The sequence below is a fragment of the Lederbergia sp. B243.17 genome, assembly GCF_057657925.1.
On the sequence record NZ_JBWBKF010000034.1, the window covers coordinates 109,810 to 167,480 of the forward strand.

The 57,671-nt window shown below is 45.6% G+C and carries 55 protein-coding genes, 1 tRNA gene and 1 riboswitch (2 of these 57 only partly in view); of the genes, 44 read left to right on the forward strand and 12 right to left on the reverse strand.

What is annotated here, in order from left to right; translation table 11 throughout:
- From AC0TWI_RS05585 to pepF, 5 genes are all read left to right on the forward strand, one after another.
- Positions 1-656, forward strand: partial view of a putative glycoside hydrolase gene (locus AC0TWI_RS05585; RefSeq protein ID WP_488125342.1) — the 3' portion only. It extends 553 nt beyond the left edge of the window; the window shows 656 of its 1,209 coding nt (coding positions 554-1,209); its start codon lies off the left edge, out of view; it ends in the stop codon at positions 654-656.
- 417 nt (positions 657-1,073) lie between these two features.
- Positions 1,074-1,469 carry a transcriptional regulator SpxA gene (gene spxA / locus AC0TWI_RS05590; protein WP_488125343.1) on the forward strand — a complete coding sequence of 132 codons (396 nt, stop codon included), beginning with the start codon at positions 1,074-1,076 and terminating at the stop codon, positions 1,467-1,469.
- 425 nt (positions 1,470-1,894) lie between these two features.
- Positions 1,895-2,548: an adaptor protein MecA gene (gene mecA, locus AC0TWI_RS05595; RefSeq protein ID WP_488125344.1), complete on the forward strand. Its 654-nt coding sequence runs from the start codon at positions 1,895-1,897 to the stop codon at positions 2,546-2,548.
- Positions 2,549-2,610: 62 nt separating this feature from the next.
- Positions 2,611-3,810: a competence protein CoiA gene (locus tag AC0TWI_RS05600; RefSeq protein ID WP_488125345.1), complete on the forward strand. Its 1,200-nt coding sequence runs from the start codon at positions 2,611-2,613 to the stop codon at positions 3,808-3,810.
- A 100-nt stretch (positions 3,811-3,910) separates the two neighbouring features.
- Entirely contained in the window at positions 3,911-5,728 is a 1,818-nt protein-coding gene (gene pepF, locus AC0TWI_RS05605) for an oligoendopeptidase F (RefSeq protein WP_488125346.1), read from the forward strand.
- 39 nt (positions 5,729-5,767) lie between these two features.
- Here pepF and AC0TWI_RS05610 read toward each other — a convergent pair whose 3' ends face one another.
- The 5 genes from AC0TWI_RS05610 to AC0TWI_RS05630 form a co-directional block, all read right to left on the reverse strand.
- A complete protein-coding gene (locus AC0TWI_RS05610) occupies positions 5,768-6,016 on the reverse strand; it encodes a hypothetical protein (protein WP_488125347.1) in 249 nt (82 codons plus the stop codon).
- A 206-nt stretch (positions 6,017-6,222) separates the two neighbouring features.
- On the reverse strand, positions 6,223-7,050 hold the full coding sequence (locus AC0TWI_RS05615; RefSeq protein ID WP_488125348.1) for a ClpXP adapter SpxH family protein: 828 nt from the start codon (positions 7,048-7,050) through the stop codon (positions 6,223-6,225).
- On the reverse strand, positions 7,047-7,448 hold the full coding sequence (locus tag AC0TWI_RS05620; RefSeq protein ID WP_488125429.1) for a globin domain-containing protein: 402 nt from the start codon (positions 7,446-7,448) through the stop codon (positions 7,047-7,049). The genes AC0TWI_RS05615 and AC0TWI_RS05620 overlap by 4 nt, the downstream gene beginning before the upstream one ends.
- Before the next feature lie 179 nt (positions 7,449-7,627).
- Entirely contained in the window at positions 7,628-8,287 is a 660-nt protein-coding gene (locus AC0TWI_RS05625; protein WP_488125349.1) for a lytic transglycosylase domain-containing protein, read from the reverse strand.
- 35 nt (positions 8,288-8,322) lie between these two features.
- A complete protein-coding gene (locus tag AC0TWI_RS05630) occupies positions 8,323-8,913 on the reverse strand; it encodes a CYTH domain-containing protein (RefSeq protein WP_488125350.1) in 591 nt (196 codons plus the stop codon).
- Between the two features lie 151 nt (positions 8,914-9,064).
- On the opposite strand from AC0TWI_RS05630, the gene yjbM reads away from it, so the two are divergent.
- From yjbM to AC0TWI_RS05645, 3 genes are read left to right on the forward strand one after another with little or no spacing between them, the layout of a single operon-like run.
- The gene (gene yjbM / locus AC0TWI_RS05635; protein WP_488125351.1) at positions 9,065-9,748 is read left to right on the forward strand and encodes a GTP diphosphokinase; all 684 of its coding nucleotides are present in this window, start codon (positions 9,065-9,067) and stop codon (positions 9,746-9,748) included.
- A gap of 1 nt (position 9,749) precedes the next feature.
- Entirely contained in the window at positions 9,750-10,553 is an 804-nt protein-coding gene (locus tag AC0TWI_RS05640; RefSeq protein WP_488125430.1) for an NAD kinase, read from the forward strand.
- Entirely contained in the window at positions 10,553-11,458 is a 906-nt protein-coding gene (locus AC0TWI_RS05645) for an RluA family pseudouridine synthase (protein ID WP_488125352.1), read from the forward strand. Before AC0TWI_RS05640 ends, AC0TWI_RS05645 begins: the two co-directional genes overlap by 1 nt.
- Before the next feature lie 46 nt (positions 11,459-11,504).
- Here the strand turns inward: AC0TWI_RS05645 and prpE are convergent, their stop codons facing one another.
- A complete protein-coding gene (prpE, locus tag AC0TWI_RS05650) occupies positions 11,505-12,242 on the reverse strand; it encodes a bis(5'-nucleosyl)-tetraphosphatase PrpE (RefSeq protein WP_488125353.1) in 738 nt (245 codons plus the stop codon).
- 148 nt (positions 12,243-12,390) lie between these two features.
- Between prpE and mgtE the strand changes: the two genes are divergently transcribed.
- The 3 genes from mgtE (at position 12,391) to AC0TWI_RS05665 (ending at position 15,329) form a co-directional block, all read left to right on the forward strand.
- The gene (gene mgtE, locus AC0TWI_RS05655) at positions 12,391-13,773 is read left to right on the forward strand and encodes a magnesium transporter (RefSeq protein ID WP_488125354.1); all 1,383 of its coding nucleotides are present in this window, start codon (positions 12,391-12,393) and stop codon (positions 13,771-13,773) included.
- Between the two features lie 147 nt (positions 13,774-13,920).
- On the forward strand, positions 13,921-14,700 hold the full coding sequence (gene fabI / locus AC0TWI_RS05660) for an enoyl-ACP reductase FabI (protein ID WP_488125355.1): 780 nt from the start codon (positions 13,921-13,923) through the stop codon (positions 14,698-14,700).
- A 143-nt stretch (positions 14,701-14,843) separates the two neighbouring features.
- Entirely contained in the window at positions 14,844-15,329 is a 486-nt protein-coding gene (locus AC0TWI_RS05665; RefSeq protein WP_488125356.1) for a CotO family spore coat protein, read from the forward strand.
- A 41-nt stretch (positions 15,330-15,370) separates the two neighbouring features.
- On the opposite strand, the gene AC0TWI_RS05670 is transcribed toward AC0TWI_RS05665, so the two are convergent.
- Positions 15,371-15,904 carry a CotY/CotZ family spore coat protein gene (locus AC0TWI_RS05670; RefSeq protein ID WP_488125357.1) on the reverse strand — a complete coding sequence of 178 codons (534 nt, stop codon included), beginning with the start codon at positions 15,902-15,904 and terminating at the stop codon, positions 15,371-15,373.
- Positions 15,905-16,025: 121 nt separating this feature from the next.
- On the opposite strand from AC0TWI_RS05670, the gene AC0TWI_RS05675 reads away from it, so the two are divergent.
- The 7 genes from AC0TWI_RS05675 to AC0TWI_RS05705 all read left to right on the forward strand — a co-directional run bounded on the left by AC0TWI_RS05675 (position 16,026) and on the right by AC0TWI_RS05705 (position 19,865).
- Positions 16,026-16,391 carry a DUF1360 domain-containing protein gene (locus AC0TWI_RS05675; protein WP_488125358.1) on the forward strand — a complete coding sequence of 122 codons (366 nt, stop codon included), beginning with the start codon at positions 16,026-16,028 and terminating at the stop codon, positions 16,389-16,391.
- A 310-nt stretch (positions 16,392-16,701) separates the two neighbouring features.
- Positions 16,702-17,178 carry a sporulation protein gene (locus tag AC0TWI_RS05680; RefSeq protein WP_488125359.1) on the forward strand — a complete coding sequence of 159 codons (477 nt, stop codon included), beginning with the start codon at positions 16,702-16,704 and terminating at the stop codon, positions 17,176-17,178.
- A gap of 14 nt (positions 17,179-17,192) precedes the next feature.
- On the forward strand, positions 17,193-17,660 hold the full coding sequence (gene spoVAC / locus AC0TWI_RS05685) for a stage V sporulation protein AC (RefSeq protein ID WP_488125360.1): 468 nt from the start codon (positions 17,193-17,195) through the stop codon (positions 17,658-17,660).
- A complete protein-coding gene (gene spoVAD / locus AC0TWI_RS05690; protein ID WP_488125361.1) occupies positions 17,660-18,682 on the forward strand; it encodes a stage V sporulation protein AD in 1,023 nt (340 codons plus the stop codon). The genes spoVAC and spoVAD overlap by 1 nt, the downstream gene beginning before the upstream one ends.
- A gap of 32 nt (positions 18,683-18,714) precedes the next feature.
- On the forward strand, positions 18,715-19,071 hold the full coding sequence (gene spoVAE, locus AC0TWI_RS05695) for a stage V sporulation protein AE (RefSeq protein WP_488125362.1): 357 nt from the start codon (positions 18,715-18,717) through the stop codon (positions 19,069-19,071).
- A gap of 108 nt (positions 19,072-19,179) precedes the next feature.
- A complete protein-coding gene (gene spoVIF, locus AC0TWI_RS05700) occupies positions 19,180-19,434 on the forward strand; it encodes a sporulation-specific transcription regulator SpoVIF (protein WP_488125363.1) in 255 nt (84 codons plus the stop codon).
- Between the two features lie 149 nt (positions 19,435-19,583).
- A complete protein-coding gene (locus tag AC0TWI_RS05705) occupies positions 19,584-19,865 on the forward strand; it encodes a hypothetical protein (RefSeq protein ID WP_488125364.1) in 282 nt (93 codons plus the stop codon).
- Positions 19,866-19,962: 97 nt separating this feature from the next.
- Here the strand turns inward: AC0TWI_RS05705 and AC0TWI_RS05710 are convergent, their stop codons facing one another.
- From AC0TWI_RS05710 to AC0TWI_RS05720, 3 genes are all read right to left on the reverse strand, one after another.
- Complete coding sequence (locus AC0TWI_RS05710; protein ID WP_488125365.1) at positions 19,963-20,388, reverse strand: GNAT family N-acetyltransferase; 426 nt, start codon at positions 20,386-20,388, stop codon at positions 19,963-19,965.
- On the reverse strand, positions 20,388-20,903 hold the full coding sequence (locus AC0TWI_RS05715; RefSeq protein ID WP_488125366.1) for a YjcG family protein: 516 nt from the start codon (positions 20,901-20,903) through the stop codon (positions 20,388-20,390). The genes AC0TWI_RS05710 and AC0TWI_RS05715 overlap by 1 nt, the downstream gene beginning before the upstream one ends.
- Before the next feature lie 102 nt (positions 20,904-21,005).
- Positions 21,006-21,728, reverse strand: coding sequence for an alpha/beta hydrolase (locus AC0TWI_RS05720; protein WP_488125367.1), 723 nt, complete (start codon positions 21,726-21,728; stop codon positions 21,006-21,008).
- A gap of 187 nt (positions 21,729-21,915) precedes the next feature.
- On the opposite strand from AC0TWI_RS05720, the gene AC0TWI_RS05725 reads away from it, so the two are divergent.
- The 15 genes from AC0TWI_RS05725 to AC0TWI_RS05795 all read left to right on the forward strand — a co-directional run bounded on the left by AC0TWI_RS05725 (position 21,916) and on the right by AC0TWI_RS05795 (position 43,278).
- Complete coding sequence (locus AC0TWI_RS05725) at positions 21,916-22,929, forward strand: TAXI family TRAP transporter solute-binding subunit (RefSeq protein WP_488125368.1); 1,014 nt, start codon at positions 21,916-21,918, stop codon at positions 22,927-22,929.
- A gap of 81 nt (positions 22,930-23,010) precedes the next feature.
- Positions 23,011-23,523, forward strand: coding sequence for a DUF1850 domain-containing protein (locus AC0TWI_RS05730; protein WP_488125369.1), 513 nt, complete (start codon positions 23,011-23,013; stop codon positions 23,521-23,523).
- The gene (locus AC0TWI_RS05735) at positions 23,513-25,474 is read left to right on the forward strand and encodes a TRAP transporter permease (protein WP_488125370.1); all 1,962 of its coding nucleotides are present in this window, start codon (positions 23,513-23,515) and stop codon (positions 25,472-25,474) included. The genes AC0TWI_RS05730 and AC0TWI_RS05735 overlap by 11 nt, the downstream gene beginning before the upstream one ends.
- A 252-nt stretch (positions 25,475-25,726) precedes the next feature.
- A complete protein-coding gene (locus tag AC0TWI_RS05740; RefSeq protein ID WP_488125371.1) occupies positions 25,727-29,467 on the forward strand; it encodes a right-handed parallel beta-helix repeat-containing protein in 3,741 nt (1,246 codons plus the stop codon).
- Between the two features lie 373 nt (positions 29,468-29,840).
- The gene (locus tag AC0TWI_RS05745) at positions 29,841-31,208 is read left to right on the forward strand and encodes an NAD(P)-dependent oxidoreductase (RefSeq protein ID WP_488125372.1); all 1,368 of its coding nucleotides are present in this window, start codon (positions 29,841-29,843) and stop codon (positions 31,206-31,208) included.
- A gap of 36 nt (positions 31,209-31,244) precedes the next feature.
- Positions 31,245-32,531, forward strand: a complete 1,287-nt coding sequence (gene preA / locus AC0TWI_RS05750; RefSeq protein WP_488125373.1) for an NAD-dependent dihydropyrimidine dehydrogenase subunit PreA — start codon at positions 31,245-31,247, stop codon at positions 32,529-32,531.
- Positions 32,532-32,553: 22 nt separating this feature from the next.
- The gene (gene hydA, locus AC0TWI_RS05755; protein WP_488125374.1) at positions 32,554-33,975 is read left to right on the forward strand and encodes a dihydropyrimidinase; all 1,422 of its coding nucleotides are present in this window, start codon (positions 32,554-32,556) and stop codon (positions 33,973-33,975) included.
- Positions 33,976-34,078: 103 nt separating this feature from the next.
- Entirely contained in the window at positions 34,079-35,395 is a 1,317-nt protein-coding gene (locus AC0TWI_RS05760; protein ID WP_488125375.1) for a solute carrier family 23 protein, read from the forward strand.
- 38 nt (positions 35,396-35,433) lie between these two features.
- Positions 35,434-36,903, forward strand: a complete 1,470-nt coding sequence (locus tag AC0TWI_RS05765; protein WP_488125376.1) for an NCS1 family transporter — start codon at positions 35,434-35,436, stop codon at positions 36,901-36,903.
- A 20-nt stretch (positions 36,904-36,923) separates the two neighbouring features.
- A complete protein-coding gene (locus AC0TWI_RS05770; RefSeq protein WP_488125377.1) occupies positions 36,924-37,154 on the forward strand; it encodes a hypothetical protein in 231 nt (76 codons plus the stop codon).
- Between the two features lie 127 nt (positions 37,155-37,281).
- Positions 37,282-38,910, forward strand: a complete 1,629-nt coding sequence (locus AC0TWI_RS05775) for a PucR family transcriptional regulator (RefSeq protein ID WP_488125378.1) — start codon at positions 37,282-37,284, stop codon at positions 38,908-38,910.
- A gap of 139 nt (positions 38,911-39,049) precedes the next feature.
- On the forward strand, positions 39,050-40,516 hold the full coding sequence (locus tag AC0TWI_RS05780; RefSeq protein WP_488125379.1) for a CoA-acylating methylmalonate-semialdehyde dehydrogenase: 1,467 nt from the start codon (positions 39,050-39,052) through the stop codon (positions 40,514-40,516).
- Positions 40,517-40,533: 17 nt separating this feature from the next.
- Positions 40,534-41,892, forward strand: a complete 1,359-nt coding sequence (locus AC0TWI_RS05785; RefSeq protein ID WP_488125380.1) for an aminotransferase — start codon at positions 40,534-40,536, stop codon at positions 41,890-41,892.
- 80 nt (positions 41,893-41,972) lie between these two features.
- Positions 41,973-43,082, forward strand: coding sequence for an alanine dehydrogenase (ald, locus tag AC0TWI_RS05790; protein WP_488125381.1), 1,110 nt, complete (start codon positions 41,973-41,975; stop codon positions 43,080-43,082).
- 123 nt (positions 43,083-43,205) lie between these two features.
- Positions 43,206-43,278 (forward strand) — tRNA-Val (locus tag AC0TWI_RS05795).
- Positions 43,279-43,900: 622 nt separating this feature from the next.
- Here the strand turns inward: AC0TWI_RS05795 and AC0TWI_RS05800 are convergent.
- A complete protein-coding gene (locus tag AC0TWI_RS05800; protein WP_488125382.1) occupies positions 43,901-44,245 on the reverse strand; it encodes a DUF6176 family protein in 345 nt (114 codons plus the stop codon).
- A gap of 785 nt (positions 44,246-45,030) precedes the next feature.
- Here AC0TWI_RS05800 and AC0TWI_RS05805 point away from each other — a divergent pair.
- The 7 genes from AC0TWI_RS05805 to AC0TWI_RS05835 all read left to right on the forward strand — a co-directional run bounded on the left by AC0TWI_RS05805 (position 45,031) and on the right by AC0TWI_RS05835 (position 50,208).
- On the forward strand, positions 45,031-45,198 hold the full coding sequence (locus tag AC0TWI_RS05805; RefSeq protein WP_488125383.1) for a hypothetical protein: 168 nt from the start codon (positions 45,031-45,033) through the stop codon (positions 45,196-45,198).
- Entirely contained in the window at positions 45,198-45,983 is a 786-nt protein-coding gene (locus AC0TWI_RS05810; protein ID WP_488125384.1) for a polysaccharide deacetylase family protein, read from the forward strand. Before AC0TWI_RS05805 ends, AC0TWI_RS05810 begins: the two co-directional genes overlap by 1 nt.
- 135 nt (positions 45,984-46,118) lie before the next feature.
- Positions 46,119-46,445 carry a pyrophosphohydrolase domain-containing protein gene (locus AC0TWI_RS05815; RefSeq protein ID WP_488125385.1) on the forward strand — a complete coding sequence of 109 codons (327 nt, stop codon included), beginning with the start codon at positions 46,119-46,121 and terminating at the stop codon, positions 46,443-46,445.
- Between the two features lie 246 nt (positions 46,446-46,691).
- Complete coding sequence (locus AC0TWI_RS05820; protein ID WP_488125386.1) at positions 46,692-47,432, forward strand: (S)-benzoin forming benzil reductase; 741 nt, start codon at positions 46,692-46,694, stop codon at positions 47,430-47,432.
- A gap of 418 nt (positions 47,433-47,850) precedes the next feature.
- Positions 47,851-48,702, forward strand: a complete 852-nt coding sequence (locus tag AC0TWI_RS05825) for a basic amino acid ABC transporter substrate-binding protein (RefSeq protein WP_488125387.1) — start codon at positions 47,851-47,853, stop codon at positions 48,700-48,702.
- Positions 48,703-48,832: 130 nt separating this feature from the next.
- Complete coding sequence (locus tag AC0TWI_RS05830; RefSeq protein ID WP_488125388.1) at positions 48,833-49,489, forward strand: amino acid ABC transporter permease; 657 nt, start codon at positions 48,833-48,835, stop codon at positions 49,487-49,489.
- Positions 49,486-50,208, forward strand: coding sequence for an amino acid ABC transporter ATP-binding protein (locus AC0TWI_RS05835; protein WP_488125389.1), 723 nt, complete (start codon positions 49,486-49,488; stop codon positions 50,206-50,208). The genes AC0TWI_RS05830 and AC0TWI_RS05835 overlap by 4 nt, the downstream gene beginning before the upstream one ends.
- Positions 50,209-50,248: 40 nt before the next feature.
- Here AC0TWI_RS05835 and AC0TWI_RS05840 read toward each other — a convergent pair whose 3' ends face one another.
- Positions 50,249-50,698, reverse strand: a complete 450-nt coding sequence (locus tag AC0TWI_RS05840) for an OsmC family protein (RefSeq protein ID WP_488125390.1) — start codon at positions 50,696-50,698, stop codon at positions 50,249-50,251.
- Positions 50,699-50,784: 86 nt separating this feature from the next.
- On the opposite strand from AC0TWI_RS05840, the gene AC0TWI_RS05845 reads away from it, so the two are divergent.
- From AC0TWI_RS05845 to AC0TWI_RS05860, 4 genes are all read left to right on the forward strand, one after another.
- Positions 50,785-51,837 carry a M42 family metallopeptidase gene (locus AC0TWI_RS05845; RefSeq protein WP_488125391.1) on the forward strand — a complete coding sequence of 351 codons (1,053 nt, stop codon included), beginning with the start codon at positions 50,785-50,787 and terminating at the stop codon, positions 51,835-51,837.
- A 183-nt stretch (positions 51,838-52,020) separates the two neighbouring features.
- Positions 52,021-53,601 carry a peptide chain release factor 3 gene (locus AC0TWI_RS05850; RefSeq protein WP_488125392.1) on the forward strand — a complete coding sequence of 527 codons (1,581 nt, stop codon included), beginning with the start codon at positions 52,021-52,023 and terminating at the stop codon, positions 53,599-53,601.
- Between the two features lie 170 nt (positions 53,602-53,771).
- Complete coding sequence (locus tag AC0TWI_RS05855) at positions 53,772-56,840, forward strand: efflux RND transporter permease subunit (RefSeq protein WP_488125393.1); 3,069 nt, start codon at positions 53,772-53,774, stop codon at positions 56,838-56,840.
- 74 nt (positions 56,841-56,914) lie between these two features.
- Positions 56,915-57,081, forward strand: a riboswitch (yybP-ykoY riboswitch).
- Between the two features lie 41 nt (positions 57,082-57,122).
- A protein-coding gene (locus AC0TWI_RS05860; protein ID WP_488125394.1) for a TerC family protein crosses the window boundary here: on the forward strand, positions 57,123-57,671 show its 5' portion. It continues 213 nt past the right edge of the window; 549 of the gene's 762 nt are visible here — the first part of the coding sequence; its start codon is at positions 57,123-57,125; the stop codon falls past the right edge of the window.

The window sequence follows — 57,671 nt, forward strand, 5'->3', positions numbered from 1 at the left end:
TGAAAGAAGTATGGGATTATAATGTTGGAATTGCGATTGAAGCAGCAAAGCTTGGATTCCAAGAAATCCAATTCGATTACGTGAGGTTCCCTGAAGGCTTTGAAAAGCGGGATGAACAGCTCGTGTACGGGATGGGCGAATATGCTGATACGGATTTGGACAGTGTCCAGAAACGTGTTCAGGCGGTTACAGACTTTGTTGCTTATGCAAAAGAAAAACTTCAGCCGTACGGCGTGAAGGTGTCAGTAGACATATTTGGCTATACGGCAACCTTGCCGGAAGCGCCCGGCATCGGCCAGAATTTCAGCAAGATATCAGAGCATGTTGATGTGATTTCTTCAATGATCTATCCAAGTCATTGGACATCGTATTTTGGGATTTCAAAGCCGGATCTTGAGCCATATAAGCTTGTTAGAGAATATGCAAAAGTGGAAAAAACGAAGTTGGCTGAACTCCAATCACCTCCTGTTTCCCGCCCTTGGCTTCAAGATTTCACCGCATCCTATCTAGGAGCGGGAAATTATCAAGTGTATGGGAAAGCGCAAGTAGAGGAACAAATCAAGGCCTTGAGGGATGAAGGGATTAACGAATATTTGTTGTGGAATGCAGCCAACAAATATACCCCTGGTGTCGATTACACACCTGATGCCGAGTAACCAAACAGCAAGGAGAGAAAGCCAGGAAGGCGAGTGATCGCTTTCCTGGCTTTCTTTTTCATTTGGAAAGGAGTTGAGACAAACCCCAGCCACATCGAAATTCTTTGCATGAATAAAATATTTTGGGAAAAAATAATGTTTATAGGGCTGTGAAAGGGGGTAAATGAGAAGAAGCGAACAACTATAACAGCTATTGCCGGCGGAGGATAACAGCATGAATAATTCACAAAAAAGCCTATTAATTCAATAGTAATTACTGTATAATACATATTATAGATTGTTCTACTCTACTGTGTTTCCTGTAACAGGTACACTAGGGGAACAGTCCGTAAAATAGGCATTTTGGACCTTGCTTTCTAAATGCGGAAATATAAATCTTATAGTAACAAACACTGATAAAGGAGTGTGGAGGACATTATGGTAACATTGTACACCTCACCCAGTTGCACATCATGCAGAAAAGCAAGAACTTGGCTAGAAGAACAGGACATCCCTTATGTTGAAAGAAATATCTTCTCCGAGCCGCTGAGCCTGGATGAAATAAAAGAAATATTACGCATGACCGAAGATGGTACAGATGAGATCATTTCAACAAGATCTAAGATTTTCCAAAAGCTTAACATAGATTTAGACTCCTTGCCGCTGCAGCAGCTCTTTGACCTAATCCAAAAGAATCCAGGTCTGCTAAGAAGGCCAATCATTCTTGATGAAAAGCGCCTGCAGGTTGGTTACAACGAAGATGAAATTAGACGCTTCCTGCCAAGGAAGGTAAGAACTTACCAGTTACGAGAAGCTCAGAAAATGGTGAATTGATACTTCGGAACCTTCATACGAATGTATGGAGGTTTTGCGTATTTTCAGGCTCATTCCGAACCCTTTATTGGGCATCATGCAAACAACCGTGCTATAATTTATTTAAGGTCGAGCGTTCTGCTATGCCCATTCCTTCCAGGACTGGGAGTGCGGCCAATGTGTTTAGAGCAGAACGAAGCGGGGGAAACTTACTGTAAGCAGGAAGAATAGAGGAAGACTCCTTAAAAACCCTTGCTGATTTCCTTCCTTTCGGTTACAATACGGTAATATCTTCTGGGCTGTTGCTGATTTTACATTTGGGAGAATATTTTGTTTCCAATTTAGCGGGGCTTATCATAAAATAAGTACAAGGAGAATGATCAGCATTTGCCTTGTACGGGACAATTGATCCCTTCAACACCAATTACAGAAGGGAGTGCAGGAAAATGGAAATCGAACGGATTAATGAAAACACGGTTAAATTTTACATTTCGTATGTCGATATAGAAGAAAGAGGATTTGACCGGGAGGAAATCTGGTATAATCGCGAAAGAAGTGAGGAATTATTCTGGGAAATGATGGATGAAATGCATCATGAAGATGATTTTGTCCCAGAGGGGCCACTTTGGATCCAAATCCAAGCTCTCGACAAAGGTTTGGAAGTCCTTGTAACGAAGGCTCAGCTTTCAAAGGATGGCCAGCGGTTTGAACTCCCGATTCCGGAAGACAAGTTGAAAGATTACTCAATCGATGATCAGATAGAAGAGTTTCTGGAACAGCATTTCCATATTAAATCCGAAGGGGCAGACAGCCTGCTTGAGTTTGTTATCGAATTCGCCGATTTTGAGGATGTGCTTCTGCTGGCAAGGGGATTTGAGGCGGACGATACCGAAACCAAGTTATTCTCCTACAAAGACAACTACTATTTATATGTCAAATTTTCAGACGAAGTATACGACGAAGACGATATCGAAGATATGATCAGTATCTTTCTTGAATATGGAAAGACGACGAATGTGACCATCCATTCGCTATCCGAATATGGAAAAGAAATCATTGGCCAGAATGTCTTTACTACACTCAACCAATACTTCAGCTAACCGACCGATTTCTCAAGGAATCGGTCTTTTTTTGTCTTCCGAGACTGTCGATGGAAAGGAGAATGAAAAAGATGTTGACCGCAAGAACTGAAGATGGCAGGCTTATAACCTTGTCTGAAAGGACGGCTGCCATCAATATGCGTAATGGCCATCACTTTTTTTGTCCGGCATGTGCTCAGCCTGTGAAAATCAAGGCTGGAGCTGTCCGCATCCCTCATTTTGCGCATGAAAGGAATACAGACTGCCTCGCACTCTTTTCAGAACCTGAGAGCCTTATGCATTTGCAGGGCAAGCGGGATTTGGCAGAGTTGTTCGTCCGGAACGGCTATACGGTGGAGCTGGAACCTTATCTCAAGAAAACCAAGCAGCGGCCCGATTTGCTAGTCGAACAGTCCGGCAGTCGATTTGCCGTCGAGTATCAATGTTCCCCTATTTCCGCAGAGACAATTGCACAAAGAACAGATGGTTATAAAAATATCGGCATTTACCCACTTTGGATACTAGGCGGGCCGCCGTACCAGACTAGAAAGCAAACAACCTTCTTTTTGACGGATTTTCAGTTTTCCCTAGTGTGTCCAAACCGCAATGGTCAATTAGGCCTCTCCAGCTACGATCCCCGAACGAACCTGTTCCATTATCTTTCCCATTTGACTCCTTTTACACGAAAAAGCATGACCGCTATCCTTACATCCACTCCTCTCAAAGATTTACGTTTCCCCATCCAATTAGAATCCTTCGATAAACCATTGCCTTCGCTAAGGCGCTGGTTCAGCCAAAGAAAAAGATGGCTCGAAAACCGGATCCGCTATGGCAGTTTGATAAATGATCCGTTTTTGCGCACCATATATGAAAAGGGCTTCCATCCTTCACTTCTTCCTGCCGCTATCGGCATCCCCTCAAGCTGGATGGAGGCTTTTCAAAGCCCGCCTATCATTTGGCAGTTTTTCTTATGGGCTGACGTATTTACACATTTGAAGAAAGGCAGGCGTTTTTCCGCTCTGTATTTAGAGCAGAAGATGAGCGAAAGGTTGATTCGAGGCGATGTACGGCTGCGCCCTTTCCCCTTGGAAGCGCGGCCCCTTTGGAAACATGCATTGGCCGGCTATTGCAATGAACTCCTTCGGCTCGGATATATTACTCGTTCCGGGGAGCTATTCGTAATGCTTGAACCCATCATAGCCCCAAAAACAATTGAAGAAGCACAGAAAGAGGAGGAGAGGGTGCTTTCAATCCGCAACAGGGCGAGTGGCCTTTTTCGATAGGAAAATAAATAGTCCTTGAAGCAGGATTTTCCTCATGAATGAAGAATAGATAGTAATGTAACATTTCGTTTGTCGAAACAAAACGATTGGAGGATATATAATGACAAATCAACCAGCTGTAAAGAAACTTCCAAACCGTTCGGATATTCCTGTCGAACAGACTTGGAGGCTTGAGGATATATTTTCTTCGGATAATGAATGGGAGAAAGAATACGCTGCGATAAAGGATAGCTTAGGGAAGGCGGATTCGTTCAAAGGGAAGCTTGGCGAAAGTGCGGAAGCATTATATGAAGCGCTATCCTATGAATCGGAAGTATCCGAGCGGATGGGCAGGCTCTATACATATGCCCATATGCGTTATGATCAGGATACAGGAAATTCTCACTACCAGGGTTTAAATGCTCGTGCTGAGAGCCTGTATTCTCAGGTGGCTAGCGCGTTTTCCTATGTCGTGCCTGAGATTTTGTCAATCGATGAGACAAAAATTAAGCAGTATATCGAAGAAAACAAAGAACTGCGTCTTTATGAGCATGCGTTGGAAGAGCTGAACCTTCAGCGCGATCACGTCCTGTCTGCCGAGCAAGAAGCTTTGCTGGCAGAAGCATCTGAAGTGCTAGGAGCTTCTTCCACAACATTTGGTATGCTGAATAATGCGGATATGGAATTCCCGGTGATCAAGGACGAGAATGGGGAAGACGTGCAAATTTCGCATGGCAACTTCATCCGCTTTCTGGAAAGCCAGGACCGTTCCGTAAGGGAAGAAGCGTTCAAAAAGGTGTACGAGACTTACGGGCAATACTCCAATACCTTCGCAAGCACTCTTAGCGGGCAAGTAAAACGAGACAACTTCAATGCAAAAATAAGGCATTATAATTCAGCCAGACATGCTGCTTTATCTGCCAATAATATACCGGAAACGGTGTACGATAATCTCGTTACTACCGTAAATGCGAATCTCCACCTGCTTCACCGCTATATCAAGCTGCGGAAAAGAATCCTTGGTGTTGAAAAACTGCATATGTATGACCTCTTTACCCCACTCGTAAAGGACGTGAAAATGGAGATCCCTTATGAGAAGGCGAAAGAGATGGTTCTTGCAGGGCTTGCTCCATTAGGCGAGGAATATGGCAGCATTTTGAAAGAAGGCTTTGAGAACCGGTGGGTTGACGTGCACGAAAATAAAGGAAAGCGGAGCGGTGCCTATTCATCAGGGACTTATGGGACGAACCCGTATATCCTAATGAACTGGCAGGACAATGTTAATAATTTGTTTACGCTGGCTCACGAATTTGGGCACAGTGTCCATAGCTATTATACAAGGAAGAATCAGCCATACCCGTATGGTGATTACTCAATTTTCGTAGCTGAAGTGGCTTCGACTTGCAATGAGGCATTGCTGGCGGAGTACCTCTTAAAGAACACGGAAGACAAGCAAGAACGCCTGTATCTTCTCAATCATGAATTGGAAGGGTTCAGAGGAACAGTATTCCGCCAAACCATGTTTGCGGAGTTTGAACACATTATTCACCAGAAAGCGCAGAACGGAGAAGCATTGACTCCTGATCTTCTTTCAGCTGAGTATTACGAGCTGAACAAGAAGTATTTCGGTGAAGAAGATATCGATATCGATAAAGAAATTTCGCTGGAGTGGTCAAGAATTCCACACTTCTATTATAACTACTACGTATATCAATATGCGACTGGTTATAGTGCAGCCGCAGCGCTGAGCAGGCAAATCATGAATGAAGGGGAACCGGCAGTAGAGCGGTATAAAGACTTCTTGAAATCAGGCAGCTCCGACTATCCGATTGAAGTGCTGAAAAAGGCCGGTGTCGATATGACATCGTCCGAGCCGATCGAAGCGGCATGCAAGATGTTTGAGGAGAAGCTGACAGAGATGGAACAACTGCTTTCCTGATAAAAGAGACCCGATTCTCCTGGCGAGAATCGGGTCTTTTTAGCGAAAACCTTTGAATTTGTTGCGATTGTTTATCCAAAGCAGCAGCAACAAGAGCGAGAAAAACAAGAGGGGGGACGTTATATAAATCGGGATGAGAAACATCAGCCCTAAAAGATGGATAACAAAGCTTGCTCCAAGGAAAAGCATTAAGAAGCAAAGGCTGAGAACCTTCATTACACCAGACCTCCTCTTTTTCTTAGTCCGTAAAAATATATGCCGGGACAGGTGAGGGTATGTATATGACATTATTGTGAAATAGCATTTGCATCCTTGATGATAGGCGATGGATATGATATATTATTTTTCGTGTTACAAGTCACATATCAAATAACTCCCCTTTATTTGCATGTGAGTTTACTCCCCCCTTAATGATATAGAAAACAGGCCATGAGTTTTCATGGCCTGTTTATTTTTGCATAAAAAAACTGTCCGGTTTTTTCCGGACAGTTTCATCAGATCGAATTCTTCACATACTTCCAGAAGACACCGTTCTTTGCCGGCAGCTTCTGTACTTTTCTTTGCAGCTGAAGTTTCTTCATTTTCTTTTCCACATTCTGAACAGGCTCGTCATAGATAAGGGCTAAATCATAAGATCCGACAATCGGATTATTCGAAAGAAATTGTTCAAGCGGGGGCAGCTCTGCGGGCTTCGGATAGCCTTCAAGCATTTCGGTCAAAACTTGTACATAGATGGCGTATGAATAAAGTCCGGTAATTTTGATGCCTTCATCTTCAATATGTTCATTAAAGAAGACCATTGCCGGCATTTCCGTTACTTCCATTTCAGCAGCAATCTTTAAGTCGCATTGAAATGCCTTGGATGCGCTGTTTGAATACATGTCGCGGAGAAACTCATCAATATCCAGCTCCGCATTACGGGCACATTGCTGGAGAATATTAATATCGGTTATATCTGCATTTTCAATGAACAGCAGCTCCTGCAGTCTCAGTATGAACCGGATGCCGGCCTTTTTTCCTTGAAGTTCCGCAGCTTTTATGGCGATTGCTGCGAGGTGCGGTGTAAAGACTGCCGGCTGTTCCGCTGTACTTTTCCAGCGGCTGTAATTGCCAAGATCGTTTGTTTTTTTGCTTGTATTCAGCGTTGCCAGCTGGCCGCACAATACATACTTTAATGTGAAATACCCGCCATACTCGATCTGCAGCTTCTTTATAAGCGGGGTCAGTGCCCAGCACTCAGGACAGAATGGGTTGACAAATATATATATTTCCAGCGGCTTGTTCTCTTTCAAGGCTGGATTGTGCAATTCGGTATTCTTCAATTTGGCTCACCTTCAGGGAAATCAGGTGTGTTTACCATATGCCTGGCGGTGAGTGCAAGCTTGGAGAAAAATTGTTCCCGCAATGGAGACTCAAGACCCACTTCATCCATGGCTTCACTCATGCAGCCAAGCCACGCTTTGGCTCGCTTTGGAGTCACTTCATGCGGCAAATGCCTTGCTCGCATCATCGGATGTCCATGTTCTTCCGTATATAAAGGGGGGCCGCCCAAATATTGTGTTAAAAATTGTTTTTGCTTCCTTGCGACTTCGGTCAGATCTTTTGGGAAAATCGGCATAAGATCAGGGTGTCTTCCAACCCGGAAATAAAAAGCATCGACCATAGCGGATAGTTTTTCTGCCCCAATTGCGTCATACGGCGTCATGCGTTTTTCAACCATATGAATCGCTCCTTTTTCTTCGATTGGTACATTCATTGTAGCAACCAGAGTGCGATAACTCAAACAAATCGCCCTCTGCAATCACAAGGATGAGTCGAAAAGAGATGCAATTCCCGGTTAAAGTCAATAGGAGAGAAGTTCCTTTTAAGGCAAAAAAATAACCGGATGACGAGATCCGGTCATGCCAGGAAGGTGCCTGACACTTTCTTTACATAAGCCTGTGTTTCTTTAAAGGGAGGTACGCCGCCATATTTATCAACGTTCCCTGGTCCTGCATTATAAGCGGCCAGAGCGAGCTGAACATTTCCGTCATATTTGTCCATCATTGTCTTCAAGTACTTGCTTCCGGCCATAACATTTTGGACAGGATCTAAAATGTTCGTAACGCCGAGACCGCGAGCGGTGCCGGGCATCAGCTGCATCAGCCCGGAGGCACCGGCGCGGCTGACTGCGTCCGGATTGAAATTGGATTCATGATGAATCACGGATTCAATTAGTTTTGCCGGGAGGTTATACGTTTCTGCGGCTTTTTGAATGATTTGAGTGATGGAATTCGGAGCAGCAAGCCCGGCAGTCTCCGGCAAAATGTTTTCATCTGCCGTCTTTGTCCCGGTAAGTTGCTGTGCAATAGCTCCAAAAGAACCCGATCTGTTCAAAATAGCGCCGAGGGAATTGATATCCATCGGCTGTTTATCAGAGCCGGCTGACGCTTCTGTCAGCACACTTTGGAGCATCTCTTCAAATAAGGGACTGCTGCTCTCTGTATTCGCATCTTGTCCTGAAAAACCGCGCAACAGCTGGATATCGAGCATCGCTCTCAAAGATTCGACATTCTTCATTAATGTTCATCCTCTGCAAATAATTTGTTTCTGTATTATGTGTTACTCGAGCCGTCAAGCTTTGCCCGATAAAACCTTTCAACCTTATTATCGGCTTGTTCCCGCTTGATGTTAAACTTTTTCAATAAAGTATGGAATATTTCTTGTCCTGATTCCCAATCGGTTACTTCATACTCAACTTCATAATCCTCCCGGCCGAGATAGCGGCTATGGTCAAAGACGAGCAAACCATTTTTATACTGTATTTCCGCCCGGTTTGTTTCCAAAGAACCGAAACAGGATAATTGATGGGTGGGAACTTCTTTTTTGATTAATTCTTCCTTTATCTCCCCTTCAGGGAGTACCGAATTCTCTAAAAGAGCAGTGGTTTCTTTCTTATCTGCCGCTTGATTGATTTCAAACAAACCGACGTCCGCTGGGATTTTCAGCGTGATCTCACTGCGCTCCTCCAGCTTGCGCAGCCTGAGTGCAGACCGCAGTTCTTTTAAAGAAAAGCCCGGTGTATCAAAATAATAATTCGTCTGCCGAAAAAAATCCTTTTCGCTAATGTTAAAATGGCTGAGCAATTCATGGAATTCCTCTTTACTGACAATATTTTTGCATTCAATTTCCCTTTCTTTTGCCATTTTTCTCTTCCTCTCCTTATTGCTACATCCATTATTGCGTTTCTTGGATGGAAACTCAACGTCCGGGTACAGGAAACTGCCACAACAGCCCTTTTGTGCTAGAATATGATTGATTGGTCAAGTTTAGTTTCCAAATTTGAGGTGACGCACAATGAATCATTGGGATCAGTTTTTAGCTCCATACCGCCAGGCGGTAGATGAATTGAAAGTGAAATTAAAGGGCATGAGAAGCCAATATGAACAAGAGCATATGAGCTCGCCGATTGAGTTTGTTACCGGGAGGGTAAAGCCGGTCGCAAGCATCCTCGACAAGGCGACTTTGAAGAAAATCCCGCTTGAAGACCTCGAAACGGAAATCCAAGATATTGCAGGTCTGAGAATGATGTGCCAGTTTGTTGATGATATTAAAACAGTTGTTGAAATGCTAAGGATGCGAAATGATTTTCGCATCGTGGAGGAGAGGGATTATATCTCCCATAAAAAGCCGAGCGGATATCGTTCCTATCATGTGGTAATCGAATACCCCGTCCAGACGATTCACGGCGAGAAAAAGATTTTGGCCGAAATCCAGATTCGCACGTTGGCCATGAACTTTTGGGCCACAATCGAGCATTCCCTCAATTACAAGTATCAGGGCCAATTCCCCGAAGAAATTAATATGAGACTTCAGCGTGCTGCTGAGGCTGCCTTCAGTCTGGATGAAGAGATGTCAAAAATCAAAGAAGAGATTCAAGAGGCACAGGCATTTTTCTCAAAAAATAAGGAAACATCGAAAGACCGGATGAAGAAGAAACAGTTTGGCTCGTACGGAAATCAAGAGAGAGAGGATGAGTAGTGTGAAGTTTGCCATTACCTCCAAAGGAGACCCTACATCGAATGCCCTCATGCACAAAATGCGAACATACCTGCAGGACTTTGAACTTGTTTACAATGAAGAGCAGCCGGATATCGTCATTTCAGTCGGAGGCGACGGCACACTGCTTTACGCCTTCCATCGGTACAGCTCGCGATTGAATAAGACTGCTTTTGTGGGCGTTCATACAGGGCATCTCGGGTTCTATGCAGATTGGGTACCGAGTGAAATCGAAAAGCTCGTAATTGCGATCGCCAAAACTCCATATCAGGTGATCGAATATCCGCTGCTTGAAGTGATCATCCGCTACAGGCATGGAGGAAAAGAGACCCGGTATTTGGGCCTGAATGAATCGACCGTCAAAAGCCTTGTCGGCACACTCGTCATGGATGTGGAGATCCGCGGTGACCATTTTGAACGATTCCGCGGTGATGGCCTATGCATCTCCACTCCATCCGGAAGTACAGCATACAACAAAGCGCTTGGTGGTGCGATTATCCATCCGGCTCTCCATGCGATCCAGCTAGCGGAAATGGCTTCGATTAATAATCGTGTATTCCGGACGGTCGGCTCACCTCTCATCTTGCCGGATCACCATACGCTAGTGCTGAAACCGGTAAACACATACGATTTCCATGTGACCGTTGATCACTTGACCGTAATGCACAGGGATGTAAAATCGATACAATTTAGAGTTGCTGATGAGAAGATCAGATTTGCCCGGTTCAGGCCGTTTCCGTTCTGGAGAAGAGTTCATGACTCCTTCATCTCGGATGGAAGATCTTGATGGATGGTTGTTTTGAACTAGCCTGGACAATCGATCAGCTTGATGCAGGAAAAAAAATCAAAGATTTTCTTGCTGCCGAAAAAATATCATCACGGGCATTGACAGATATTAAATTTGCCGGCGGGAAAATTAGTGTAAATGGACGCGAGGAAAATGTCCGCTATACGCTCATGGAGGGTGACCGTATTACTGTCTCCTTTCCTGCTGAACCTCCGGGCGGCGAAGTTTCCCCCTCTGAAATGGAATTGGACATCATTTATGAAGACAGGGATGTGCTTGTTCTAAATAAGCCTGCAGGAATTAGCACGATCCCTTCGAGGGAGCATCCGAGCGGCAGTGTCGCCAATGGCCTAGCCGGGTATTATCAGCGGAATAAGATTGGATCCGCCATCCACATCGTTACCAGGCTCGACAGGGACACGTCAGGGCTAATGCTGATTGCCAAACATCGGCACGCCCACCATGTACTCGGTCTTGACCAGCGCACTCATGCGGTAAACCGGCGATATGAGGCGTTCGCTTCTGGCCATCCTGATAGTGCTTCCCTTCTGATCGATGCTCCGATCGGCAGAAAGGAAGGGAGCATAATCGAAAGGAAAGTTCGTGAAGATGGAAAACGGGCCGTCACTCATTATGAAGAGATCCGCCGGTACTGTTCATTTACGCATGCGGGACTCGTGTTGGAAACGGGCAGAACCCACCAGATCCGCGTACACCTTGCATTTATCGGTCATCCTTTGCTTGGCGATGAGTTGTACGGAGGTGACAGGAAACTGATCAGCCGGCAGGCGCTCCATTGCTCCAGCCTAAGTTTCCGGCAGCCGATGACTGGGGAACAGCTGGACTTCACTGTCACCCTTCCTCAGGATATGCAGAATCTGCTATACGAACAGGAGCAGACATGAAAACGGCCAGGTATACACCGAGCCGTTTTTTTTGCTCTTTACAAGATTAAGGGAAGCTGCGGAATTTTTCTGCCAGGAAGGGCATGGTGGAGGGAACAGAGATGGTTTCCATTTCAGGATAGCGAAGTGCCGTCAGCTTTCCGCCAAATACAGCCCCGGTATCGATATTGATCGTGTTGCCGATCTTTCTCGGCTCCTTTACAGGTGTGTGTCCATAAACGATCAGCGGCTTGCCTTTATACGTTTTGGCCCAGTCCCGCCTTACCGGCATCCCGTCCTCCCCGAATTCACCAGTGATATCTCCATAAAGCACAAACGTCTGAATGCTCTTGTTCTTTTTTCCGATATCCTTTTCTTTGATCCCGGCATGGGCGATGACCAAATTTTCATCATCAAGAATCGCATACAAAGGGGACTGTTCATATAATTCAATGAACATTCGCTTGTAATGATTCATTTTTTTGGGAGAGACGGAATGAAGTTCAGCGACAGTCGTTTCAAGTCCGTGAGTCTGCTGGACCTTTCGGCCGAGAAAATAACGGTAGAGCTTATTGCAGTGGTTTCCCGGTACGTAAACCGCTTTTTTCTGCTTCCAAAGGTCAAATACAGTTTCAATCATGAACAGAGAATCAGGACCCCTGTCCGTAATGTCGCCGACGAAACCGAGTATTCTCTCTCCAGGATGCAAAGGGATGCCAGTTTCCCATGAATAGCCGATTTTTTTGGTTAATGCTTCAAATTCTTTTCTGCAGCCATGGACATCGCCGATAATATCAATTTTCATATGATCACCCTTCTGGTTGTAACATTATCATTTCTATCTTTTCCTATTATGGTATGAGGAAAACGGGTGAAGAACAAGAGGGGCGAAAAAAGAACGACAAACTGAAAAATATTTGTTAGGATAAATAGGTGAATTGGGAGGAGGGGTAATGATGGATGAAACAGTAGAAGAGAAAGAGCAGGAAAGGCTGCTTAAAGAGATGCTGGATCATGCGCTGAATCAAGAGGACATGATGGCATTCCGAGATGAGTTTCTCAATATGCATCCATATGATCAAGCACAATATTTTTATAGGCTCGAACCGGAAGGCCGGACGAAGATATATCATTACTTGTCCCCCAAGGAAGTAGCGGACTTTTATGAAGTGCTTGACCTGGAAGAAGAAGAGAATCAGGAAATATTGGCTGAAATGGAGATCAGGTTTGCTGCAGACATGCTTTCATATATGTATACAGACAATGCAGTCGACTTACTGAATCAACTTGAGAAAGCTCATGCAGCCAGTTACTTGACCATTATGGACAAAGAGGCGGCACAGAAGATCAAAGGCCTCCTGCATTATGAAGAATATACGGCCGGAAGTATTATGACGACCGAATTCATTGCGATTTCGGCTGATCAAACCGTACGTTCGGCAATGAGAATCTTAAAAATAGAGGCTCCGAAGGCTGAAACAATTTATTATGTGTATGTGGTGGACAATGATGGGCGACTTGCCGGAGTCATTTCTTTACGGGATCTGATCATCAGTGATGACGATACTCTCATCGAGGACATCATGTATGACCGGGTTATATCGATATCTGTCAGTGCCGACCAGGAAGAAGCAGCCATGCAGATGAGGGATTATGACTTGCTTGCCTTGCCTGTTGTCGATTTTAAGAACCACCTTCTTGGAATTATCACGGTCGATGATATTATCGACGTCATTGATGAAGAGGCCTCTGAAGACTACTCAAAATTTGCAGCTGTATCGGATATGGATACGGTAGACAAAAGTCCGTTTTCTGCTGCCAAAAAAAGACTTCCCTGGCTGATCGTCCTGCTGTTTCTTGGGATGTTTACAGCAAGCCTGATCGGCCGGTTCGAAGACATTATTTCACAAGTTTCGCTGCTTGCCGTTTTTATTCCGTTAATTGCTGGGATGGCAGGGAATACCGGCACACAGTCACTTGCTGTAGCCGTCAGGGGGATTGCCACAGGCGAACTGGAGCAGGAAAACAAATTGAAATTAATCATTCGTGAGGCGGGTACCGGCTTAATTACCGGCTCGATTTGCGGAGTGCTTGTTATGCTGGTTGTTTATGTTTGGAAAGGGGAGCTTTTCGTCGGCATTCTAGTTGGCGTTGCCATTTTGGCATCTCTGTTTGTCGCCACCCTTGCCGGCTCGCTCGTTCCCCTCTTGATGCATAAGCTGAAGATCGATCCTGCTGTCGCGTCGGGGCCATTTATTACGACGATGAATGATATTACTTCCATACTAATTTATTTCGGCCTCGCATCGATGTTCATGAGCTATCTCGTCCGCTAGCGGACTCAGGGAAGGATGGGCTGCCATCCTTCTTTTTTTATGTCTAAATAGCATCATCTCCCTTAGAAGAGGCTTTACAAGCAAGAAAAGGTTCATGTATGATTAGTACTAGGTACTAATAACATGTATTAACTAGGAGGAGTATCGATGAATTTTTCTTTGGATGGCAAGACGTTTATCATCATGGGAGTCGCTAATAAAAGAAGTATAGCTTGGGGGATTGCCAGATCCTTACACGATGCGGGTGCGAAGCTTATTTTTACATATGCGGGTGAAAGGCTTGAAAAGAACGTGAAGGAGCTCGCTGGCTCGCTGGAAGGACAGGAATCTCTCGTACTGCCTTGTGATGTGACATCTGATGAAGACATTGAAAAATGCTTCTCAGACATTAAAGAGCAAACAGGCCAGATTGATGGAATTGCCCATTGCATCGCGTTTGCCAACAAAGAAGAGCTAAGCGGCGAATACATGAATGTTAGCCGAGACGGGTTCCTGCTTGCACATAATATAAGCTCGTATTCATTGACTGCGGTAGCAAAAGCGGCAAAAAAACTTAACTTGCTTGCAGAAGGGTCAAGTATCGTGACGATGACTTATCTGGGCGGAGAGCGTGTGCTTCCGAATTACAATGTTATGGGCGTAGCTAAAGCTTCATTGGATGCAAGCGTACGTTATTTGGCTTCAGACCTTGGACAGTATGGCATCCGCGTAAACTCGATTTCAGCGGGTCCGATCCGGACATTGTCTGCCAAAGGGATCAGCGACTTCAATTCGATTTTGAAAGAGATTGAAGAAAAAGCTCCTCTCCGTCGTACGACAACTCCGGAAGAAGTGGGAGATACGGCGGTCTTCTTGTTCAGCAATATGTCAAGAGGGATTACAGGCGAGAATCTTCACGTTGATTCCGGCTATCACATTATGGGGTAAGATAAAAATAGGCTGCATGGCTTCTGTACAACAGAATGCCGGGCAGCCTTTTCTATGTTCGTAAATCGATCATCTAGGCAACGCTGGGCAGTATATTGCATACATATGGTAGGAAGACAATGTGCAGAGAGGTGGTTTTTCCGTTGGTCAACAAGAAAAGTGAGCCGCTATTATACATTCACCAGCCTGAATTTCCGGTTCCTGAGACGGATATGCAGGATATATTCATGAATGAGGAAGAGGAGATACAGGTTGCCAATCCTTCAGTACCAGCCGCAGCGCCTGTCGAAAAAGGAAACCAAGCAGAAGAATTGCTGCCGAAAGATGCAGCGGCAGAGAAACATTTAACGAGTGCAGAATACTTCCGGCAATCACGAACGACATGGAAGTCCCCGTATTTCAAACCCGCCGTTCCCTTCCGTAATCTGCCGATACAAGAAAAAATCGAATACTTGAAACAAGCGCTGAAACATCAACCGCCAATTGCCTGTGAATTTAAAACAAAGGATAAGACAATGCTCGGCACCTTTAGCAAGCATGAGAATGATACGATCAGCATTCAAACGTTTGCGGATGGGGAAGTGAAGGTTACAATAGCTGAATTGACCGGCATCAGGCTGATCGGGTAATAGAAAAAGGAGCGGAATGATTCCGCTCCTGCTTTTCTTCTTTATTCACAGATTTCTAAATCGACATCTGCGATGCACTGTACAGCACAGAAGCAATGAAGGTCAACTGTGATACAGCTGCTGCTTCTGCCCCATTTTTTGACCTTGCAAAGTTCTACAAAGTCGATATTGCCATGATCATTCACAAGAGGGCCGACGACTGTTTTGCCGTCTTTTTCAAGTGGAACAAGGACACGCAACGTTGCACAGCAGTTATCGAAAATGTCTTCGACCCTGAAGAATACAGAGACACATTTTCCGGAATGGCTCCGGAACAGAGCTTTGAAAAGATTTCCGTTTTTATCCGTCAGCGTGAATACCCTCGTATCTGCCCGTTCACGTACTGGGGAAGTCAGCTCTCCCAGTGGTTCAATAAAGCAGTTTGTAGTACAAGGGAAGCACTCTTCATTGACGGCCTCATCCTGAATATCTTTTATCGCCCGAACAACTTGGCAAACGCAGTTCAAGCTGCAACCGCAATGTTCATTTCTGTCTGAAGAAACGGATTCAACCGATTCCACGTGTTCGAAACCCATAAAGCATCCTCCTTAAGGTTAATGGTTTAGATTCCTTAATAACATATTAGAGCAGGGACAAATGAGTTACGGACAGTCGCCCTTGTTTTGGGAAAATAGGCAGGAAAGGTGGGAAAATATAATGATTGTGGATACGTGGTTCACCCTCGGGGTATACGGCTTGGCAGTCTTCAGGCTGACGAGGCTTATCGTTTATGACCGGATAACGGAGCCTTTGCGGCGTCCTTTTTTACAGGAAGTAGAGGAGGTGACGAATTCCGGTGAAACGGAGGTTTATCTAGTTCCGAAAGCGGGGGGGATCAGAGGCTGGATCGGAGAGCTCATCAGCTGTCACTGGTGTACAGGAATATGGTGTGCAGCCGGATTTTACCTTGGAGGATGGTTTTTTTCGGACTTGTTTTCGATTATAGCAGCAATTTTGGCTGCGGCAGGGCTCGCAGCCATTTTGGAAACGATTCTTCAAAGGCTTATTACAGAAGAGCAGTAACGAAAGGGAAAGCACTCGGCCGTTCTTTTTCATATTGTAAAGAGAAGAAAATACACAGCCGAAAGCGAGTGAGAATATGAGACATACGAGCAGACCTAAGAAACCCGTATCGCCGCGCCCAAAAAGCGGCGGATGCGGCTGTGGCAAAAAGAGAAAGGTAAACAGGCCGATGTAATGTATTGACAAGACAGGAGGACAGCCGAGAAAGCCGTTAAGGCTTTGCCGGCTGTCTTTTGTAATGTTCAAGTCGGATTCATAATTTCACGGGAGTTGGTAAAAATGAGAGAAAGGCATTTGCAAGGAGGACATTATGGATAAAAAACGGCAAGCTTTAAGCTATTTGATTTTGGCTTTTTTCTTGCTCGGAGGATGTGCGAATGCAGGGGAGAAAGAAGAGAGTCAATTATCCCTGTTAAAAACGACCAACCCGCCGGCAATTGAACTTAAGAATAGGCCCGAGGACAAGTCAATCGCCTATCAGGTCCGGGACGATCTGAATAAGGAGAAGGATATTTATGATGTGGCAGTGTTGGAAGGTAAGAAGGAGACAGTTGTTGCTTTTAAAGTGAAGCATATGCAACGCTTCCGGATGAAAAAAATTGAAAAAAACATTACCAAGAAGCTGGAAAAGAAATACCCGGATGAGAAATTCATCGTATCGAATGATTATAAAATCTTTCTTGAGGCAGTAAGACTGAAGGATGATATGGATCATAATAATTTATCCAATGAAGCAGCAGAAAAGAGATTTAAAAAAATCATCAAACTAAAAAAGGAAATGACATAGGAGACGAAGATGCAATGGCCAACAAGAAATCAAAAGAGCAGAAAGAGTATGAAGCACTGCAGCAAAAGCATGAAACCAAGCGCCCTTTATTAAAAAATTGCGTACGAGCCTTTTTTGTCGGGGGACTGATTTGTCTAATCGGACAGGCTATCACATATTTCTATATCTATTTCTTCGATTTTACGGAAAAAACTGCGGGAAATCCGACCGTCGCTACGATGGTCTTTATTTCCATGCTGCTTACCGGCTTTGGTGTGTATGACAAAATCGGACAGTTTGCAGGAGCAGGAAGCGCTGTTCCGATTACCGGTTTTGGAAATTCGGTTATTTCTGCAGCAATTGAGCACAGAACCGAGGGTTTTGTTCTAGGAGTTGGAGGAAACATGTTCAAATTGGCTGGTTCAGTCATTTTGTTTGGAGTATTTTCCGCTTTTCTCGTTGCATTGATTAAAACGGCGTGGGCACAATGGGGGGGATTGTAATGTGGAATGGCGGGCAATCATGGGAATTTCCTAGTAAGCCGGTGATTCTCACTACAGGGGTTGTGGGAGGACCGGATGAACGAAAAGGAATGATTTCTTTAAGCTTTGACAAATTTTACGATGATCCTTGGTGTGGGGAGGAGACATATGAAAAGGCACAGCGTGTTCTGCTGGAAGATGCGGCCCAAATTGCTTTGCAGAAACAAGGCTTAACTGAGAAAGAAATCCAGTTTTTTCTTGCCGGGGACTTGATCAATCAAATTACACCGACAAGTTTCGCAGCCAGAACCAATCAAATACCGCATTTGGGGCTTTTCAGTGCTTGTGCTGTTTCGGCAGAAGGGCTCGCCCTTTCCTCCTTAATCCTCAATTCAGGCGGTGCTGAATACGTACTCACCGGAGCCGCAAGCCATAATTCAGCTGCAGAGCGGCAATTCCGTTATCCAACGGAATATGGCGGACAAAAACCACCGACCGCACAACATACCGTGACCGGAGCGGCAGCGGCCATAGTGGGCAAAGGGGAGACTGTAGAGGAGATGGCTCCCAGAGTCACTTCTGCAACAATCGGTAAAGTCATCGACATGGGACTGTCCGATCCGTTCAATATGGGAGGCGCAATGGCACCTGCGGCGGTTGACACGATTGAACGCCATTTATCAGACCTAAAAAGAGACCCCGATTATTATGATTTGATTGTCACAGGCGACCTTGCGGAAATTGGCAGAAATACTGCACTGGAGCTTTTGTCCAAAAAAGGGCTGAAAATCAAGGAAGAGAAATTCCAGGACTGTGGTTTGATGATTTATGGAAAAGATCAGCCGGTTTTCGCTGGAGCGAGCGGCCCGGCATGCTCAGCAGTCGTCATGTACGGCCATTTGTTAAACCAGATGAAGGCCGGGAATCTAAAGCGGATTCTTGTAGCGGCAACAGGTGCTTTGCTATCCCCGCTGTCCTTTCAGCAAAAAGAAACGATTCCGTGTATTGCCCACGCGGTTTCCATTGAGTGGGACTCGCATTAATAAGATCCATATCGGAGGAAAGGAGAGAGTAGATGCTTGCCATGTTTTTGTGGTCTTTTTTAATTGGCGGTCTCATTTGCGTCATCGGTCAGTTATTATTTGATGTTGCCAAACTGACGCCCGCCCATACATTATGCCTGCTCGTTGTCGTCGGAGCTGTCCTGTCGGGTTTTGGGCTGTATGACAAGCTAATCGATTTTGCCGGCGCAGGTGCAACAATCCCGATCATGAGCTTCGGCAATTCGCTTGTCAATGGAGCGATGATGGAAGGGGATCGGCATGGTCTTGTAGGCGTCATTACCGGCATGTTTGAAATTACATCCTCAGGTATCTCCTCGGCGATTATTTTCGGGTTTATCGGTGCGCTCATCTTTCGTCCCAAAGGGTAGAGGAAACCATCGCATACGCGCCTGATTTCTCTGTTTCCATGCAATTGCACTCACATAAATTCCTTCTATTCATAAACTGAAAGGAGTTAAGGGAGGAGTGCTATCTATATGGATCAACATTTCTTTAAAAACGTGGAAAAGAAGACCGGTGTCAATATGGGGGAAATTCTTCAACTTGCCAATTCCCTGCAAAATGCAAACTTTAAAGACGAAAAAACAGTCCGGAACATCGTTCGTAAAGTATCGCAGATAGCCAACAAGCCTGTATCCAAGGAGCTTGAGGACAAGATGGTGCAATCCATTATCAAGGATGGCAATAAATTGGATATGAGTGCGCTTGCGAAAATGATGAATAAGCAATGATAACCAAACGGCTTGCTGAGAAAAAGCAAGCCTCTTTTTAAATGACGGACATAAATCAAATTGCAAATACGTATTTTGTTTCATAAAGGTTTAAATATCAGCCCAGCGGGAAATACACTAAAAAGTCTAATAAAAGTGAGGTGTGAACAATGGGATACATCGCTCCAGTGACAAACTTTCAATACATGCAGTATGCCGAACGTGTTGCGGTAACACCAAAAATACATGATCCGATGCCTGTGACAAATGTCCACAGAGTAGAAAATCGGTCGAAGTTCATGCAAATTCTCCAAGATGAATCGATGTCAATGCAAGCGGTTTCGAAAAAGGCATACAAATCTAGTGATCATACGGAAAAAAAGACGGACGTTCCTGCCCGATTGTTCTCACAAATGACCGGAAAAGGAAAGCATATTAATGATTATGCGTAAATAATTTCCGTCGGGGTCCTGCTGCTTTTACATATTTTTGAATGCCGGATCACGGAAAACGGGACCTGCCCTCAAGTTAGAGGGCAGGTCCCGTTTTTTATAAATGTTTGATCATCGTCCGATGAGGGATGCCGGCATCTAAAAATTCCTCGGAGATAATTTCATATCCCAGCTTCTCATAAAATGGAACGGCATGCAGTTGGGCATTCAGTTTGACTTTCGAGAGGCCCAATTGTCCAGCATGCTCTTCCAGAGCCTCCATAATCAACTTGCCCCCTCCTGTACCGCGGGACTCAGCGAGGATGCAAATTCTTTCTGCTTTTCCCAACCCATCCAGGACGCGCATTCTTCCGGCGCCAACCGGTTTTGCGTGATCATAAAGAACAAAGTGGACGGCATCTTTCTCGTGCTCATCTATTTCGATTTCGGCAGGCACGTTCTGCTCTTCAATAAATACGGTCTTCCTTACAGAAAAAGCGTCATTCATCGCTTTTTCTGTAACAACTTTGACAACCTCAGCCATTATTCAGGGTTCTTTCCCAGACGGAAGGTTTCGTAAACGGTCCAAGAACCATTTTCGAGCTGGTAAACTAGGTGGAACCGGTCAACCGTCTCTTCATGCTCGATTCCAAGCATCTTTAACGATCCGAAAAGGTCCGAATGTTCATCATTGGAAAGCTTTTGTGCAATCGTGACATGCGGTACGAAAGGATGTTCAGGATTTTCTGCCGGCAAGGAAGCATAGCAATCTTCATGAAGTCCTTCCAATTCTCCGGTCTTCTCCGCTTTAAAGTATATCGTATTGTTAAGAGGCTGGAATGAGCTGACTTTTTGAATCCTCAGTGTAAAAGGCTCATGCTTTTTTGCGATCGCATCCAATTTATCTGTCAGCACTTCAACGTTTTCATCCGTATCAAATGCATTCATCAATGTTAGGTGTGGAGGAATAAGAGCATAGTGGGGATCAAATCTTTTCCGGTAAGAGTTTGCTAAATCTTGCAATTTTTTAGTAGGAAATATAACAATTCCATATCGCATTTTCATTGCCTCCCTGTAATTTGTGCTATTTCATTTCTAACTTCATTTTTACTATAGCAAAAAATCGTTAAACTTCCTATTGTGTTCCACTAGAAGTTACGCTTATTCCGAAAGCATTTTCAGGAGCGCATCTTTCACTAGCGGCTGCCAATATTTCCAAGAATGGCCCCCGTCGAACTCTGCATAATACGTATTGGCCCCTTTTTCTTCAAAGAGGCGGTGAAGCTCCCTATTGGGCGAGAGAAAATCCTTGATGTCGGAAATCTCCACATGATCTTCCTCTTTGCCGACAACATGGTATACATCAAGCAGGGATAGATTGGGGGCAGCTTCTACCGCTTCCAGCACTTTTTCATTTACATATGGAGAGTGAAGAATGACCCTGCCAAATATATTTGGATAGCGAAGTGCAGCCATTAATGAAACGGTTCCAGCCAAGCTGTCCCCCATGAGTGTGCGGCATTTTCCCATGCAGGATGTTGGATACTCTTGGTCGAGCCAAGGGGCCAATTCATTTGCCAAAAAGCGAATATAGGGCTTCTGCTGCTCTCCGGAAGGGTGGTACTTGTTTCTCCGGTCCTTGACACTTTTATAATGAATGCCAATGATGATAACGTTCTCGATTTCGCTATAATCGAGCAGCTCATCTGCATACCTCGCAAGTCTTCCCATTTGGAAATAATCTTTTCCATCCTGAACGATGAGAAGGGAATACTTGTTCAACGGTGAAAACATTGCCGGTGTATAGATGAGCAGTGTAAGGGTTTCCCCGAGCTCTCTGCTCTCGAACTCTACCTCTTTTATTGATCCTTGAGGCGCGCGCATAACATCCCCTCTTTCATCAAAGCTCTGAAGTGATACAAATTATCTTATCATAAATTACGTAGAAAGTAAGGCAGTATCGCTCAAATGTAAAACGGTTTCAACTGAGTGACCATCCAGCTTTAATTCAAACATAAGTTGTGATAAACTTGTGAATGAATTTCCTATAACATACTAAAGGGGGAGGAATATGAAACGCAAAAGCTTTTCAGTTGGTGCCGTTTTCATTCTTGTTCTATCACTTGTCCTCGCTGCATGCGGCGGAGACAAGGAAGCAGGGGATGGCGGTAAAAAAGATGGCGGGAAGAGTGGCAAAGATTACGGGGGAGCCAAGTTTATAAGTGTGGCAACCGGAGGAACGGGAGGCACCTATTATCCGCTTGGCGGGAACTTTGCCAATATGATCAAAGAGGCAACAGGAGTGGAGGCCAACGCAATCACGTCCGGAGCTTCTGCTGAAAACATGACGCTCGTGCAAAATGGCGATGCGGAAGTCGCATTTACCCAAACGGATATTGCAACGTATGCGAACGAAGGCAAGTTGATGTTCAAAGATAAGAAAGTCGAAAACATTAAAGGGCTGGGAACTCTTTATCCCGAAACAATCCAAATTGTCACGACTGGCAAATCAGGAATCAAATCTGTTGAAGACCTGAAAGGTAAAACAGTTTCAGTTGGGGAAGCAGGATCAGGCACAAGGGCGAACGCAGAACAGATCCTTGAAATGTATGGGTTGACGGTGGATGATGTAAAAGCAAGAAGCTTATCATTCGACGACTCTACGACAGGTATCCAAGACGGTACAATCGATGCCGCTTTTATTACTGCTGGGACGCCGACTGGAGCAGTAGAGGGGCTTGCTGCGACAGAAGATGTTAAAATCGTTCCTCTTGAAGATGATAAGATTGAGAAACTGATTGAAAAGTATCCGTATTATGCCAAGGAAACCATTCCTGCAAATGCGTATACGACTGTCAAAGAAGATGTTAATACAGTTGCAGTTCAAGCAATGCTTGTCGTTAAGGGCGATCTAACAGATGATCTGGTCTACGATATGACAAAAGCGATTTTTGAGAACACCGATAAAATTGGCCATGCCAAAGGCAAACTAATCAAAGCGGAAAATGCGTTGGAGGGGATGGCAATCGATCTCCATCCAGGTGCAAAGAAGTACTTTGATGAAAAAGGAATCACGTCAAAATAATATAACTAAAAGAATAGGCCAATGGTCAGACGGCCTATTCTTTTCCATTCTGTATCTTGCCGAAAAAGTATGGTGAAGCCCATGAAAAGAACAGTTGTGCCGGTACTTTTTCTTGCAGTAATTCCATTCTTGTTAGTCATACCTTTTCAGCCTTCGGTAGTATTTGAAGCAGGAAACACTGGGAAGGTCCTCGCATATATTCCTTTACAAAAAAACGAACGTACCTTTCACATTCAATATACCCATTCCATTCATTTATCTGATGTGAAAGAAACCTATCTAGTATTGAATAATGGTATGATACGGCAAACAGAACTGATGTATGATGAAACGGCGATTGGAATGCCAGCCAATGCGGAGGGAACAGAAACATTCGATATGGAAAATGGCCATTACTATATCCGTAATATGAAGAGAGATTTCCCTTCCATTTATCTTAGGACAGGACAAGTTGTAGCTGATCATAAAATTCTTACGGATCATTCATCCATTCCTTTGTCCGATATCATCAAACCAGGGAGTTTATTGAAGATTCAATCAAAGAAACTATCATTATGGCAAAAATGGAGAGGAGTGGAGATAGATGGCAGATAAAATCGTCCATGAAACACTATCAGAAGAAGAACAACAGAAAATTTTAGAGAAATATGATCCTGAGTCGGCGACAAGGAAACTTAAAGGAGCAGTTGGTAAGTTTGTCTTTTTTGCACTGCTTGCCTTTTCCATTTTCCAGCTTTATGCGTCCATCTCTCAGTCAGTCCCAAGGCAGGTTTTATTGTCTATTCACTTGGGCTTCGCGCTATCGCTCATTTTTCTCTTATTCCCCGCAAGAAAAAAGAAGGGGATCAAGCACACAGTAGCTTGGTATGATTACATACTTGCTTTACTGTCAGTAGGTGTTGGGGCCTATTGGCCGCTTATGATGGATTCAATTGTCAACAGGGTCGGAACGTTAACAACGCTGGATTTGATTGTCGGCGCGCTTGCCATCCTTCTGACACTGGAAGCAACGAGGAGAGCGGTAGGACTGCCGATAACGATCATCGCCACAGTCTTTATGCTATATGCTTATTTTGGCCAGTCGATGCCCGGGTTTTTGGCGCACCGGGGATTGAACTTTGAAGGACTCGTCAACACGATGTTCTTCACATCACAAGGAATTTTAGGAACGCCGCTTTATGTATCAGCGACATTCATTTTCCTCTTCCTCTTGTTTGGGGCTTTTCTCGTTAAAACTGGTGTTGGCCAATACTTTAACGATCTAGCTCTCTCGATCGCCGGTAAACGTGTTGGGGGACCGGCGAAAGTGGCGATATTCTCAAGTGCGCTGCAGGGAACAATCAGTGGAAGTTCTGTAGCGAATGTTGTTACATCCGGGTCCTTCACCATCCCGATGATGAAGAAGCTAGGCTACCGAAAAGAATTTGCCGGTGCAGTAGAAGCTGCTGCTTCCACTGGTGGGCAAATCATGCCGCCGGTAATGGGCGCAGCAGCCTTCCTGATGGTTGAATTCATCGGCGGAGGGATTACCTACTGGGAAATTGCTAAAGCTGCCGCCATCCCGGCCATTCTGTATTTCGCCGGCATATGGATCATGACTCACTTTGAAGCAAAGAGGGTCGGCCTGAAAGGCCTGTCTGATGAAGAAATGCCAAATAAAAAAGAAGTGCTTCAAAAGATTTACTTATTGATTCCGATATTGCTTGTCATCGTACTATTAATGAGTGGTGTGAGCGTTATGCGCGCAGCTCTTTGGTCGATTGTAGGAACAATCCTTGTTAGCGCAATCCGCAAAGAAACGAGAATTGGGTTCAGACAAATGATTGAGGCACTCGTTGACGGAGCAAGAACGGCTCTGTCTGTTGCGGCGGCTACAGCGGCGGCAGGAATTATTGTGGGAGTTGTCACCAAAACGGGTCTTGGATTAAAGCTTGCGAACGGACTCGTTGGACTGGCGAATGAGCAGTTGCTGCTTACCTTGTTCTTTACGATGCTGACATCGATTGTTTTGGGCATGGGTTCGCCGACGACGGCAAATTATGTTATTACTTCGACGATCGCAGCACCGGCAATTATCCTGCTAGGCGTTCCTGCATTGTCTGCTCACTTGTTCGTATTCTATTTCGGAATTGTCGCAGACATCACGCCTCCAGTTGCACTCGCTGCTTTTGCGGCGTCCGGTGTGTCGGGAGGGGAACCGATACGAACTGGGGTGAACGCATCGAAGTTGGCCATTGCAGCCTTCGTCATCCCATATATGTTTGTTCTTTCTCCTGAACTGTTAATGATCGATACAACAATTCCGTATTTAATCTGGATGGTCATCACTGCCTTCCTAGGAATGATTGGAATCGGGGCAGGAATTATCGGATTCTGGTACAGGAAACTGTACTGGTTCGAGCGGATTATATCCGTTGTAGCCGGACTCTTGCTCATGTATCCGGAAGGTGTCAGCGACATCGTTGGGCTCGTCTTGTTTGAGGCAATGTTCTTTACCCAGATTTTTACGAAAAACAAAGGAAAGTACCGCTTGGCTGAAAGTTAAGAGGTATTCTGCCCGCTCGAAAATTTCGAGTGGGTTTTTTATTTGGACTTTTACCTATAACAGAGGTATCAATTTATCACATTTTTCTGACGAGTCGGATAACAGGATGACTTTCCACTTTTCTTGATTGTATCTGTCATTCCCTCTCTTAACTATACTCATCAATGAATGAAAGGCCAGCGGCCCTTGGCCGGAAGGAGGAGTTTAGCGAGAAATGAAAGGGCTTACTTTTATTTGGAGAGGATGAGATAGTTGAAGAAAAAGAGGTCAGGTTGGGGCTGGAAAGTTTTCTTGATCGTTTTGCTTGTCCTTCAAGCGGCAGTGCCTGCTCCGTTGTCGGCAAATGGAGGAACAAAGTGGGAATTCTATGTGTTTGGCGGGAATACATCTGCGGAGAAAAACCCAGACCCGATTTTCACGGATGATCATTCTGTCAAACTAAAAGCGGAAGGCGGAAAAATTGCTGGCGGGGAAGAGGGCATTTCCTTCTTGGCAACAGAACTGCCAGCGGATGAGAATTTCGTCCTGTCTGCTAAAGCAACAGTGAAGAATTTCAATTCCAATAAGGAGATCGGAACACCTAATCAGAAGTCTTTCGGCCTAATGATTAAAAATGAAATTGGTGAAAATGGCTCTTCTGAAAAACATACATCCGATTATGTTGCCGCGGGAGCTCTCGACACAGAAATGAAGGGATTTTTCAACCATGGTGGAAAACAGGTGAAAACTGCTCCATTCAATAATATTGCTTCACCTGCTGCAGGAGAGGTGTATGATCTATCCATTCGCAAATCGGGCAACATCTACGTTCTCTCAGTGAACGGGGAAACACATACGGTGGAAGCCGAGAATCTATTCGGCGGCAACATGTATGCAGGCTTTTTTGTAGCCCGCGATGCTGAAATCATTTTCAGCGATTACCAATTGCGAACATCTTCAATGTCTGTTGAGACGCTCGAAGTAGACGCTTCTAAAATGAAAGCACAGTATCTGGTGAATGAAAAGCTGGATTCCACTAATTTGCATGTAAAGGCGCATTATACGGACGGATCGTCTAAAGCGCTGACAGGTGAGGAGTATATCATCAGTGGCTTTGACAGCAGCAAACCGGGAACGAACACCATTGCTATTCATTACGAAGGGGTATCGGAGAATATCGAGCTGTCCATTCTGCCTCGGCAAGCCGAGAAGCTGGAGATCGTCTATCCGCCTGCGAAAACTACATATTATCCGGGCGATGTCTTTGATTACGAAGGACTACAGATAAAGGCTATATACAATAATGGTGAGACGGAGGTTTTGACTAAAGAGCAATACTCAATTAACACGGAAAAAGAATTTGAACAGCCAGGAAAGAAAACCGTGACCATCCAATCAACGGAAACACCGGGGACAAAAGCAACTTTAACCGTCGAAGTGAAAGATGCCAATTTGGTCGGCTTGGAAGTTTCCAAACAACCCGAAAAAACAATCTATTACCTCGGAGATGAAGTGGATCTCGACGGGATGGTTCTGCTTGCAGTGTACGATGATGGTACAAAAGTAAGGCTGCACAAAAACGAATATACTGCAGGCGAGCTCGACACTTCTTCGGTAGGTGAGAGAAACGTCGTTTTGTCCCATAAAGGGAAAACAACAGCGATTGAAGTGAATGTAAAGGAGGAGGAACTGGTTGGCATACAAATCTCCAATTATCCGAAAACCACGTATCTTGTCGGAGAAAGATTTTCTCCTGAAGGTCTGGAAGTCGAGAAAATTTATGATAATGGGGATTCTGAAATCCTCTCGGAGAACGAATATGAAATCGACACAAGCCAATTTAAAACCGCTCATGCAGGATCAGGCATATTGACCATTTTGCCGGCAGATGCTGCGCTCAAGCCAATCACTTTTAAGGCTTCGGTTCGGAAATCGAAGGAATATAGCTGGAGTTCCATCCGTTTTGGACAATCCACCTCCTCCAAAAACAACCTTTCAGAAGAGATGGAGAATGGGAGCATTACGCTGACAGCCCTTGAAGGCGGAGGAAAAGTGACGGGTGACCATGACGGAATCAGCTATTACTATACCGAATTGGATGCAAAGGAAGACAATTTCGAGTTATCGGCCGTTATCAAAGTAGTTGAATATGCGAAAAATCCGCATGACGGTCAAGAGTCATTCGGTATTATGGCTCGGGATGCGATCGGAAAAAATGATGATTCAAGTGTATTCGGATCAAATATTGCTGCAATCGGAGGTTATAGCGGCGGAACGAAGGAAGAGAACGGTATCCAGCTCTTCGTCAGGACAGGCGTTGAGTCTCCTGACGGCTCAGGCAGCAAGGGCATCCAGAATAAAATGCTCGCAGAGAAACCTGAAACGGGCAGTGAACTCAAGCTGACGCTAAAGAAGACCAACAGCGGCTTTATCGGAAAGATGGACGGGAAGGAAGAAATGGTTTTTGAACCGGATATTCTTTCTGTTCAGGACTCGAAAATGTATATAGGGTTCTTTGCAGCGAGGCTGGCAACAATTGAAGTGTCCGACATTGAGCTTAAGGTGAGCGCGGCAGAGACGGATGCACCGAAAATTGAGCCGCCAAAAAATGCAATTGAGCCAAAATTCGATTTCAGCTCAATCGATAAAACATCATTAACTGATTACGGCGTTGCTGTCCGCTCCAATGTGGACGGAACAGTGACAATCAAACAGGACGAAAAAATTATTGCGTCAGACCACCAAATAAAAGCGGGAATGCAAGTTGTCATCCCTGCTCAACTCGCTGCCAATACGGACAGTAAATTCACGGCTGTTTTTTGGCCGGATGATACAGAGAAACTGACATCGTATGATAAGATCATCCGCAATATGACCGTACAACAGAAAAACTATGAAGGTGACATCTATGTTTCTCCTGACGGGAAAAAGAACGGTGAAGGCACAGTAGCAAGTCCGCTAGATATCGATACGGCAATTGCTTTTATTATGCCCGGCCAGAAAATCATCGTTCAAGACGGCGTGTATAAGAGATCCAGTAAATTAGAGATTAAGAAGACAAATGATGGCACGGCCGATGCCATGAAAACAATGGAAGCGGCTCTGGGAGCAAAGCCGGTCATTGATTTTGGCAAAAAGTCAGAAGGGGCAGTTCTGAGTGGAAACTACTGGCATATTAAAGGGATTGATTTTGCTCGCTCTGCGGGCAATACGAAAGGATTTACTGTCGGTGGAAGCCATAATATTATCGAACTGTGCAGATTTTATGAAAATGGCGACACAGGCCTGCAAATCAGCAGAACGGACGGGTCAGACGACAGGACAGATTGGCCGGCCAATAACTTAATCCTGAACAGCACCTCTTTTGATAACCGTGACCCTTCCGATAATAATGCGGACGGTTTTGCAGCAAAGCTAACAGCAGGAGAAGGGAACGTATTTAGAGGCTCCATCGCCCATAACAATATCGATGACGGCTGGGATCTGTATACGAAAGCGGGCACCGGCGCAATCGGGGCTGTGCTGATTGAAGATTGCATCGCATTTGATAACGGCTTTTTGACGGACGGGACAGTCGGAGCCGGTGACAAGAACGGCTTCAAGCTTGGCGGCGAGGGAATTCATGTTCCGCACATCATCCGCGGCAGTCTCGCCTTCGGAAACGGAGCATATGGTTTCACGAGCAACAGCAACCCGGGAGTTATTGCAGAAAATAACATCAGCTATGACAACGCAAAAGGAAACTTGCATTTCTCTACTTACGGAGACATCCCGACTGATTTTTCGATTGATGGGTTTATCTCCTACCAGACGAAGCACTTGGTAAAGGATGTATACCCTGAATCATTGAAGGGTGAAAACAATTACTTCTTTGATGGATCGAAAGCGGAAAATGCAACAGGCATCAGGCTGTCAGATGCCAATTTCATCAGCTTGGAGCCAGTACCGTCTTTTGACAGAAATGAAAACGGAGAGATCGTCTGGGGAGATTTCCTCCGCTTCGTAAAACGATAATGGATAGGCAGGGGCTGTTTACAGGCAGTCCTTGTCTTTTTCTTTTGCACGTCCAAAGGCTAACGGCGGAATGTTACATAATGGCAGAAAAGAGACAGCCACCATTTAACGGTTTGTATAATGAAAAAAGAAGGGCAGAATAGTAAAGTTAACATAAACTTCAAACTTTTTGGATTAGTGACATTTTTCTGATTCACAGAGGGCGTTAAATCGATCTGTTTAAATGTAAGCGTTTACCAACCGTTATTTCCTAACGATGAATGCCGGTTAACGGCGAAAGATCAAAGCGGAAAGGAGGAAATAAGCCACTTTACGTTTAGCCAGTCTATTTAACGTACTTTGCTCGTATCTTTTTTCAAGGAGGTTGTTCATTATGTCTACACTTGCAAGAATATCCTACGATGACCTGCGCAAAAATTTTCTCGAAGCGGAACCGGGATTAACGAATCAGGAAGCGCTGGAAGAGGCGAACCGCTGCCTCTACTGTTATGATGCTCCCTGCATCACAGCCTGCCCAACAGGCATTGACATCCCGGCCTTTATTAAAAAGATCGCATCCGGCAATATAAAAGGCTCGGCAAAAACAATCATGAGCGCCAATCCGGTGGGGGCAAGCTGCTCGCGTGTCTGCCCGACAGAGGAATTATGTGAAGGGGCTTGTGTTCTCAATCATTCGACTAAACCGATCATGATCGGAAATCTCCAGAGATATGCAACCGATTGGGCGATCAGAAACGAGCAGGTGCTTTTCGAACCGGGAATAAAAAACGGCAAAAAAGTCGCTGTCGTTGGTGGAGGTCCGGCAGGGCTATCCGCCGCCAGGGAGCTGGCGCTTCTGGGTTATTCCGTAACCATTTTCGAGGCAGAGGAAAAAGCGGGCGGCCTGAATACGTATGGGATTGTTTCCTTCCGCCTACCCCAGGCAATATCTTTCTGGGAGGTCGGCCAAGTGGAAAGTCTGGATGTTGAAATCCGGACAAATACGAGAGTAGGTAAAGATATCGCTGCACAAGAGCTCCTAGAGAACTATGATACGGTCATTCTGGCAGTCGGCATGTCAGAGGTGCCTGAACTTGGCATCGATGGCGAAAATCTTGATGGTGTCCTGGATGCCATTCAATTTGTAAAAGATACGAAGACAAAGCCGATTGGGACCGATTATCTCGGCAAGCGGGTAGTTGTCATCGGTGCAGGGAACACAGCGATCGATGGTGCTACATGCTCGGTGCGGCTTGGTGCGGAAAATGTGAAAATACTTTACCGCAGGACTGTTGAAGAAATGACGGCATATGATTTTGAATACGAGTTTGCCAAGCAGGATGGCGTTGAGTTCAGATGGCTGACGGCACCGAAACGAATAATCGGCGATAAGCATGGCCGTGTTGCCGGAATTGAATGCTACAAGATGGAACTCGGAGAGCCTGACACGGATGGAAGAAGAAGACCTGTGCCAGTTGAGGGCTCCGAATTCATTCTTGAAGTGGATGCCGTCGTCAAAGCAATCGGCCAATCCCGTTATTTGGAGCTGATCGAACAATTTGGCCTCGCGCATAACGGTGGAGTGGTACAGATTGACCCTTTGACGTTCCAGACATCGAATGAAAAAGTATATGCCTGCGGTGATGTGATATTTGGCAAGGGACAGGGAGAAGCCATGGTTGTCACGGCAGCGCAGCAAGGAAAAGAGACGGCATATGCGGTTCATAAAGCGTTGCTCGGAGCAGTTACGGAAATTGCCTGATTGAAAGCGGACTAGCAAAAACAAGGGGGTAGTAACATGGCAGATTTACGAATAAACTTGGCTGGCATCGAATCACCAAATCCATTCTGGCTTGCATCAGCCCCGCCGACAAACTCGGGGTATCAGGTCCAGAGGGCCTTTGAGGCAGGGTGGGGAGGTGCCGTTTGGAAAACGTTGGGCGACCCGATCCTTAATGTCACATCCCGCTTTGCGGCCGTTTCCTTCAATGGGCAGCGCGTGGCAGGCTTCAACAATATTGAACTGATCACTGACCGCCCGCTCGAGGTGAACTTAAAGGAGATACTTGAGACGAAAAAGCGTTTCCCCGATCATGCCATTATCGCATCACTTATGGTCGAACCGAAACAGGAAAAATGGCATGAGATTGTTAAGCGGGTGGAAGCCGTAGGGGTGGACGGACTTGAACTGAACTTCGGCTGCCCCCATGGAATGGCGGAAAGGGGAATGGGATCAGCGTCCGGACAAGTGCCGGAGCTCGTGGAGAGACAGACATATTGGGTGAAGGAAGTAGCCCAGACACCTGTTATCGTCAAGCTGACGCCGAATATCACCGACATAACGGCAACTGCCGAAGCTGCTGTCCAAGGGGGAGCAGATGCGATCTCGATGATCAACACGATCAACAGCCTGGCGGGTGTTGACATCGATACTTGGAATACAATCCCGCATGTTGGCGGAAAGGGTGCCCATGGCGGATACTGCGGGCCTGCTGTTAAGCCGATCGCTCTAAATATGGTTGGAGAGTGCGCAAGGCATCCGAGGATCAATGTTCCGATTTCCGGAATCGGTGGAATTTCAGACTGGCAAAATGCGGTTGAATTCATCCTGATGGGCGCAACTGGTGTCCAAGTGTGCACAGCTGCGATGCACCATGGTTTCAGAATTGTCGAGGACATGATCGAAGGGCTGGATAACTATTTGGATGACAAAGGGATCCAGTCTGTCATGGACCTCGTCGGCAAGTCGGTTACAAAGTATTCTGATTGGGGCGATCTTGACCTTAACTACAAAATCGTGGCAAGAATCAATAATGATGTATGCATCAATTGCAACAAATGCCATATCGCATGCGAAGATACCTCTCATCAGTGCATCGATATGCTGCAGGACGGCAATGGCTATAACATTTTAAAAGTGCGGGAAGAGGACTGCGTCGGCTGCAATCTCTGTTCCATTGTCTGTCCGGTGGATGGTGCTATTGATATGGTGGAACTTCCAACCGGCCTCCCGTCGATGACTTGGAATGAGCGGCAAAAGGCTCTTGGAGCGGCGGCATGTGATGTTGACGTTGTAAACAACTAGGAAAAAGTCAGGAGGAGCGAAGATGAAGAAAATCATTAAAAATGGAACAATCGTAACGGCAGCGGATACGTATCAGGCAGACCTCCTTATTGAAGACGGGAAAATCAGCGCGATCGGGAAGGATTTGCAGTCACAGGGCGCAGAAGTGATCGACGCAACGAACCGCTATGTTTTTCCAGGGGGCATCGATCCCCATACCCATCTTGAAATGCCGTTCGGGGGCACGGTTACGAAGGATGACTTTGAAACAGGAACGATAGCTGCCGCTTTTGGCGGAACAACGACTATCATTGACTTCTGTCTGACGAATAAAGGGGAGCCGCTAAAAGATGCCATTTCAGTATGGCATAAAAAAGCGGAAGGGAAAGCCGTCATCGACTATTCCTTCCATCTGATGATCGGGGAAGTGAATGATGCCGTACTCGGGGAGCTTCCCGAAGTGATCAATAATGAGGGAATCACCTCTTTTAAAGTTTTTATGGCGTATAAAAATGTCCTCCAGGCAGATGATGAAACTTTATTCCAGACACTCATCGCTGCAAGAGACCTGGGTGCACTCGTCATGGTCCACGCGGAAAATGGCGATGTAATCGATTATTTGACAAAGCAGGCGCTCGCCCAGGGGAATACAGATCCAATCTACCATGCGCTGACAAGACCAGCAGAAATTGAAGGAGAAGCAACTGGAAGGGCGGCAGCTTTCACCGGATTAGCGAATTCACATCTGTATGTTGTACATGTCTCCTGTGCAGAGGCGGCGCAAAAAATTGCGGACGCCAGGGATAATGGAATCGATGTTTGGGGCGAAACCTGTCCTCAATATCTGGTTTTGGACCAATCTTATCTGGAACGGCCGAATTTTGAAGGGGCTAAATATGTCTGGTCACCTCCGCTTCGCGAGAAGTGGAATCAAGATGTACTCTGGAACGCTCTGAAAACGGGACAGCTTCAGACAGTCGGATCTGACCAATGTTCCTTCGATTTCATCGGCCAGAAGGACTTAGGCAAAGAAGACTTCTCCAAAATACCGAATGGCGGACCGATTATTGAGGACCGTTTCAGCATCCTCTATTCGGAGGGCGTGAAGAAGGGAAGAATTACCCTCAATCAATTTGTCGATGTCATTTCAACACGAGCGGCGAAATTATTCGGTCTCTATCCTCAAAAAGGGACTATCGCCGTCGGCTCCGACGCGGATATTGTCATTTTTGATCCGGAAATTGAAAGGACCCTTTCAGTTTCAACCCATCACATGGCAGTGGATTACAGTGCATTTGAAGGAATGGAAGTGACAGGCGAGCCTGAGACTGTCCTCTCCCGGGGTGAATTCATCATCCGTAATAAGAATTTCGTTGGCAAAGCCGGAATGGGAAGCTATATCAAGCGTGCCAAGTATGGAAGTGGGCATAAGGAGGAAAGGAGCGAAGGGGTGAACGTTTACTAATTGCTCAGCGGTGCGGGGAGAAACAACTTCCCCCGCTGCTGTACCTGACAGCTTGCGGGAACATAATTCTGAATATTAAAAATTTAGAATGGGGCTGAGGTAAGTGAAGAGCGAAAACGCTAAGGTTTTGATTGGTATCAATGAATCCCCCCCGCCTGGCAAGTTTCTCTTTTTGAGCATCCAACATCTTTTTGCCATGTTCGGAGCAACCATCCTTGTACCATATCTCGTCGGGTTGAGTCCTGGTGTTGCACTCATATCAAGCGGGCTTGGAACAATTGCGTTCCTGCTGATTACTAAGGGGCAGGTGCCAGCATATGTTGGTTCCTCTTTCGCATTTATTGCCCCGATCATCGCTGCAACGGCTGCAGACGGTCCGGGCGCAGCGATGATGGGAAGCTTTTTGTCCGGTCTCGTATATGGGATTGTCGCCCTGATCATCAAGGCCACTGGATATAAATGGCTCGTGCGGATTCTACCGCCTGTCGTTGTCGGTCCGGTCATCATCGTCATCGGTCTGAGCCTGGCAGGAACTGCTGTCGGCATGGCGATGAACAATCCTGCAGGGGATTACAGTCTGTTGCATTTTTCGGCGGCCCTTGTTACTCTCGCCCTTGTGATTATCAGCTCGATTTTTCTGAAAGGCTTCCTTAATCTCATTCCTGTCTTGATTGCCATTATTGGCGGTTATATTTATTCAGCGATCATCGGAATTGTCGATCTGTCAGGTGTGAAGGCTGCGGGCATATTAGAAGCCCCTGACTTTCTTATTCCTTTTGTCCACTATTCCCCGGGCTTCTCGCTTAGCATCATCGCTCTGATGGTGCCGGTTTCCATTGTGACACTGTCAGAGCATATCGGCCATCAGATGGTTCTGAGCAAAGTTGTCCATAAAGATCTCATCCAGCGTCCTGGCTTGCACCGCTCCATCATGGGGGATGGGGTGGCGACGATGATTGCTTCCCTTATCGGGGGACCGCCGAACACAACATACGGCGAGAACATCGGAGTGCTGGCGATTACCAGGGTTTTCAGTGTCTTTGTCATCGGAGGTGCTGCTGTCTTTGCCATTCTTTTTGGCTTCATCGGTAAAATCACCGCACTGATCAGTTCCATTCCAACGCCGGTTATGGGCGGCATTTCGATCCTTTTGTTCGGTATCATCGCTTCTTCGGGACTTCGAATGCTTGTCGACAGCCATATCGACTTTGGTGATAAAAGAAATTTGGTCATTTCCTCTGTCATCCTCGTGATCGGTATTGGCGGTGCTTTCATGAAGTTCACAGAGAACTTTGAGATTCACGGAATGGCGCTTGCCGCCATCGTTGGTGTCATCCTGAACATCCTTCTGCCAGGAGGGAAAATGCCGGAGGATGTCAACCTTTATGAGGATGTTGAAGATGGGGAAACGGTCGCCTGATAGCAGGAAAATTCAGTTTTTAAATGAGGGGGATGAAGATGGCCGTACAGGAGGAGTATTTAAAGTCAAGGGATTTATTGCCGATCACCCATGATCAAAGGAATATCGGCACAAAAGGATTTGCTGTAATCTGGGTCGGCATGGCGGTGGTCCTGGCTGCCTTCGCTATCGGCGGAGCGGGCGTTCAAAACCTCTCGCTCGGATGGGTGATCGCTGCGACTGTTATCGGTTCTGTAGCCATCGGCATTTTCATGACTATCATTGGGGATATTGGAGTTGAGCATGGACTCTCCTTTCCGGTATATATGCGCGCCCCGTTCGGAACTATCGGAACGCATATTCCTTCCCTTGTGCGCGGAATTACAGCATCGTGCTGGTTTGGGATCAATACGTATTTCGGCGCAACGGCGATGAATGGAATTCTCAACATCCTATTCAACTTTGATAACTGGTTTATTTGCTTTCTAATATTTGCTGCTCTGCAATTGGTTAATACGGCACTCGGTATCAAGGCGATTGAGCGGTTTGCTGATTTGGCGGCTCCGACCATCATTTTGATTTCTGCTTGGATGTACAGTTCTCTTTCAGATAAGGCACTTGAGCAGGGGCGGTCTATTTGGGGCTGGGTGGAAAGCCCGTCCACTGGTATGGCCGCAATGACAGCCTTCATGGTGGTTGTCATGAGCAATATGGGATTTTGGGCGACTCTCGCAGCTGACATGCCATCGCTATCCAGGTTTTTCAAGGCTCCAAAACATGAGCGTAACTGGTTTGCCCGCAATAAGACGCAAATTGTCGGCAGCATCATCGTCATGCCGATCGTCAATACGTTTATGGTCGTAATCGGAGCGGTGTCATATATCGCGGTATTGAACTACGACCCGGTACTTGCTTTGCAGCAATCTGCGAGCGGTTTCATTCTGGGGATTTTGCTGCTCATGATTGTTTTTGCTCAGTGGTCCACCAATACGTCAGCAAATGTAATTCCGGCTGCGACGATATTTTCCAATGTCGGCGGCCCGAAGGTCCCATTCTGGGCCGGCGTCCTCATTGCTGGACTCGTCGGCATGCTCGTCCAGCCATGGAGTTTGTTTGATATCATTATCCCGGCATTGCTTGTCATCGGCGGGATTCTCTCCGCTATCGTCGGCATATTGTATATCGATTATTATGTGCTGCGGAAAAGACGTGTCAATGTAGGGGATTTATATGAAAAGGATGGGCAGTACCACTATATGGGCGGTTTCAATCTGGCCGGTATCCTTTCTTGGATCATCGGCGGGACGGCTGCATACTTCCTTTCCGAGTATTCGTTTATTGTCGGTTTTATTGTCGGCGGAGCCATATACTATGTCCTCGCTAAATATTGGTGGTTCAAGAAGTATGAACAGGCTGAAATAGCAGACCCGAGTGATGAGAAATATTTGGGGATTACGGTTGGCCGCGACTGGTACATCGATTCGGCTGATAAGGGTTCAGGGCTGGAAGAGGTTCAATCACAAGTTTGAAATGGAAAGGATGAGGAGAGATGACGGAATACCAGCTATATCTTGAGGAAAGAGATAAAATCGACTACATGTATCAGATGGGCTTCAGGATTAAACAGGTAAACGAGAACCTGAGCGGGGCATTTGTCGAGTTTGAGAAGGTGACCTCATCAGCTGAGCTGGAGTTGGAGACATTACATGTTCAAACGGCAGAAGGCAGAAAGTATTTTTCGGTGAGGCTGATTCAACAACAAGGGGCTGCAACCGTGTAAAAAAGTAGCCGGCATTCAGAGGTAATCTGACTGCCGGTTTAATTTTGAAGAATATTTTAAAAATTTAGCCACCATTCCTTTTTTCTTCATTCTGATTGTTTATAATAAAGGGAGGAGGTGGAGTAATATGCAGATGTCTATTACAGTCAGTGATATTTTGCAAAGAAAACACTTTGAAATGGCGCAAATTGTTGCAGGAGCCGAGGGCTTGAGTGCAAGTGTCAAATGGGTACATGTTGTGGAAGTCACCAATATCCGGAACCTCTTAAATGGAGATGAATTGATTTTATCGACGGGAGTCGCCTGGAAAGATACGCACGCCTGTTTTTTAAAAATGGTAGAGGAATTAATCGATGCTGGAGCTGCCGGACTTTGTTTGGAATTGGATCCAAGACACGTCATTCCCCAGGAAATCATCGACATTGCGGATGAAGCGAATTTTCCCATCATTCTCTTTCAAAAAGAAGTGCCTTTTGTAGAAATCACACAAGATATCCATACCCTTCTAATTAACAAGCAATATCAAATTATATCAAGCTTGGAAAAATACTCTCAACAACTGAATACGAAGCTGCTGACGATTGAACATTACGGCGACATTCTCAGGTTCATCCACCAATATCTACATGTACAAGTAATCCTCCGTTTTGGAACCGAAGAAATTCACTTTACTCCTGAAGTGACCCAATCCAGAAGGGAAGTCCTGCTTGTATCAATCGAGAGAAAAGGAACTGCCACAGATCCCCAGTCTCCTTCCATATCGGCACAGCCGATTTATTTGCTTGGAGAAAAATATGCGGAATTGATCATCCTTGCGGGCGATAGAGCTTTAAATGAATATGACCAGCTTATTCTCGACCGGACCGCGACGGCGCTGGCACAATTACTGCTTAGAAATCTTTATGCCGAGGAAAAAAAGCGGACGGAGGAAAAGGAATGGCTTTCAGGCTGGCTTGCCGGTGTTAAGACCAATGAAGCGATCCGCGAATATCTTTCTTACCATGCCCCTACAGTCAAGGCGAAGGGAGCGTTCGTTTGTATTTTTAAGCAACTATCCCGCAGCGCCTACTCAAATGCCGACATGACGTATTTTAAGCTTTATTTCAGAGCGATTTTTGAACAGCACGGCTTTTTCATCTTTTCCATCGAGGAAAGAAGCACGTTTACTTTCATCATGCTCAACGAGAGAAATGCATCCACATGGAAAAAAAGGATGAAGGAAGCTCTAAGCCGCTTAAAAGATTCAGTTGAAATGAAGAAAAACCCGGAAAAACAAGTGATCGGAATTGGAAAGTTCGTAGGGGAACTTGCCGATCTTCACATTAGCTACCAAACTGCACTTGAAACGGTGAAAATTCAGGATCGGGTGAGTGGGCCGCTTGATTTTGACAGCCGCTTCTACGATGATCTTCATATTTTCCGTCTCATCTCCCTAGTCAACCGCCATTCAGACTTGCCAGCCATGGTATATGAGTATCTGGAGCCGGTCATCCGCTATGATGAGAAATACAATGGAAAGCTGCTGGAAACATTAAAGACATATTTGGCATGCAGCGGATCAAAGCAAGAGACGGCTTCCCGCCTGTTCATTGTCAGGCAAACACTGTACCATAGGCTTCAGCGTCTGGAGAAACTCCTCGGTAAGGATTTTATGAATACTGAAAAGAGGCTGGCACTGGAATTCATGATTTTATCGTATGAATACTTGCAAACCGGCATAGGAAGCGATCCGAAAATGCGAAAAGAGGTCCAATAGACGGGCGAAATGACTAAAGTTCTATTCAATATGTGGAATTATAGAGGAAATCCATCTTACATATTGTCTAATGAAAGCCCTTACAAACTAAAAGATAATGAGAATAAGAAAAAAAGAGAAATTGTGGGAGGCGAACAGAATGTCGGTCATAAAAAATGATACAGCAATTTTACAGAACTATATTAATGGCGAGTGGGTGGATGCAAAAGGGATGGAAACAATGGAAGTACCGAACCCTGCTACGAGAGAGGTATTGGCGAGAGTCCCGATCTCCTCGGGAGCCGATGTCGATGCAGCAGTCCAGGCAGCCCACCAGGCCTTTCAGACGTGGAGACATACGCCTGTGCCAAAAAGAGCGAGAATTCTATATAAATATCATTATCTCCTAACAGAGAACCATGAAAAATTGGCGAAGCTGATCGTAGAGGAGAACGGCAAGGCATATAAAGAAGCCTATGGAGAAGTTCAAAGGGGCATAGAATGCGTTGAGTTTGCAGCAGGAGCCCCAACGCTGATGATGGGCGAGACATTATCAAATATAGCTGTAGACATCGATTCAGAAATGTTCAGGTATCCGCTAGGTGTTGTTGGCGGTATCACGCCGTTCAACTTCCCGATGATGGTCCCGCTTTGGATGTTCCCGCTTGCGCTTGCTTGCGGCAATACATTTGTCCTTAAGCCGTCAGAACGGACGCCTCTGCTGGCAAATGAGCTTGCTCGCTTGTTTTCAGAAGCAGGAGCCCCAAAAGGCGTTCTGAATATTGTCCACGGCGCACATGATGTCGTCAATGGTCTTCTTGAGCATGAGCTTGTCAAAGCGATATCTTTTGTAGGCTCCCAGCCTGTTGCCAAATATGTATATGAGCGGGCTGCCGCAGAAGGGAAGCGGGTACAGGCGCTGTCAGGGGCGAAGAACCACCATATTGTCATGCCTGACGCAGACATGAACAAGGCTGTCGCAAACATCATCAGTTCGGCATACGGAAGTGCCGGGCAGCGCTGTATGGCATGCAGCGCAGTCGTTGTCGTTGGAGATGGAGAAGAATTTGTCCGGGCTCTGAAAGAGAAAGCGGATGATTTGACGATTGGAAACGGAATGGATGAGGAAGTTCTTTTAACTCCAGTCATCCGTGAAGAGCATCGAACAAAAGTGCTCGGCTATATTGAAAAAGGTCTAGAGGAAGGTGCCTCCCTCATTCGGGACGGAAGAAAGGAAATGGATGAACTGCAGGAAGGTGTTTTCCTCGGTCCGACGATTTTCGATCATGTTTCCCCTGAAATGACAATTGCGAAAGACGAAATTTTTGCCCCGGTTTTAAGCTTGCTGCGCGCAAAAGACTTGGATGAAGGTTTGGATTACATCCGAAAATCCCGCTTTGGAAACGGTGCTACCATTTATACGAAGGATGCTTCGGCGGTACGGAAATTCAGAGAAGAAGCTGATGCAGGGATGCTCGGCATCAATGTCGGAGTGCCGGCAACCATGGCGTTTTTCCCGTTTTCCGGCTGGAAGGACTCTTTTTACGGAGACCTTCACGTAAACGGAAAAGATGGCGTAAACTTCTATACCCGCAAAAAAATGATCACATCTCGATTTGATTATTGATAAAGGGGTGAAGGGTAATGACAACGATTAATCAAGGCGAGGACTTTTTGACGAAGGACAAGGATTTTATCTGGCATTCCATGAAGCCATACAATCCCGACTCAACCATGATTGCCGAGAAAGCGGCAGGTTCATGGATTACAGACCAAAACGGAAATCGCTTTCTTGATGCGATGTCAGGTTTGTGGTGTGTAAACGTTGGCTACGGACGAACGGAGCTTGCCGAAGCTGCCTATGAACAACTGAAAGAAATGGCCTATTTCCCGCTGACGCAAAGCCATATTCCGGCAATCCGGCTTGGGGAGAAGCTTAATGAACTGCTTGGGGAAGAATATGTCATCTTTTTCTCCAATAGCGGTTCAGAGGCGAATGAGGCGGCCTTTAAGCTAGCACGCCAATATCACCAGCAAAAAGGAGAGCCGGAAAGGTATAAGTTTATCTCTCGCTACCGGGCTTACCACGGAAGCTCGATGGGTGCTCTCGCTGCGACCGGACAGGCGCAGCGAAAGTATAAATATGAGCCGCTTGCCCCCGGATTCATCCATGTCGCTCCGCCTGATTTGTATCGCGGCAAAGACGAACCAGGCGTTTCGCCCGCAGAACTCGAAGCGGTAAAAGATATCGACCGTGTCATGACGTGGGAATTGAGTGAGACAATTGCGGCTGTAATCATGGAACCGATCATTACGGGCGGCGGTGTCATTGTACCGCCCGAAGGTTATATGGCAGGCGTTAAAGAAGTGTGCGAGAAACACGGAGCGCTTTTGATTGTCGATGAAGTCATTTGCGGATTCGGCCGGACGGGCAAACCATTCGGTTTCATGAATTATGGAGTTAAACCAGACATCATCACAATGGCGAAAGGGATCACGAGTGCATATCTTCCCCTATCTGCCACCGCCGTGAGAAAAGAAATCTATGAAGCGTTCAAAGGATCGGAGGAATATGATTATTTCCGGCACGTCAATACATTTGGCGGGAACCCTGCGGCCTGTGCGCTTGCGATCAAAAATCTCGAAATTATGGAGAAGGAAAACCTCTATCAACGTTCAGCCGAATTGGGCGAATATGCACGCCAAAGCTTGTCTGCGCTTATTGAGGAACATCCATACGTCGGCGACATCCGCGGGAAGGGCCTTCTAATCGGGATTGAACTGGTGGAGGACAAAAATACGAAAGTTCCGCTTGGTGGGAACCTAGTCAATCAGGTGATAGCTGGCTGTAAGAAAAAGGGATTAATTATCGGGAAAAATGGTGCGACCGTGGCAGGGTATAATAATGTGCTTACGCTTGCCCCGCCGTTGAATATTCCTGAAGAAGATTTGGAATTCGTCTTGAAAACAATATCCGAAGAGATCCACGCTTTGCCTCTATAAACGTGTTAAGGTGATGGCCCCTTTCCTCGCATTGGGGCCATTAAAACAGTGTATATGCTGATCCGAAAGGGTGGGGACAAATGAAGATCGGAGTTCCAAAAGAAGTAAAAAACAATGAGAGCCGCGTAGCAATTACTCCTTCAGGGGCACTTCAGTTAACCAAGCATGGGCATCACGTGTTCATCGAGAAGGGCGCCGGGCTCAATTCGGGTTTTTTCGATGAGGAGTTTGTCGAAGCTGGCGGCATCATTGTAGAAAGCCCAGCAGACGCTTGGGCATGTGAAATGGTTCTAAAGGTGAAGGAGCCTGTACCTGAAGAATATAAGTATTTTTATGACGGGCAAATCTTGTTCGCCTACTTGCATTTGGCTGCCGATCAAAAACTGACGGAGGCATTGCTGGAGGCGAATGTGACGGCGGTCGCTTATGAAACCGTTCAGCTCCCGGACGGCTCCTTGCCGCTTCTGACACCAATGAGCGAAATTGCCGGTAGAATGGCTGCGCAAATTGGTGCCGCGTTTTTAGAAAAGACAAAAGGCGGCAAAGGGGTCTTGCTCGGAGGCGTGCCTGGAGTTGAACGCGGGAGGGTGACCGTCATTGGTGGAGGGGCAGTGGGAACCAATGCTGCAAAAATTGCGGCTGGTCTCGGAGCCCGTGTAACCATCCTGGATGTCAGCGCTCAAAGGCTAAGGGAACTAGATGACCTATTCGGAAATTCGGTTACGACCCTTATGTCTAATCCTTACAACATCGGCAAGACCGTATCAGAATCGGATCTTGTCATCGGGGCGGTGCTCATTCCAGGTGCAAAAGCACCAAAACTCGTAACTGAGGAAATGATCTGTCTGATGGAGGAAGGCTCTGTCATCGTAGATGTAGCGATTGACCAAGGAGGCATCTTCGAAACGGCCACACATGTGACAACCCATGCCAACCCCACCTATGTTAAGCACGGTGTTGTCCATTATGCTGTCGGCAACATGCCGGGCGCTGTGCCAAGGACTTCGACGATCGCACTGACCAATGTGACGGTGCCTTATGTTCTTCAAATCGCTAACCATGGGGTGACTGAGGCGTTCAAACGGAATGAAGCTTTGGCTAAGGGGCTGAATATCCAAAAAGGGGAAATCATGTATAAGCCGGTTGCAGAAGCCCATAACCTCCCATACGGTTCATTGGCGACCAATTAAGAGAAGACATTGAATGATTCTTACGGGAGTCATTCAATGTCTTTTAAATTTTTTTTAGTTTTTCTGTTGACACTTCATTGGACATGTTGTATATTATTAATTGTCCAGCAGATACATAAACTTGATTCTGTAGCTCAGCTGGGAGAGCGCTACCTTGACAGGGTAGAGGTCGCTGGTTCGAGCCCAGTCAGAATCATCACAAGGGTTTCAGTGAAACCCAAAAACCTCCTTAATGAACACTGTAATGCAGTGAACATTAGGGAGGTTTTTTGTGGCTTAGATTGAAATGATGCAGAAAGCGTTTTTAGCTGAGAAGAGATTTGAAGGTTTAACAGAGAAGAGCTTGAACAGCTATAAGGCTTACGTTTACAGTGTTAAGTGGATATTTCCACAATAGATAAGAATTATCCAACAAAAAACTTTGGCTTATAAGTCTTATATGTGCGTTTCTTGTAACCTTACAGCGGAACTATCGTGCTATATTTGGCGAAACTATCGTTAGTGTGGTATGGAAACAATAAACATAGAGGGAACAATAATCTGATGTGCAATCTATGTTTTTGTATTACTTCCCCTTACCACACCGTTCACAAGTTTACTGATAGGAACTTTTTACAAACTTATTAGAAAGAATACTAAAAATATTGACCTCACAGTGAGTTGTACCTAATAAATGTTTCCACGGCATGTCTGGAAAACAGATAAATGATGAGATAGCAACACAGATGGAACGATCAGTACAACCATGAAGCTGGCTCATGAGAGTCAGTTCTTTTTTTATGGGCATTATAAAAAGACCTCCAATTAGAGGCCTGAAGTTATTTCATACTTTTTCTTACTTTTTCAGGAATCATAACAACTTCTGTTTGTAATTCAACAGGTCTAAAAGTTTTGTCAATACATTCTTCCCAATACTCTAAGTGTTTTTTATCTATCCAATGAGTAGATTCCTCCACTTCTTGACCGCCTTCACCATGAACGGAATACCAGTAAAGGAATTCATCTCCGTTTATATGTTCTCTGAAAATAGTTTCAACGAACATTTTTTCATCTTCAAGGGTGACAAGGACATCTTTCATGTTTTCATTCAAGAATCTTAACCAATCATCTACTTGTTCTGACTTGCCTTCTTTGACTCTAAATCTTCTTAATTCTACATTCATTCCTGATCCCTCATTTTATTAATTTTCAATCTTTAACATACCATGTTTTTCATTGAACACCAATGGATCACTAATTGAGCTGGATATTAATGAACTATTTGTGACCGGTGACAACTTGCTGACAGGCCCTATACATTCTATTAAGAAAGTAAAAACTGTACAGTGTTCATTCAGTGAAAGTCCTTGTGTATGGCTGGCTCGTTGGAGTTGTAGCTCTTAAATGACCTGGCAGGGTAGAGGTCGCTTGTTCGGGCCAAGTTTCAACAAACAATTTTTATCTGCTAGGGTGATTAAGATCTCTTTACTAATTTCTTCTTTGCCAATCTCCTTTTCTACTTTATTTTTTTAAATTTTCTGTTTGCAATGTATAATATTTTTCTAGGATAGATTATCCTTTGGGCATGCTGTTAATTTACTGGAAAACACTATATAATAAATTTTGGAAATAGAAACTGCACAGGATATATTTGGGAAAACCTTGTATACGGCTGGATCGCTTGAGTTTATAATTCTTAAATGGTTTTAACCGGGTAGAGGTTGCGGTCCAAGCCCAGTTAGAATCATCAAAGTAAACCGTTATACGACCCATTTTCATTACTAAGGGAACCGCGTAATGATTTTTTGGCCATGTAATTCAATGTGTGATCCATCAAAATTCCTTATTGGGCACTGTACTCGTGAACATTAAGGGGTTTTTTAGTGGCTTTAATTGAAATCCGGGAAAGAATTTCCAGGTGAACCTATGGAAATAGTTATGCCTTGCAGCTAAGAAAGAGGAGACATTTTTGAAAAACGTATACCATATTTTATGGATTGTCTTTGTCATCATGATTCTGAGTGTATCAACACGCTATTTTTCATTTATAAGAGGTAATGTGCATAAAAGTGTACAGGCTGATGAAGAGGTCAATACAGCAGTGAAGAAAAAAGCGAAACCTGTATTCCCGTCTTAATGTATCATCATTTCGTCGAAGCGGACGAAGAGACAAGCTATACGACAATTAAGGTACTAGAGTTTGAAGAGCAGATTTCATATTTGAAGGCAAAAGGTTATCACACGATTACGGAACAGAATATAGTAGATTTTTATACCACTGGTAAAGAATTGCCTAAGAATCCGATTCACATAACGATGGATGACGGATATGAAAGCAACTATAGACTTGCATATCCCATTTTAAAGGCGAATGACATGAAGGCGACAATCTTTCTAATCGTGTCCAGGATGGACAACAGGTCTGGTTTACCTCGATTTACTTGGGAACAAGCAAAAGAAATGTCAGATTCAGGCCTTGTCAGCATTCAGAGTCACACCTATGACATGCATTATAAAGAGGATGTTGAAGGTGAAAAGATATCGGCAATGATTGCCCATAATGAAGCGTCATACCAGCAAAAAGTGCTGGAAGATCTCGTTTTGAGCAAGAAGATAATTGAAGAAAAGCTTGGCAATAAAGTAATCGCATTATCTTACCCGTATGGTCATTATGATGAACACACGCTATCCGCTGTCAAAGAAGCAGGGTTTAAGGTTGCCTATACTGTGAGCAATGGGGTGAATAAGTCTGATACACCCCCATTTGAATTGTATAGAATCAATGTGTCTCCCGGCTGGACAGGGAAAATGATTGAACAAGAGATTGCAAAGCAAAGAGAGCGATTGAAGAGGGATCGATTCCCCCGTGCCTACAAAACCTTCAACTGCTACTTCTGTTGTTTTAGACCGATTGTGTACTGAAGAAGCCATCTAAACGGACACTGGGCAATTGACCGTCAAGATGGCCTTTGGGCTTCATCTGCAAAGGAGATTGAATTGATGATCCTTTTATAATGTTTAAAAAGTAACAGAAGATACATAAAAGGAGAATGAACAATGCCTGTCTATAACAAATTGGTAAGAGATAATATTTTAGATATCATTAAAGCAGAGGGTTTACGTTTCAACTCTAGAATTCTCTCATCTGATGAGCTACTAACAGAGTTAAAAGCAAAAATGCTTGAGGAAATACATGAATTTAAAAGTGCTGTTGATAAAAAGGAAGTTGTTGAGGAACTTGCCGATATTTTGGAATTAATTCATGCTTCATTGGGTGTTTATGGTGTCGAGTTTGAAGAGCTGGATGAGATTCGTAAGGAGAAAAAGGAAAAACGAGGTGGGTTTGAGAAAGCCATTTACCTTATTGATGTAGAGGATAAATAATATATAAGCGATGATTATAGAATAATTTTCTTGAAATCAGTAGTGCTGGTATTTCTATGTGAATCTACAGGTCTCAAGAAACCTATTTTATAGCATAACTTTTCTCCATAGTTGGAAGAGCGCTACCTTGACAGGGTAGCGGTCACGGGTTCGAGCCTGGGCAGAAACATCTATTGGGTTCGGTTTCTTTCCAGATGCAGCAGCTATGGTATGATGTTGTTAAAAATCATCTGAAAGGGGATAGGCATGGACATCAGCATCGTAACAGGAGCATCAAAGGGAATCGGGCTGGCGCTCGCAAAGCAGCTTGCTGAGAGTGGCGGCAAAGTTTATTGTATTGCCAGAACGAAAAATGAAGAATTGACCGAACAGTCGGGCGGGAAAATCGAATTCTTATCCTATGATTTGTCTGACTGGGGTGGAATCGATGATCTGGTCAGCAAAATCGCCGAAGGTTTTTCGGAATCCGTTTCCTCCATTACGTTATTCAATAATGCGGGAGTTGTGGAACCGATTGGACAAGCGGGCACAAATGGTGCGGAAGAAGTGGCAAAGAATATAGCGGTCAATCTGACTGCGCCGATGCTGCTAACGGAAGCTTTTATCAAATACACGGATCATTTGGCGATTCCGAAGCGGATTATCAACATTTCTTCTGGGGCCGGCCGGAATCCGAATCCAGGATGGAGCAGTTATTGTGCTACGAAAGCCGGGCTTGATCATTTTTCAAGAGTGGTGGCAGAGGAGCAAAAGCAAAACGCGAACGGGGTGAAGGTGATTTCCATCGCACCGGGGATTATCGATACCGATATGCAAGTGCAGATCCGCTCATCAGATGCGAAAGATTTTGCACAAGTGGACCGGTTTATTAGCTACAAGGAGCAAGGCCTTTTGAGCTCGCCGGAAGATACAGCGAAAAAGCTAATCGCCCTTTTGGACAGATCGGCGGAAGAACTGGAGACCATTTTGGATCTCCGCGATTTTTAATAAACCTGATAAAAGAGGCTGTCCGAGAAGAAATTCTCGGACAGCCTCTTTTTTTATTTTTTCACTTCTTTTTCATTTGTTGCACGTTGCGGGCTAATATCCATTCCTTTTTTCTTTTTCTCCGCTTGTTCTATTGAATCACTGCTTTGTATCCTTTTTTCTTTTGCCATTGGTATCCCTCCTTTAATTTAAAGCCTCTTTTACTTTTCCCAATTTGCGTTTATTAAAAACAGAAATTTGGGTAAAGGTGTGTAGCAAGATAGCGATGACTTGCTGTACGCCCCATCAAATTCGACATTATACCGCATAAACATGCATGTGTTTTAATAACATATAAATTTTTTTACCCGAATGGATTGAAAATGTACGCTAAACACGTTATTATTTTACTAATATAAACATAGGGGGAAATAAAAAAATGTCATATTTATTCAAAAAGCCATGGCTGGCTCTGATGGTATCGTGCCTCCTCATTCTAGCCGCATGTGGCCAGGGGGATAATGATAAAAAGAGCAATTCCGGCTCAGATGGTGAAGGAGAAGCGAAAAAAGTATTGAATGTAGGTACCGAAGCGACTTTTGCACCGTTTGAATTTATGGATAAAGGAGTAATTACCGGGTTTGATGTTGATTTGCTGAACGCTGTTGCCGAAGAGGCGGGCTATGAAGTGAAGATTGAAAACACGGGCTGGGATTCCATGCTTGCGGGTCTCCAAGGAAAACAGCTTGATATTGGCGCCGCTGGAATTACGATTAATGAAGAGCGCCTTGCTACGTATGATTTCAGTGTCCCTTATTTTCAATCAACGAGCATGATCGCCTTCAAGGAAGGTACGGATATCAAAAGTGCGGAAGACCTGAAGGGCTTGAAAATTGGCGTCCAGAACGGGACAACAGGCCAGTTTGCTGCTGAAAAAGTGGTCGGAACAAACAACAAAAACATTTCCAAATACGAAACTGCCGCTTTGATGTTCCAAGCGCTGCAAAGTGACAATGTTGATGCAGTCGTAACAGATATCGCAGTCGCTCTGGAATATGAAAAGAACAATCCTGACAGCGGGGTAAAAACGCTAGGAGATGACAAGCAGTTCGAATCCGAATACTACGGACTCGCTTTTCCGAAAGGAAGCGAACTGAAGGCAGACTTTGATAAGGCGTTGAATACTGTTTTCGATAACGGAACATATGCGGAAATCTACAAGAAGTGGTTCGATGAGGAGCCGAATGTAGATAATTTGAAAGAAGCCGCTAAGGAATACGAGAAAAAATAATAGCTGAATTGGCAAGCAGCTCCTCCAGATTACGGGGCATTGCCGGAAACAATAATCGTTAAAATACGGCTGTCCACTGCGGCCTCTCTCGCACGGACAGCTTTTTTGGTGATGGAAGGGTGTGAAGACAATGAACATTCGCTTTGATATTATAGTAGATTATTTGCCGCTTTTCTGGAAAGGGACATTGCTGACACTCGGACTTTCTCTGGCTGGGGTCAGTATCGGGCTTGTCCTTGGTTTGGCAGTGGGACTGGGCAAAATGGCAGAGCGCCGATGGGTGAGAATACCCTTCATCTGGTATATCAATTTTTTCCGGGGAACTCCATTCCTCGTCCAAATCTTGCTGATTCATTTCGGCGTTGTGCCATTGTTCATGTCACCGGCGAATCCGATCGTTTCAGCTATCATTGCCCTGTCTTTGAATTCGTCCGCTTATATTGCGGAAATTTTCCGCGCTGGTATCCAGTCGATCGACAAGGGTCAGATGGAAGCTGCGCGTTCGCTCGGCATGAGCAGAAAGCAGGCGATGAGGCTCGTCATTTTGCCGCAGGCCGTCAAAAGGATGATTCCGCCGCTTGGCAATGAATTCATCGTATTGCTGAAGGAAACATCGCTCGGTGCGATTATCGCCGCCCCTGAGTTGATGTATTGGGGCAGAGCGGCAAACGGACAATATATGCGTGTCTGGGAGCCATACATTACAGTCGCCATCATTTACCTTATTTTGACACTTTCCCTGACATACTTAATGAATTACATCGAGAGGAGGATGAAGACGGAATGATCTCAGTAAAGCATTTAAAAAAGTCATTCGGGAATAACGAAGTGCTGAAGGATATTTCGCTAGATGTGAAGCCCCAGGAAGTGCTTGTTGTTATCGGGCCATCGGGATCCGGCAAGTCCACGCTCATCCGCTGCTTGAACCTGCTTGAAACAATATCTGGCGGACAGGTCGTTGTCATGGGACAGGATTTGACGAACCAGAAAACGAATATCAATGAAGTGAGAAAAAATGTCGGGATGGTATTCCAGCATTTTAACTTATTTCCCCACAAAACGATTTTGGACAACATTACAATGGCCCCGATCAATGTCAAGGGGATGAAAAAGGCGGAAGCGGAGAAAATAGCCCTTTCACTTCTTGAAAAGGTCGGTTTGAAAGAGAAGGCCGCGGCCTATCCTGATTCTCTTTCAGGAGGTCAAAAGCAGCGTGTCGCCATTGCCAGAGCGCTTGCAATGGAGCCGAAAGTCATGCTCTTTGATGAGCCGACATCTGCGCTTGACCCGGAAATGGTCGGGGAAGTGCTAGAGGTCATGAAAAGCTTGGCAAAAGATGGAATGACAATGATTGTTGTCACCCATGAAATGGGCTTTGCAAGAGAGGTCGGAGATCGAGTCATCTTCATGGATAATGGCTATATCGTAGAAGAGAATGAACCGGATGCGTTGTTCTCAAATCCACAGAATGAGCGGACAAAAGCTTTTTTGAGCAAAGTCCTATGATTAATCCTCACCCTGCCGAAAACGGCAGGGTGAGGATTTTTTATGATTGTCTGGTGATGGATGCATCCAGGCCGATTTCGACGTTCCCTTGGAGGGCACGGGTGATCATGCAGCTTTTTTCCGCTTTTTCAGCCAGTTGCTGTGCTTTCTCCACGTCTTGATCGGAACTGTTTTTATTCAAAACGATGGATGGCCGATGAATGATTTTTTTATACGTAATCACCCCAAGCTTTACCTCCACAACGCCTTCAGACTCCATATTCAGCTCATCAGCCTGAAGTTTCGCTCTTTCAAGCATGGCTGCCAATGTAATAATATAGCATGTTGCAGCCGCCCCTAGGAGCATTTCATCAGGATTTGTTCCGATGCCGGGTCCGTCCATTTCTTTAGGTATGGAAACAGTGGTTTTCAGGTTTTTTGTCTCTATCGTTCCTGTAGAATTTCTGCCGCCGTTCCAATTGGCTTTTAAGTGAAAAGAATGAATTTCCATATAGGCTGCCTCCATTTTCAAAAATTGTCTGATGCTTCTATTATCAGTATAATGAGTGAAGAGTAATCTTGAAAGGAGCAGATAGTATGCCATACCCGCAAGTGAAAGAAACAATGATGCTGATCAGGGAGCTAGTCAGCATTCCGAGCCCGTCAGGCAATACGGAAAAAGTGATTAGTTTCTGTGAACAGTATTTACAGGATATAAAAGTAGAGATGAAGCGTCTGAGGAAAGGAGCACTGCTCATCACGCTGCCTGGAAAAGACAACAGCCAGCACCGGATGCTGACAGCACACGTCGATACGCTTGGTGCGATGGTGAAGGAAATCAAGCCGAACGGCCGACTGAAATTGACGATGATCGGAGGCTTCCGCTGGAACGCGGTTGAAGGCGAATACTGCAAGATCGAAACGGCAGCGGGCGATACATACACCGGTACAATTTTAATGAAGCAGACGTCGGTCCATGTATATAAAGATGCCGGAGAAGCGAAGAGGGATGAAAACAATATCGAAGTCCGGATTGACGAAAAAGTGACGACGGAAGAGGAAACAAGAAGGCTTGGCATTAATGTCGGCGACTTCGTCTCTTTTGATCCGAGAGTAGAAATTACAGAGAGCGGCTTTATCAAGTCCCGCCATTTGGATGATAAGGCGAGTACGGCGATTTTGCTCCGCCTGATCCGTCATCTTGTGGAAGAGAAGATCGAGCTCCCTTATACAACTCATTTTCTCATCTCCAATAATGAAGAAATCGGTTATGGCGGCAATGCGGGTATTTCTCCCGAGACAGTGGAATACATCGCTGTCGATATGGGTGCTTTGGGAGAAGGGCAATCCTCCGATGAGTATACCGTCTCCATTTGTGCGAAGGATTCCAGCGGTCCTTACCATTACGGACTCAGAAAACATCTTGTCAACTTGGCGAGGGAAAATGAGATTGGCTATAAAGTGGATATCTACCCGTACTATGGCTCGGACGCTTCGGCAGCCATCCGTTCCGGCTATGATATCGTTCATGGACTGATCGGGCCGGGGATTGAGTCTTCCCACGCTTTGGAAAGAACCCATGAGTCTTCATTAATCAATACGGAAAAGCTATTACTGGCTTATGTTGCATCACCAATCCAAACTGTATAAGTTCAAAACAAAGCAATCCTCACTATATATCGTGAGGATTTTTTCTGCATTCCTGATTGAAATCTCCCGCCGGTAGGAATAAGATAAAGTGAAGTGCTTTTTTTCGCAGAATTCGGCTATTCAAGAAAGCCGGACAGCATGGAAGTTTCGTGCAAACCAATTTGCAATGAAGGGAATACAGAAATGGTACAAACAAATACATTAAAAGAAGAAGTTGAAGCTCGAAGAACGTTTGCAATTATCTCCCACCCGGATGCGGGGAAAACGACGATAACGGAGAAACTGCTCCTGTTCGGCGGTGCGATTCGCGATGCCGGTACGGTCAAGGGAAAGAAGACAGGGAAATATGCAACTTCCGACTGGATGGAGATCGAAAAGCAAAGAGGAATTTCGGTCACATCTTCTGTCATGCAATTTGATTATGACGGATTCCGTGTAAACATCCTGGACACACCTGGTCACCAGGATTTCAGTGAGGACACGTACCGGACACTGATGGCCGTCGACAGTGCGGTCATGGTAATCGATTCGGCAAAAGGGATTGAGGAACAGACAATGAAACTGTTCAAGGTCTGCCGGATGAGAGGCATTCCGATTTTTACATTCATCAACAAGCTTGACCGGCAAGGAAGGCCGCCGCTTGAATTGCTGGCCGAACTTGAGGAAGTATTGGGCATCGAGTCTTATCCGATGAATTGGCCGATTGGTATGGGTAAGGAGTTCTACGGCATTTATGATCGCTACAATAAGCGGGTCGAGCAATTCCGTTCGGATGAAGAGAGCCGCTATCTTCAGCTTGATGCCGAGGGTGGAATCGAAGGCGAGCACCCAATGAAAGAAACGAGCTTCTATACACAAGCATTGGAAGAGATTCAGCTTCTTGAAGAAGCGGGCAATGATTTCTCAAGAGAGAAGATCAATAATGGCACGCTGACACCTGTATTTTTCGGCAGTGCCCTGACCAATTTTGGTGTGCAGACATTCTTGGAGACGTATTTGCAATTTGCACCGGCTCCGCAGCCGCGATTGTCCAATGAAGGGGAAGTTGATCCTGCGGATGAATCGTTCTCAGGCTTTATTTTCAAGATCCAGGCAAATATGAACCCTGCTCACCGTGACCGGATTGCCTTCTTGCGCATCTGCTCCGGCAAATTTGACAGGGGCATGGGCGTGACATTGGCTAGAACCGGTAAACATTTCAAAATTTCGCAGTCGACACAGTTTCTTGCTGATGATCGCAGTACGGTCAATCATGCGGTTAGCGGTGATATAATCGGCATTTACGATACCGGTACGTACCAGATCGGCGATACGCTGACGGAAGGCAATAAGAAGCTCCAATATGAAAAATTACCGCAGTTCACCCCTGAGCTTTTTGTAAGGGTGTATGCAAAAAACGTCATGAAGCAGAAAAGCTTCCATAAAGGCGTTGAACAGCTCGTGCAGGAAGGTGCGATCCAGCTTTATAAAACATTTAGAATGGAAGAATACATCCTCGGCGCGGTCGGACAGCTTCAATTTGAAGTCTTTGAACACAGGATGAAGAATGAGTATAACTCTGAAGTGAGAATGGAACCGATCGGGTCGAAAATCGCCCGTTGGGTGGAGAATGAGAAGATTGATGAGTCATTGTCCAGCCAGCGCAGTTTGCTCGTCAAAGACCGCTACGACAAGCCTGTTTTCTTGTTCGAAAATGATTTTGCACTCCGCTGGTTCCAGGATAAAAATCCTGATGTCATTTTGACGAACCCGATGGACGAATAAGTATTTGAATCAGCTGCACCTTAGATGGCCGGATCGGCTCCTAAGGTGCAGTTTTTCTTTATGCTGAAAGTCCAAGACAGCAGGAGTCTCACTGTATAATTCTGCTAGGCCTCTGCTATAATGAATATTCATACATAAACGTCAATGAAGTCAGGGAGGCAGTTGAAAAGATGAATGTGAGCAAATTTTCGATCCGGAGACCGGTTTTTACGATTGTGACCATGTTCTTGGTCATCATTTTGGGGATTGTATCGCTGTTGAAAATCCCGCTAAAGCTGATTCCGGATATTAATCCGCCGATCGCAGTCGTCGTCACCAATTATCAGGGGGCAAGCCCTGAGGAGATCGCTGAAAAGGTGACAAAGCCGCTTGAGGCGAACTTATCGACCCTCCCTGGAATCAAAAACATCCAGTCGGTATCCCAAGAGGGGTCGAACTTCATCCTCCTTGAATTTACGTGGACGACGAGGATTGATGATATACAGCCGGATGTGCTTCAAAGAATTGATCAGACACCGATCGCAGAAGGTGCCGGCAAACCGAGATTTCTTAAGTTCGATCCTACACAGTTCCCCGTCATCCAGCTGTCCTTGAAGGCAGCTGGTGAGGATAATACGCTGCGGGAGCTTGCGGAGGAAATGAAAACAGAGTTGACGAAAGTGCCCGGAGTGGCGAGCGTCAATGTGACCGGAACACTTGCCGAGGAGATCCGCGTGCGGATTGACCAGGACAAAATGCAGAAATACCGCCTGTCCCAGTCTGATATTTCTGGCGTCATTCAAGCGAGCAACGTTTCGATGCCAGGGGAAACGGTGCTGACAGAAGGGAAAGAGCTGACGACGAGAATTATGAGTACCCTCCACTCTGCAGAGGACATTGGAGAGCTTGTCGTCACCGCCAATCCGGTAACAGGAGAGAAGATCCGCATAAAAGATGTAGCGGACGTCAAGAGACAGAAACAAGAAGAAAGCAGCATTACGCGTACGAATGAACAGCCGTCTGTACTGGTGAGCGTCCTGCAGGAATCGGATGCCAATACAGCGAACGTCTCAAGGGACTTTGAGAAAGAGTTGAACAGTCTTTTGAAGAAAAGCCAATATAAAGGCATCGAATCCGATATGTTGTTTGACCAAGGCGATTTTATCAGAATGGCCATTTCCAATATCGCCAGTTCACTCATTCTTGGCGGTGTTTTGGCTATGGCAGTCCTGTTCATCTTTTTGCGCAATATCAGGAGCCCGCTCATTATTGGGGTGGCAATTCCTTATTCAGTCATTGTCACGTTTGTGCTTATGTATTTCGCCGATTTCGCTTTAAATATCATGACACTAGGCGCACTTGCGCTCGGTATCGGAATGCTCGTCGACAACTCGATTGTTGTTATCGAGAATATTTACCGTCATCTGTCGATGGGCAAGACGCCCAAAGAGGCGGCGGCAGAAGGTGCGAAAGAAGTGGCCGGTGCCATTACCGCTTCGACGCTTACGACGGTTGCCGTATTTTTGCCCGTTGTATTTATCAGCGGCCTTCTCGGAGAATTGTTCAAGGAATTCGCATTTACGATTTCTTTCAGCCTGGCAGCATCCTTGCTCGTTGCGCTGACGGTTGTGCCGATGCTGGCAAGCCGTCTCCTGAAGCCGATGCACGGAGACTATGAGGCAAAACGCCGGCGCTCTAAGTCGATGAACATGCTTGAGCGCTCCATCCGCTGGTCGCTTCACCATCGCTGGTTCATCCTGCTGCTCTCCGTTCTTCTTTTTGCAGGCGGGCTATACAGCTTGATGAATACAGGCCGGCAATTTCTGCCTCCGACAGATGAGGGCTTCTTCTCGGTAAATGTGGATCTTGAAAATGGAGCAGCTTTAACTGAAACGGAGAAAGTTGTCACTGCACTTGAAAGTAAGCTGAAAAAGGAAAAAGATATCGATGCGTACGTAAGCTTGATCGGCTCTACACAGGAGGCGCAATTCCAAGGAGGAGGAAAGTCGAGTACGGCCGAACTTTATGTTAAATTGAAACCGCTCGGAGATCGAAAAGAAACGCTGTTTGAATTCGTAGACCGGATGAAGACCGTACTGAACGATACGGTGGAGAAGGCTGACCCATCGGCGGAATTGTCCTTCAATGTCCAGGCTGCTTCAGGACTGGCCCCACAGACACTAACTTTTAATCTCCAGGATACGAATAGGGAAAGACTTGATAAAGCCGCCGGCCGGCTTCTGAAGGAATTGAAGAACGTTGATGGTGTAACGGAATTATCGACGAGTACGGAGGATCGGGTTGAGGAAATGCAAATCGAGATTGACAGAGATAAAGCGTTCGAGGCCGGTTTGGCTCCGGCTCAGATTGCTTCGATTGTCAATGATGTGACCCGCGGAGTGGCTGCAGCGCAGCTTCTGGATGAAAATGAAGATGTCTATACTGTCTACGTAGAATATGATGAAAAGATCACCCGGAACCTCGACAACCTTCAAACGCTGCTGATCAGGAAGCCCGACGGCTCCTATGCAAAGCTGGGAGATGTGGCAAAAATCAGTCGTGGGAGCGGACCGGTTACACTCCAAAGGATGAATCAGCAGTCCGCCGTAGAATTTACGCTGAAATATGGAACAGAGACCAATGTCAGCGATATGACCGATAAGGTCAGAAACAGTTTCGATTCAATCGACTTGCCATCACAAACGGAACTTGTCTTCAGCGGAGAGACAGAGATGCTTGAAGATGCGATGGATGACATGATCATGGCTTTCGTATTGGCGATCGTGCTTATTTACATTGTTATGGCGGCACAATTTGAATCGTTCAAATATCCATTTGTCATCATGTTCACTGTTCCGCTGATGGTCATTGGCGTGGCGGCCGCCCTATTGATGGCAAGGCTGCCGATCAGCATTCCGGCTTTGATCGGCATTATCATCCTTGCCGGCATCGTCGTCAACAATGCGATTGTGATCGTAGACTACATCAACCAGCGGAAGCAGTCTGGCTTATCAAGCTATGAAGCGCTCGTTGAATCGGTAAAGGACCGGTGCCGGCCGATTTTAATGACGGCACTTACAACGATACTGGGGCTCGTTCCGCTCGCTCTCGGACTGGGTGAGGGAACGGAGATGAATCAGCCGATGGGAGTGGCGGTCATCGGCGGGCTTACAAGCAGTACTTTGTTGACGCTGTTCGTTATCCCGGTCGTGTACAGTCTATTTGATCCAGAAACGAGAAAAATGAAAAAGAATCGCTAGTTATCTTTTTTGCGAAATAACTATTGCGATTCAAGGCCGCACCCTCTATAATAGAGTCAAACACATATACTTGACTTAAAGTCAAAGGGGAGTAGCGTTAGGTGTGGCCCAGCAAGGCCCATCTAAAACAAAGTCGTCAATTCGTGAAGAAATTCACCGGCTTTGTTGGCATTACATACATGTCCAGCAAGACCTTTGCCCATGAGGCAGAGGTCTTTTTATTTTTGCGGCCGAGAACCTTTGCCAAATGGGGTGTTTACATTCAACTTTTGGAGGGATTCGATGGATGCATCAATGATTTTAGAGTATGGGTGGGTATTACTCGTGCTCATCGGACTGGAAGGAATACTAGCCGCTGATAATGCCGTTGTCATGGCTGTCATGGTTAAGCACCTGCCGGAGGAAAAACAGAAAAAGGCCTTGTTCTATGGCCTTCTCGGAGCGTTCGTATTCCGCTTTATCGCCTTATTCCTGATTACATTCCTTGTAAAAGTCTGGCAGATCCAGGCGATTGGCGCTTTGTATCTTTTGGTTCTGTCCGTCAATCACTTGGTGAAAAAGCGGAAGGGAAAGGAAGAGAAGAAAACCGACGTCGAAAAAAAGGGCTCTTCATTTTGGATGACCGTGTTGAAAGTAGAAATTGCCGATATTGCATTCGCGATCGATTCGATGCTTGCGGCTGTTGCGTTGGCGGTAACGCTCAAACCGACGGGATGGTTCCAGGCAGGCGGAATTGACGGAGGACAATTCCTCGTCATGCTTCTTGGCGGTTTGATCGGTGTTGTCATCATGCGTTTTGCAGCTACATCGTTCGTGAAGCTGCTGAAGAAA

Coding starts and splice junctions, on each gene's coding strand:
- spoVIF (WP_488125363.1), top strand. CDS start 19,180: ATGGATCAACATTTCTTTAAAAACGTGGAAAAGAAGACCGGTGTCAAT.
- AC0TWI_RS05840 (WP_488125390.1), bottom strand. CDS start 50,698: ATGGAAATTCATTCTTTTCACTTAAAAGCCAATTGGAACGGCGGCAGA.
- AC0TWI_RS05830 (WP_488125388.1), top strand. CDS start 48,833: ATGAACATTCGCTTTGATATTATAGTAGATTATTTGCCGCTTTTCTGG.
- AC0TWI_RS05835 (WP_488125389.1), top strand. CDS start 49,486: ATGATCTCAGTAAAGCATTTAAAAAAGTCATTCGGGAATAACGAAGTG.
- yjbM (WP_488125351.1), top strand. CDS start 9,065: ATGAATCATTGGGATCAGTTTTTAGCTCCATACCGCCAGGCGGTAGAT.
- AC0TWI_RS05610 (WP_488125347.1), bottom strand. CDS start 6,016: ATGTCATATACATACCCTCACCTGTCCCGGCATATATTTTTACGGACT.
- AC0TWI_RS05630 (WP_488125350.1), bottom strand. CDS start 8,913: ATGGCAAAAGAAAGGGAAATTGAATGCAAAAATATTGTCAGTAAAGAG.
- AC0TWI_RS05600 (WP_488125345.1), top strand. CDS start 2,611: ATGAAAAAGATGTTGACCGCAAGAACTGAAGATGGCAGGCTTATAACC.
- spoVAE (WP_488125362.1), top strand. CDS start 18,715: ATGCTTGCCATGTTTTTGTGGTCTTTTTTAATTGGCGGTCTCATTTGC.
- AC0TWI_RS05815 (WP_488125385.1), top strand. CDS start 46,119: ATGCCTGTCTATAACAAATTGGTAAGAGATAATATTTTAGATATCATT.
- AC0TWI_RS05845 (WP_488125391.1), top strand. CDS start 50,785: ATGCCATACCCGCAAGTGAAAGAAACAATGATGCTGATCAGGGAGCTA.
- AC0TWI_RS05710 (WP_488125365.1), bottom strand. CDS start 20,388: ATGGCTGAGGTTGTCAAAGTTGTTACAGAAAAAGCGATGAATGACGCT.
- AC0TWI_RS05725 (WP_488125368.1), top strand. CDS start 21,916: ATGAAACGCAAAAGCTTTTCAGTTGGTGCCGTTTTCATTCTTGTTCTA.
- AC0TWI_RS05620 (WP_488125429.1), bottom strand. CDS start 7,448: ATGGTTGAAAAACGCATGACGCCGTATGACGCAATTGGGGCAGAAAAA.
- pepF (WP_488125346.1), top strand. CDS start 3,911: ATGACAAATCAACCAGCTGTAAAGAAACTTCCAAACCGTTCGGATATT.
- AC0TWI_RS05645 (WP_488125352.1), top strand. CDS start 10,553: ATGGATGGTTGTTTTGAACTAGCCTGGACAATCGATCAGCTTGATGCA.
- AC0TWI_RS05850 (WP_488125392.1), top strand. CDS start 52,021: ATGGTACAAACAAATACATTAAAAGAAGAAGTTGAAGCTCGAAGAACG.
- AC0TWI_RS05675 (WP_488125358.1), top strand. CDS start 16,026: ATGATTGTGGATACGTGGTTCACCCTCGGGGTATACGGCTTGGCAGTC.
- hydA (WP_488125374.1), top strand. CDS start 32,554: ATGAAGAAAATCATTAAAAATGGAACAATCGTAACGGCAGCGGATACG.
- mgtE (WP_488125354.1), top strand. CDS start 12,391: ATGATGGATGAAACAGTAGAAGAGAAAGAGCAGGAAAGGCTGCTTAAA.
- AC0TWI_RS05625 (WP_488125349.1), bottom strand. CDS start 8,287: ATGAAGAATGTCGAATCTTTGAGAGCGATGCTCGATATCCAGCTGTTG.
- AC0TWI_RS05820 (WP_488125386.1), top strand. CDS start 46,692: ATGGACATCAGCATCGTAACAGGAGCATCAAAGGGAATCGGGCTGGCG.
- AC0TWI_RS05735 (WP_488125370.1), top strand. CDS start 23,513: ATGGCAGATAAAATCGTCCATGAAACACTATCAGAAGAAGAACAACAG.
- prpE (WP_488125353.1), bottom strand. CDS start 12,242: ATGAAAATTGATATTATCGGCGATGTCCATGGCTGCAGAAAAGAATTT.
- AC0TWI_RS05770 (WP_488125377.1), top strand. CDS start 36,924: ATGACGGAATACCAGCTATATCTTGAGGAAAGAGATAAAATCGACTAC.
- spoVAD (WP_488125361.1), top strand. CDS start 17,660: ATGTGGAATGGCGGGCAATCATGGGAATTTCCTAGTAAGCCGGTGATT.
- AC0TWI_RS05720 (WP_488125367.1), bottom strand. CDS start 21,728: ATGCGCGCGCCTCAAGGATCAATAAAAGAGGTAGAGTTCGAGAGCAGA.
- AC0TWI_RS05670 (WP_488125357.1), bottom strand. CDS start 15,904: ATGGGTTTCGAACACGTGGAATCGGTTGAATCCGTTTCTTCAGACAGA.
- AC0TWI_RS05855 (WP_488125393.1), top strand. CDS start 53,772: ATGAATGTGAGCAAATTTTCGATCCGGAGACCGGTTTTTACGATTGTG.
- AC0TWI_RS05730 (WP_488125369.1), top strand. CDS start 23,011: ATGAAAAGAACAGTTGTGCCGGTACTTTTTCTTGCAGTAATTCCATTC.
- AC0TWI_RS05825 (WP_488125387.1), top strand. CDS start 47,851: ATGTCATATTTATTCAAAAAGCCATGGCTGGCTCTGATGGTATCGTGC.
- AC0TWI_RS05780 (WP_488125379.1), top strand. CDS start 39,050: ATGTCGGTCATAAAAAATGATACAGCAATTTTACAGAACTATATTAAT.
- AC0TWI_RS05705 (WP_488125364.1), top strand. CDS start 19,584: ATGGGATACATCGCTCCAGTGACAAACTTTCAATACATGCAGTATGCC.
- AC0TWI_RS05775 (WP_488125378.1), top strand. CDS start 37,282: ATGCAGATGTCTATTACAGTCAGTGATATTTTGCAAAGAAAACACTTT.
- preA (WP_488125373.1), top strand. CDS start 31,245: ATGGCAGATTTACGAATAAACTTGGCTGGCATCGAATCACCAAATCCA.
- ald (WP_488125381.1), top strand. CDS start 41,973: ATGAAGATCGGAGTTCCAAAAGAAGTAAAAAACAATGAGAGCCGCGTA.
- AC0TWI_RS05785 (WP_488125380.1), top strand. CDS start 40,534: ATGACAACGATTAATCAAGGCGAGGACTTTTTGACGAAGGACAAGGAT.
- mecA (WP_488125344.1), top strand. CDS start 1,895: ATGGAAATCGAACGGATTAATGAAAACACGGTTAAATTTTACATTTCG.
- fabI (WP_488125355.1), top strand. CDS start 13,921: ATGAATTTTTCTTTGGATGGCAAGACGTTTATCATCATGGGAGTCGCT.
- spoVAC (WP_488125360.1), top strand. CDS start 17,193: ATGGCCAACAAGAAATCAAAAGAGCAGAAAGAGTATGAAGCACTGCAG.
- AC0TWI_RS05765 (WP_488125376.1), top strand. CDS start 35,434: ATGGCCGTACAGGAGGAGTATTTAAAGTCAAGGGATTTATTGCCGATC.
- spxA (WP_488125343.1), top strand. CDS start 1,074: ATGGTAACATTGTACACCTCACCCAGTTGCACATCATGCAGAAAAGCA.
- AC0TWI_RS05810 (WP_488125384.1), top strand. CDS start 45,198: ATGTATCATCATTTCGTCGAAGCGGACGAAGAGACAAGCTATACGACA.
- AC0TWI_RS05745 (WP_488125372.1), top strand. CDS start 29,841: ATGTCTACACTTGCAAGAATATCCTACGATGACCTGCGCAAAAATTTT.
- AC0TWI_RS05680 (WP_488125359.1), top strand. CDS start 16,702: ATGGATAAAAAACGGCAAGCTTTAAGCTATTTGATTTTGGCTTTTTTC.
- AC0TWI_RS05715 (WP_488125366.1), bottom strand. CDS start 20,903: ATGCGATATGGAATTGTTATATTTCCTACTAAAAAATTGCAAGATTTA.
- AC0TWI_RS05800 (WP_488125382.1), bottom strand. CDS start 44,245: ATGAATGTAGAATTAAGAAGATTTAGAGTCAAAGAAGGCAAGTCAGAA.